49 protein-coding genes (1 of these 49 only partly in view) are annotated in these 57,671 nt (G+C 64.4%); 24 read left to right on the top strand and 25 right to left on the bottom strand.

The window, feature by feature from the left end; genetic code table 11:
• The first annotated feature begins 46 nt into the window (after positions 1–46).
• Positions 47–973, top strand: coding sequence for a UTP--glucose-1-phosphate uridylyltransferase GalU (galU, locus tag ACEN8U_RS23045; RefSeq protein ID WP_015002575.1), 927 nt, complete (start codon positions 47–49; stop codon positions 971–973).
• An 82-nt stretch (positions 974–1,055) separates the two neighbouring features.
• Here the strand turns inward: galU and ACEN8U_RS23040 are convergent, their stop codons facing one another.
• Complete coding sequence (locus ACEN8U_RS23040) at positions 1,056–3,227, bottom strand: malate synthase G (protein ID WP_041746143.1); 2,172 nt, start codon at positions 3,225–3,227, stop codon at positions 1,056–1,058.
• Positions 3,228–3,385: 158 nt separating this feature from the next.
• Positions 3,386–3,790: a heme-binding protein gene (locus ACEN8U_RS23035; protein ID WP_015002573.1), complete on the bottom strand. Its 405-nt coding sequence runs from the start codon at positions 3,788–3,790 to the stop codon at positions 3,386–3,388.
• Between the two features lie 235 nt (positions 3,791–4,025).
• On the opposite strand from ACEN8U_RS23035, the gene ACEN8U_RS23030 reads away from it, so the two are divergent.
• The gene (locus ACEN8U_RS23030) at positions 4,026–4,907 is read left to right on the top strand and encodes an MOSC domain-containing protein (RefSeq protein ID WP_015002572.1); all 882 of its coding nucleotides are present in this window, start codon (positions 4,026–4,028) and stop codon (positions 4,905–4,907) included.
• Between the two features lie 88 nt (positions 4,908–4,995).
• Here ACEN8U_RS23030 and cobA read toward each other — a convergent pair whose 3' ends face one another.
• Positions 4,996–5,775 (bottom strand): uroporphyrinogen-III C-methyltransferase, encoded by a 780-nt coding sequence (gene cobA, locus ACEN8U_RS23025; RefSeq protein WP_015002571.1) that lies wholly within the window; start codon positions 5,773–5,775, stop codon positions 4,996–4,998.
• Positions 5,776–6,785: 1,010 nt separating this feature from the next.
• On the opposite strand from cobA, the gene ACEN8U_RS23020 reads away from it, so the two are divergent.
• The 6 genes from ACEN8U_RS23020 (at position 6,786) to ACEN8U_RS22995 (ending at position 15,418) form a co-directional block, all read left to right on the top strand.
• A complete protein-coding gene (locus ACEN8U_RS23020; RefSeq protein ID WP_015002570.1) occupies positions 6,786–8,153 on the top strand; it encodes an MFS transporter in 1,368 nt (455 codons plus the stop codon).
• Positions 8,154–8,274: 121 nt separating this feature from the next.
• Positions 8,275–8,985 carry a type IV pili methyl-accepting chemotaxis transducer N-terminal domain-containing protein gene (locus ACEN8U_RS23015; protein ID WP_015002569.1) on the top strand — a complete coding sequence of 237 codons (711 nt, stop codon included), beginning with the start codon at positions 8,275–8,277 and terminating at the stop codon, positions 8,983–8,985.
• A gap of 501 nt (positions 8,986–9,486) precedes the next feature.
• Positions 9,487–10,941 carry an aldehyde dehydrogenase gene (gene aldA, locus ACEN8U_RS23010; protein ID WP_041746141.1) on the top strand — a complete coding sequence of 485 codons (1,455 nt, stop codon included), beginning with the start codon at positions 9,487–9,489 and terminating at the stop codon, positions 10,939–10,941.
• 131 nt (positions 10,942–11,072) lie between these two features.
• Positions 11,073–12,473, top strand: coding sequence for an MFS transporter (locus ACEN8U_RS23005; protein WP_374725938.1), 1,401 nt, complete (start codon positions 11,073–11,075; stop codon positions 12,471–12,473).
• Complete coding sequence (locus ACEN8U_RS23000) at positions 12,474–13,691, top strand: mandelate racemase/muconate lactonizing enzyme family protein (RefSeq protein WP_015002566.1); 1,218 nt, start codon at positions 12,474–12,476, stop codon at positions 13,689–13,691.
• 65 nt (positions 13,692–13,756) lie between these two features.
• Positions 13,757–15,418, top strand: a complete 1,662-nt coding sequence (locus tag ACEN8U_RS22995) for a GMC family oxidoreductase (protein WP_015002565.1) — start codon at positions 13,757–13,759, stop codon at positions 15,416–15,418.
• Between the two features lie 105 nt (positions 15,419–15,523).
• On the opposite strand, the gene ACEN8U_RS22990 is transcribed toward ACEN8U_RS22995, so the two are convergent.
• Positions 15,524–16,456 (bottom strand): LysR substrate-binding domain-containing protein, encoded by a 933-nt coding sequence (locus ACEN8U_RS22990; protein ID WP_015002564.1) that lies wholly within the window; start codon positions 16,454–16,456, stop codon positions 15,524–15,526.
• Between the two features lie 217 nt (positions 16,457–16,673).
• Positions 16,674–17,039, bottom strand: coding sequence for a hypothetical protein (locus ACEN8U_RS22985; protein ID WP_015002563.1), 366 nt, complete (start codon positions 17,037–17,039; stop codon positions 16,674–16,676).
• A 332-nt stretch (positions 17,040–17,371) separates the two neighbouring features.
• Here ACEN8U_RS22985 and ACEN8U_RS22980 point away from each other — a divergent pair, with 332 nt between their 5' ends.
• Positions 17,372–17,995 (top strand): glutathione S-transferase family protein, encoded by a 624-nt coding sequence (locus ACEN8U_RS22980; RefSeq protein WP_015002562.1) that lies wholly within the window; start codon positions 17,372–17,374, stop codon positions 17,993–17,995.
• A gap of 135 nt (positions 17,996–18,130) precedes the next feature.
• Here the strand turns inward: ACEN8U_RS22980 and fabV are convergent, their stop codons facing one another.
• Positions 18,131–19,327 carry an enoyl-ACP reductase FabV gene (gene fabV, locus ACEN8U_RS22975; protein ID WP_015002561.1) on the bottom strand — a complete coding sequence of 399 codons (1,197 nt, stop codon included), beginning with the start codon at positions 19,325–19,327 and terminating at the stop codon, positions 18,131–18,133.
• Between the two features lie 274 nt (positions 19,328–19,601).
• On the opposite strand from fabV, the gene ACEN8U_RS22970 reads away from it, so the two are divergent.
• Entirely contained in the window at positions 19,602–22,118 is a 2,517-nt protein-coding gene (locus ACEN8U_RS22970) for a penicillin-binding protein 1A (protein WP_041745264.1), read from the top strand.
• 47 nt (positions 22,119–22,165) lie between these two features.
• Here the strand turns inward: ACEN8U_RS22970 and ACEN8U_RS22965 are convergent, their stop codons facing one another.
• Complete coding sequence (locus ACEN8U_RS22965; protein WP_015002559.1) at positions 22,166–23,518, bottom strand: MFS transporter; 1,353 nt, start codon at positions 23,516–23,518, stop codon at positions 22,166–22,168.
• A 294-nt stretch (positions 23,519–23,812) separates the two neighbouring features.
• Between ACEN8U_RS22965 and ACEN8U_RS22960 the strand changes: the two genes are divergently transcribed.
• A complete protein-coding gene (locus ACEN8U_RS22960; protein ID WP_015002558.1) occupies positions 23,813–24,142 on the top strand; it encodes a hypothetical protein in 330 nt (109 codons plus the stop codon).
• Positions 24,143–24,156: 14 nt separating this feature from the next.
• On the opposite strand, the gene ACEN8U_RS22955 is transcribed toward ACEN8U_RS22960, so the two are convergent.
• From ACEN8U_RS22955 to ACEN8U_RS22920, 8 genes are all read right to left on the bottom strand, one after another.
• The gene (locus ACEN8U_RS22955; RefSeq protein WP_254596286.1) at positions 24,157–24,648 is read right to left on the bottom strand and encodes a cupin domain-containing protein; all 492 of its coding nucleotides are present in this window, start codon (positions 24,646–24,648) and stop codon (positions 24,157–24,159) included.
• Between the two features lie 8 nt (positions 24,649–24,656).
• Positions 24,657–25,352 carry an FMN-dependent NADH-azoreductase gene (locus ACEN8U_RS22950; RefSeq protein ID WP_041745262.1) on the bottom strand — a complete coding sequence of 232 codons (696 nt, stop codon included), beginning with the start codon at positions 25,350–25,352 and terminating at the stop codon, positions 24,657–24,659.
• A gap of 192 nt (positions 25,353–25,544) precedes the next feature.
• The gene (locus ACEN8U_RS22945; RefSeq protein ID WP_310110378.1) at positions 25,545–26,960 is read right to left on the bottom strand and encodes an ATP-binding protein; all 1,416 of its coding nucleotides are present in this window, start codon (positions 26,958–26,960) and stop codon (positions 25,545–25,547) included.
• Positions 26,957–27,631 (bottom strand): response regulator, encoded by a 675-nt coding sequence (locus ACEN8U_RS22940; protein WP_310110377.1) that lies wholly within the window; start codon positions 27,629–27,631, stop codon positions 26,957–26,959. The genes ACEN8U_RS22945 and ACEN8U_RS22940 overlap by 4 nt, the downstream gene beginning before the upstream one ends.
• A gap of 24 nt (positions 27,632–27,655) precedes the next feature.
• Positions 27,656–28,228 (bottom strand): cytochrome b/b6 domain-containing protein, encoded by a 573-nt coding sequence (locus ACEN8U_RS22935; protein WP_310110375.1) that lies wholly within the window; start codon positions 28,226–28,228, stop codon positions 27,656–27,658.
• 130 nt (positions 28,229–28,358) lie between these two features.
• Positions 28,359–28,844, bottom strand: a complete 486-nt coding sequence (locus tag ACEN8U_RS22930) for a diheme cytochrome c (protein WP_310110374.1) — start codon at positions 28,842–28,844, stop codon at positions 28,359–28,361.
• A 44-nt stretch (positions 28,845–28,888) separates the two neighbouring features.
• A complete protein-coding gene (locus ACEN8U_RS22925) occupies positions 28,889–29,302 on the bottom strand; it encodes a DUF1924 domain-containing protein (RefSeq protein ID WP_310110372.1) in 414 nt (137 codons plus the stop codon).
• 258 nt (positions 29,303–29,560) lie between these two features.
• Positions 29,561–30,121, bottom strand: coding sequence for an acyltransferase (locus tag ACEN8U_RS22920; protein ID WP_310110370.1), 561 nt, complete (start codon positions 30,119–30,121; stop codon positions 29,561–29,563).
• A 314-nt stretch (positions 30,122–30,435) separates the two neighbouring features.
• On the opposite strand from ACEN8U_RS22920, the gene ACEN8U_RS22915 reads away from it, so the two are divergent.
• The 6 genes from ACEN8U_RS22915 to ACEN8U_RS22890 all read left to right on the top strand — a co-directional run bounded on the left by ACEN8U_RS22915 (position 30,436) and on the right by ACEN8U_RS22890 (position 36,948).
• Positions 30,436–30,960, top strand: a complete 525-nt coding sequence (locus tag ACEN8U_RS22915) for an aspartate carbamoyltransferase (protein ID WP_310110369.1) — start codon at positions 30,436–30,438, stop codon at positions 30,958–30,960.
• Positions 30,957–31,661, top strand: coding sequence for a hypothetical protein (locus ACEN8U_RS22910; RefSeq protein ID WP_310110368.1), 705 nt, complete (start codon positions 30,957–30,959; stop codon positions 31,659–31,661). Before ACEN8U_RS22915 ends, ACEN8U_RS22910 begins: the two co-directional genes overlap by 4 nt.
• 952 nt (positions 31,662–32,613) lie before the next feature.
• Positions 32,614–33,405: a gamma-glutamyl-gamma-aminobutyrate hydrolase family protein gene (locus ACEN8U_RS22905; protein WP_310110366.1), complete on the top strand. Its 792-nt coding sequence runs from the start codon at positions 32,614–32,616 to the stop codon at positions 33,403–33,405.
• A 30-nt stretch (positions 33,406–33,435) separates the two neighbouring features.
• Complete coding sequence (locus tag ACEN8U_RS22900; RefSeq protein ID WP_013588276.1) at positions 33,436–34,770, top strand: glutamine synthetase family protein; 1,335 nt, start codon at positions 33,436–33,438, stop codon at positions 34,768–34,770.
• A 28-nt stretch (positions 34,771–34,798) separates the two neighbouring features.
• Positions 34,799–36,235 carry an aspartate aminotransferase family protein gene (locus ACEN8U_RS22895; RefSeq protein WP_310110364.1) on the top strand — a complete coding sequence of 479 codons (1,437 nt, stop codon included), beginning with the start codon at positions 34,799–34,801 and terminating at the stop codon, positions 36,233–36,235.
• A gap of 236 nt (positions 36,236–36,471) precedes the next feature.
• Positions 36,472–36,948, top strand: coding sequence for a TerB family tellurite resistance protein (locus ACEN8U_RS22890; protein ID WP_310110362.1), 477 nt, complete (start codon positions 36,472–36,474; stop codon positions 36,946–36,948).
• Here ACEN8U_RS22890 and ACEN8U_RS22885 read toward each other — a convergent pair.
• Positions 36,906–37,787 (bottom strand): LysR family transcriptional regulator, encoded by an 882-nt coding sequence (locus ACEN8U_RS22885; protein ID WP_310110408.1) that lies wholly within the window; start codon positions 37,785–37,787, stop codon positions 36,906–36,908. The genes ACEN8U_RS22890 and ACEN8U_RS22885 overlap by 43 nt on opposite strands.
• A 131-nt stretch (positions 37,788–37,918) precedes the next feature.
• Between ACEN8U_RS22885 and ACEN8U_RS22880 the strand changes: the two genes are divergently transcribed.
• The 5 genes from ACEN8U_RS22880 to ACEN8U_RS22860 all read left to right on the top strand — a co-directional run bounded on the left by ACEN8U_RS22880 (position 37,919) and on the right by ACEN8U_RS22860 (position 41,249).
• The gene (locus ACEN8U_RS22880) at positions 37,919–38,686 is read left to right on the top strand and encodes a TerC family protein (protein ID WP_310110361.1); all 768 of its coding nucleotides are present in this window, start codon (positions 37,919–37,921) and stop codon (positions 38,684–38,686) included.
• Positions 38,687–38,760: 74 nt separating this feature from the next.
• Entirely contained in the window at positions 38,761–39,054 is a 294-nt protein-coding gene (locus ACEN8U_RS22875; RefSeq protein WP_310110359.1) for a zf-TFIIB domain-containing protein, read from the top strand.
• 204 nt (positions 39,055–39,258) lie between these two features.
• Positions 39,259–40,170: an MBL fold metallo-hydrolase gene (locus ACEN8U_RS22870; protein ID WP_310110358.1), complete on the top strand. Its 912-nt coding sequence runs from the start codon at positions 39,259–39,261 to the stop codon at positions 40,168–40,170.
• A 31-nt stretch (positions 40,171–40,201) separates the two neighbouring features.
• Positions 40,202–40,333, top strand: coding sequence for a hypothetical protein (locus ACEN8U_RS22865; RefSeq protein ID WP_310110357.1), 132 nt, complete (start codon positions 40,202–40,204; stop codon positions 40,331–40,333).
• Positions 40,317–41,249, top strand: a complete 933-nt coding sequence (locus tag ACEN8U_RS22860) for a LysR family transcriptional regulator (RefSeq protein ID WP_310110356.1) — start codon at positions 40,317–40,319, stop codon at positions 41,247–41,249. The genes ACEN8U_RS22865 and ACEN8U_RS22860 overlap by 17 nt, the downstream gene beginning before the upstream one ends.
• Before the next feature lie 67 nt (positions 41,250–41,316).
• On the opposite strand, the gene ACEN8U_RS22855 is transcribed toward ACEN8U_RS22860, so the two are convergent.
• From ACEN8U_RS22855 to ACEN8U_RS22815, 9 genes are all read right to left on the bottom strand, one after another.
• On the bottom strand, positions 41,317–44,331 hold the full coding sequence (locus ACEN8U_RS22855; protein WP_310110355.1) for a winged helix-turn-helix domain-containing protein: 3,015 nt from the start codon (positions 44,329–44,331) through the stop codon (positions 41,317–41,319).
• Between the two features lie 133 nt (positions 44,332–44,464).
• Positions 44,465–44,953, bottom strand: coding sequence for a DUF3331 domain-containing protein (locus ACEN8U_RS22850; protein ID WP_310110354.1), 489 nt, complete (start codon positions 44,951–44,953; stop codon positions 44,465–44,467).
• A gap of 39 nt (positions 44,954–44,992) precedes the next feature.
• Complete coding sequence (locus ACEN8U_RS22845; protein ID WP_310110353.1) at positions 44,993–46,720, bottom strand: FAD-dependent oxidoreductase; 1,728 nt, start codon at positions 46,718–46,720, stop codon at positions 44,993–44,995.
• Between the two features lie 48 nt (positions 46,721–46,768).
• A complete protein-coding gene (locus tag ACEN8U_RS22840; RefSeq protein ID WP_310110351.1) occupies positions 46,769–48,217 on the bottom strand; it encodes an alginate export family protein in 1,449 nt (482 codons plus the stop codon).
• Between the two features lie 70 nt (positions 48,218–48,287).
• A complete protein-coding gene (locus ACEN8U_RS22835) occupies positions 48,288–49,247 on the bottom strand; it encodes a hypothetical protein (RefSeq protein WP_015002535.1) in 960 nt (319 codons plus the stop codon).
• Between the two features lie 106 nt (positions 49,248–49,353).
• Complete coding sequence (locus tag ACEN8U_RS22830; RefSeq protein WP_310110349.1) at positions 49,354–49,605, bottom strand: DUF1427 family protein; 252 nt, start codon at positions 49,603–49,605, stop codon at positions 49,354–49,356.
• A gap of 24 nt (positions 49,606–49,629) precedes the next feature.
• On the bottom strand, positions 49,630–50,271 hold the full coding sequence (locus ACEN8U_RS22825) for a hypothetical protein (RefSeq protein WP_015002533.1): 642 nt from the start codon (positions 50,269–50,271) through the stop codon (positions 49,630–49,632).
• Between the two features lie 256 nt (positions 50,272–50,527).
• Positions 50,528–51,997: a mechanosensitive ion channel family protein gene (locus ACEN8U_RS22820; RefSeq protein ID WP_310110348.1), complete on the bottom strand. Its 1,470-nt coding sequence runs from the start codon at positions 51,995–51,997 to the stop codon at positions 50,528–50,530.
• A 61-nt stretch (positions 51,998–52,058) separates the two neighbouring features.
• Positions 52,059–53,930, bottom strand: a complete 1,872-nt coding sequence (locus tag ACEN8U_RS22815; RefSeq protein WP_310110347.1) for an amidohydrolase — start codon at positions 53,928–53,930, stop codon at positions 52,059–52,061.
• Between the two features lie 624 nt (positions 53,931–54,554).
• Here ACEN8U_RS22815 and ACEN8U_RS22810 point away from each other — a divergent pair.
• Together ACEN8U_RS22810 and ACEN8U_RS22805 are read left to right on the top strand one after the other, a co-directional pair.
• Positions 54,555–56,927: a type VI secretion system tip protein VgrG gene (locus tag ACEN8U_RS22810; protein WP_310110346.1), complete on the top strand. Its 2,373-nt coding sequence runs from the start codon at positions 54,555–54,557 to the stop codon at positions 56,925–56,927.
• Between the two features lie 24 nt (positions 56,928–56,951).
• A protein-coding gene (locus tag ACEN8U_RS22805) for a DUF4123 domain-containing protein (RefSeq protein ID WP_310110344.1) crosses the window boundary here: on the top strand, positions 56,952–57,671 show its 5' portion. It continues 615 nt past the right edge of the window; the window shows 720 of its 1,335 coding nt (coding positions 1–720); the start codon lies at positions 56,952–56,954; its stop codon lies off the right edge, out of view.

The raw sequence follows: 57,671 nt of genomic DNA, 5'->3' as shown, positions 1-57,671 counted from the left end.
CGTTACGCCCGCGAACCAATTTCTAACCGATCTGGGAATGCCTACCATGCTGAAAGTCACCAAAGCCGTGTTTCCCGTAGCAGGCCTCGGGACACGATTCCTGCCGGCTACCAAGGCGAGCCCGAAGGAAATGCTGCCTATCGTCGACAAGCCGCTGATTCAGTACGCGGTGGAAGAAGCCATTGCTGCCGGCATCACCGAAATGATCTTCGTGACAGGCCGCAGCAAGCGCGCGATTGAAGATCACTTCGACAAGTCGTATGAGATCGAGGCCGAGCTTGAAGCGCGCAACAAGCAGAAGCTGCTCGACCTCGTGCGCAGCATCAAGCCCGCGAATGTCGACTGTTTCTATGTTCGCCAGGCCGAAGCGCTGGGCCTTGGTCACGCGGTGCTGTGCGCCGAAAAGCTGGTGGGTCAGAGCCCGTTCGCAGTGATTCTCGCGGACGACCTGCTGCACAGCACGAAGCCGGTCATGAGCCAGCTTGTCGATACCTTCAATCACTACCACAGCTCGGTTATCGGCGTGGAGACCATCGCGCGTGAAGACAGCCGTTCATATGGCGTCGTGGACGGCCGCGAGTGGGAAGACAACGTGATCAAGCTCTCGGGCATCGTCGAAAAACCCGCGCCGGACAAGGCGCCGTCGAACCTCGGCGTGGTCGGGCGCTATGTGCTGATGCCGACCATCTTCAAGCACATTCGTGCATTGAAACCGGGTGCCGGCGGCGAGTTGCAGTTGACCGATGCCGTCGAGTCTCTGCTCACCGAAGAACAGGTGCTAGCCTATCGTTACTTCGGCACGCGTTTCGATTGCGGCAGCAAGCTCGGTTATCTGAAGGCAACGGTGGAGTTCGCGCTGCGCCATCCGGAAGTGAAGGACGAATTCGAAGCGTATTTGCAGGCTTATATGCAGGCCAACGCGCAGGCCAACGGAGAAGGTCTCGCGCCGCAGTACACGGCTGAAGCCGCCTGACGAGCGCTGCCCGTCTTGCCGCCCGTCCTTTTCGCCGCGATTCGAACTGCTAGTCCGTTCGAATCGCGGCTGAATCTCACGCTCAGCCTTTCTTCACCGCGAGACGGAACTTGTGCAGCAACGGTTCCGTGTAGCCGCTCGGCTGCTGGCGTCCTTCGAACACCAGCGCCTGCGCGGCCTTGAACGCGATGGTGTCGAAACCCGGCGCCATCGGCTTGTAGAACGGATCGGCGGCATTCTGCTGATCGACCACTTTCGCCATGCGCCTGAAGGTCTCTTCGACCTGCTCGCGCGTCACCACGCCGTGATACAGCCAGTTGGCGATGTGCTGGCTCGAGATACGCAGCGTCGCGCGGTCTTCCATCAGGCCGACGTCGTGAATATCCGGCACCTTCGAGCAGCCCACGCCCTGGTCGATCCAGCGCACCACGTAGCCGAGAATGCCTTGCGCGTTGTTGTCGAGCTCGGCGCGAATTTCGTCGGCGCTCCACTTCGCGGTTTCGACGACGGGAATGGTCAGCAGACCGTCCAGCAGCTCGTCGCGCACCTTCGCGTACTCGGTGCGCTCCAGTTCCTGCTGAACCGCCTGCACGTCGACCTGGTGATAGTGCAGCGCATGCAGCGTCGCGGCGGTGGGCGAGGGCACCCACGCGGTATTCGCGCCGGCCTTCGGATGGCCGATTTTCTGTTCGAGCATGGCGTGCATCAGATCGGGCATGGCCCACATGCCCTTGCCGATCTGCGAGCGGCCGCGCAGCCCGGCGTGCAAGCCGACGAGCACATTGCTGCGCTCATAGGCCGCGATCCACGTGCTCGACTTCATGTCGCCCTTGCGCATCATCGGGCCAGCTTCCATCGCGCTATGCATCTCGTCGCCGGTGCGATCGAGAAAGCCCGTGTTGATGAACGCGACGCGCTCCGCGGCCTCGGCGATACACGCGAGCAGGTTCACGCTCGTGCGGCGCTCCTCGTCCATGATGCCCATCTTGATGGTGTTGCGCGGCAGCTTGAGCAGGTCTTCGACGCGCGCAAACAGCTCGCTCGCGAATGCCACTTCGGCCGGGCCGTGCATTTTCGGCTTCACGATATAGATGGAGCCGGTGCGCGAATTGAGCTTGTTCTTGCGATCGTGCAGCGCGCACAACGTGGTGATCACTGCATCGAGAATCCCTTCGGGAATCTCCGCGCCGTCTTTCGTCAGCACGGCCGGATTGGTCATCAGGTGGCCGACGTTGCGGATGAAAAGGAGCGAGCGCCCATGCAGCGTGACGGGCGTCTTGCCGTCCGCGCCGATGTATTCGCGATCCGCGTTCAGACGGCGCGTGAAGGTCTTGCCGTTTTTCGTGACCTCTTCGGTCAGATCGCCGTTCATCAGCCCGAGCCAGTTGCGATAGAGCTGGACCTTGTCGTCTGCATCCACGGCCGCAACGGAGTCCTCGCAGTCGATGATGGTGCTCACCGCCGCCTCCACCACCACGTCCTTCACCTGCGCGGCGTCGGTCTTGCCGATCGGGTCGTTCGCATCGATCTGGATCTCGACGTGCAGGCCGTTGTGCTTCAGCAGCACTGCCGAGGGCGCGCTCGCATCGCCCTGATAGCCGATGAACTGCGCGGGCGTCTTCAGTTCGCTCGCGCCGTTTTTCAACGCGACGACGAGCTTGCCCTCCTGCACGCTGTAGCGCGTCGCATCCGCATGCGAGCCGTTCGCGAGCGGCGCGGCCTCATCGAGGAACTTGCGGGCATAGGCGATAACGGCGGCGCCGCGCACCGGGTTGAAGGTCTTCTGCCGTTCGGCGCCCTCCGTGTCGGGAATCGCGTCGGTGCCGTACAGCGCGTCGTAGAGGCTGCCCCACCGCGCGTTTGCCGCATTGAGCGCATAGCGCTGATTCGACAGCGGCACCACCAGTTGCGGGCCGGCCTGTTCGGCGATTTCCGTGTCGACGTTCGCGGTGCTCGCCTTCACGCTGGCGGGCGCGGGCACGATATAGCCGATGCCCTCAAGAAACGCACGATAGGCGGGCAGGTCGCGCACCGGCCCCGGATTGGCGCGATGCCAGGTGTCCAGCTCCGTTTGCAGGCGGTCGCGCTCGGCGAGGAGCGCACGGTTTTTGGGCGCCAGCTCGTGCACGAGGGCGTCGAAACCCGACCAGAATGCGGCGCTGTCGATTCCGGTGCCGGGCAGGGCTTCCGTTTCAACGAACTGGTCGAGATTGGCGGCGACCTGCAGTCCGCCGCGCGGGTTCATCTGAGTCATCGACTGCTCCATCTGTCTGAATGGGGCCGACGTGGGTATCGGCCCGCGTTGGGGCTACTACTGGGACGCTACTTTACGGGTTGCTCGAGCGGGTCCACTGGCCGCACCGTCACGACGGCATGCGTGACGCGCGGGCAACGGCCGGCGCGCTGGCTAACTCAGAGGCCGAGCGCGGCAATGCCGGCCTTCGCGATCTGCGCGTCCTGATCGGACTTCACGCCCGACACGCCGACCGCGCCGACCACCTGACCCTCCGCGATCACCGGCACGCCGCCTTCGAGCGTACCCGAGAGCGGCGCGCTGAGGAACGCGGTGCGGCCATTGTTGATCATGTCCTCGTATACCTTGGTTTCGCGGCGGCCGAGCGCCGAAGTGCGGGCTTTTTCGGTCGCGATGTAGGCGCTCGAAGGCGCGCTGCCGTCGAGCCGCAGCATGCCGAGCGGGTGCCCGCCGTCATCGACCACGACGATCGCGACGGCCCACTTGTTCTTCTCGGCTTCCGCTCGGGCGGCTTCGAGAATGCGGGTCGTTTCCGCAACGGTCAACACGGGTTTGCTCTGCATAATCAGTGTCCTGTCTGGTTCGTGGTAGGAAAGCGGGGGAAAGCTTGTACAACAGCATTCGCGATGCCGATGCCGGTCTCTCGAATTTTACGTCCAAGCGCAGCCGGACGAAACGGCCGAACTAGCGAGGGTTTGCGAGGGTTTGCGCGGACCGTGCGAGCATGGTCCGTGGGAAGCGCCGCGCCTGCCGATTTACAATCCACCCCTATCACACAAGAACTCTGCGACCCACATCATGCCGACCATCAGCGAGCTTTTCGTCTATCCGATCAAATCCTGCGCGGGCCTCGCGCTGAACGAAGCGCGGCTCTTGGCCACCGGGCTCGAATACGATCGTTACTGGATGGCCGTCGACTCGAACGGCGAGATGCTCACGCAGCGCGCGCATCCGCGCATGGCATTGATCAAGGTGGAGATTGCGGCGCACGACCTGGTGATCCGCGCGCCCGGCATGAGCGAGCTGCGCACGCCGCTCGATGCAGCGCAGCTGGGCACACCGGTCAAGGTGGCGACCAGGGTATGGCGCGACGCGGCCTACGGGCTCGATACCGGCGAGGCGTGCGCCGCGTGGTTTTCGGCGTTTCTCGGCTTGCCGGTGCGGCTGTTGCGTTTCGATCCCGAACGCGAGCGCATTGTCGATCCGGCTTACACACAGAGCGTCGGGGGCGCCGCTACCTGTTTCGCGGACGGCTTTCCGCTGCTCGTGATCGGGCAGGCTTCGCTCGACGATCTGAACACGCGCCTGAACGCGAAGGGCGCGCCGTCCATTCCGATCGACCGGTTCCGTCCGAACATCGTGCTGAGCGGGCTCGATGCCTATGAAGAAGACTACGTGGAAACGCTCGGCATCGACGGCGGGGAGGCGTCCGGGCCACACGTCGAGCTGCGCCTCGTCAAGCTGTGCGCGCGCTGCCCGATGCCGACCATCGACCAGGCGAAGGGCGAGCGTAACCCCGAATGGCCGAACGAACCGACCGACACGATGAGCGTCTATCGCGCGAATCCGCAGCGAGACGGCGCGATCACGTTCGGCAACAACGCACTAGTGACGAGCGGGGCAGGCGCGTGGCTGCGCGTCGGGCAGAGCGTGGAAGCGGAACTCGGCTTCGGCGATTAGACTGCGCGCTGACGTGGCTGGCGTTGATCTACGGCTGCGCTTCTCCTGCTTTACCTGCTTTCCACGTTTCCCTCACGTTTTTGGCGCTTTAAGCGGCACGCGCGGACGCCGCGTCGTCGCACGAAGCCGCGTCTTGCGACCACAGCGCTTGCACGCTTTCGCCGATCGCATCGCCCACCAGAATCACGGCGGGACTGCCGAAGCCGGCGTCGTCGGCATCGGCCGCGAGACGCTCGAGACGCGTGAGCAGGCGCCGCTCGTGGATGCTGCCGGCCCATTGCACGACCGCGGCAGGGGTATGGCCAGGCAGGCTTTCGAGCAACGCGGCGGCGAGGCTGCCGATACGCCGCATCCCCATATAGATGGCGAGTGTGGTGCGCGTCGCCGCGAGCGCGGCCCAGTCGGGTTCGCCGTGATCCTCGGTATGTGCGGTGACGAAAGTCACACCATGGCAATGACGGCGATGCGTGAGCGAAATGCCGAGGCCCGCCGCAGCCGCAAAGCCTGACGAAATACCGTTGACGATCTCCACCGCAATGCCGGCTTCGCGCAGGCTCGCGAGTTCTTCGCCGGCGCGGCCGAAGAGCAGCGCCTCGCCGCCTTTCACGCGCACCACGTGCAGCCCTTTCTGCGCGTAACGGCGCATCAGGCGCTCGATAAATGCCTGCGGGGTCGAGCGGCAGCCGCCGCGTTTGCCGACACGGATCACGCGCGCTTGCGGAGCGAGGCTCACGATCTCGGGGTTGGCCAGGTCGTCGAGCAGCACGACGTCCGCGACTGCCAGCGCTTTCGCGGCACGCAGCGTGAGCAGGTCGAGTTCGCCCGGGCCGGCGCTCAGTAAAGTGACCTTGCCGGAGTTCGTGTTCATAGCGATGTCCTTTTATCTTCCATGTGGCCGGCGCCTTGACGCGCCGCCGGCGTGCAAACAAAAACGGCGTCCGCTCGTGATCACCACGAGGGGACGCCGTTGTCCGATGTTGCTCCAGTGCCAGGTGTTCGAAGCCGTGCGAGGCGCTGCTTTGCGTCTCGCACGGCGGTTCAGTCGCCGCTCGTGCCGCGTTGCATGGAGCGGCGACTCTATGCGCGCCATGCTTATGCAAGGACCAGACCAGGCGATTGCACTAAATGACGAACCGGCGCTATCAGGACCCACGGCACGCGCTGGCCGCGCGTGCCGGGAGGCTTCGCCGGGTATAGCTCCGCCAGTGCGTGCCGCATGACAGGAAGCAGGCCGGGCGACGCATGCGCCCGCTTTTAGCACGGGCGAAGTGCTGCGTCGCACCATCGCTGTGCCGGACTGCATCGAAATGCGTCGCGCAACGGGCCGGGCGCAAACGGGCGCGTTTGCGCGCGAAGCCCCGCGCCGCCGGGCTGAGAGGCGTGGGAAGCATGATTGGCATGGCCTTTGCATTGACCCCGCCATCGGATCAACGGCGATCCGCCGCGAGCGCACACAAAAGCGCTCGCCGTAACACCAGGTTAAGGACAACGGCGTCCCCGGATTCAGTCAGCGACTGATTCCGTGGGACGCCGTTTTCGTTTTCCGCGCCGCTTTGGGAGGCGACGGGGGCGACGGCCGGCACGCTGTCCAGGGAGCTTGCGGTTCGCGCCGCCGGTGCAACGGCACGAAGTGAAAAATCGTTTCGGCTTCCCAAATAGCTGGACGAATAAAAGCGATGCGGAAGTATTCGGCCGGCTCCGCATGCATCAGTGGTTTCAGGCTTCAGAAGCACGCAGTTCGGCATCAATAGCGGCGCCCGTGGCATACACGTTGCATTGACGGCGCGGGGGCAAACATTGTGATCGTTCCGGTGTGCCGTGCAGGATGCGGCATGCGGTGAGCCGGTCGATCGAAAATCAGTTTAATGAGGATGTCTGATGAAAAACGTGATGAGCTCGCTTAAGAGCGGCGACTGGCGCGCGTTGGTGGCGTGTTTCCTCTATTTCGACACCGGCTTCACCGTGTGGGTGCTGTACGGCCCGCTTGCGCCGTTCATCAGCAAAAGCATTTCCATGACGCCCGCGCAGCAGGGCCTGCTCGTCGCCGTACCGGTTCTCTCGGCGGCGATTCTGCGCGTGACGCTCGGCAACCTTTATCAGTCGGCCCACGGCAAGCGCATCGCGCTGCTCGGCGTGCTGCTCTCGGCGGTGCCGACCATCGTACTGCCGGTGCTGCCGTTCGTGCCGTCGTATACGCTGTTGCTGGTGCTCGGCGTGTTTCTCGGCGTCGGCGGGGCGAGTTTCGCGGTCGCTTTGCCGATGGCGGGCAGCAACTATCCGCCGAAAGTGCAAGGCCTCGTGCTGGGCCTTGCCGCCGCGGGCAACATCGGTGCAGTGCTGGACGGCTTCCTGTTCCCTCAACTCGCCACGCACTACGGCTGGCAGGTGGCGACGGGCGGCGCACTGCCGTTGCTCGCGATCGCTGCGATCACACTCTATTTCTGGGCCAACGACTCGGGCGTGAAAACCGGCAGCGTGCTGCGCGCGTTCGGTAGTTTCGTCGTGACGCTCGTCGGTCTGATCGTGCTCGTGCTGCTCGTCGAAGCAGGCATTTTCGGCGCGGGCAAGACGGGCGTGCTGCTGTTGCCCGTCATCGGCGCGCTGCTCGCGATTGCGGTGCTGCCCAAGCGCTATCGCGCGGTGCTGGCGGAGCGCGATACGTGGGTCATCATGCTCGTCTATAGCATTACGTTCGGCGGCTTCGTCGGCATGTCCTCGTATGTTTCGCTGCTGCTCACCAACCTCTATCAGCTTTCCAAAATCGACGCGGGCCTTTTCATGGCGCTGCTTGCGGCAACCGGCGCGCTGGTGCGTCCGCTCGGCGGCCTGATTGCCGACAAGGTATCCGGCGTGCGCGCACTCACCGTGCTGCTCGCAACGATCTCGCTCGCCGACTTCGTCTTCGCCGCGCTCATGCCGACGCTCGCCGGCGGCATTGCGTTGCTGGTGTGCCTCTATGTGGCGTTCGGGCTCGGCAATGGTGCGACGTTCCAGCTCGTGCCGCATCGCTGGGCTGGCCGAACCGGCTTGATGTCGGGCATCGTCGGTGCAGCGGGCGGGATCGGCGGCTTTTATCTGCCGGTCGTGATGGGCATCGCGAAGGAAAGCACCGGGTCGTATCAGATGGGCTTTGCGACTTTCGGTGCGCTCGCCGCCTGCGCGTTCGTCGCAATCGTCGCGCTGCGTCGGCCGTGGATGGCGTGGTCGATGCAATCGGCCGCTTTGCACGCTCATGCAACCGAATGACGCAACGCGCCCGCATGTCATGCTGAGTGCGAGGCAATAACACGGTGCATCGACGGCTGTGCCGGCGCGCAACGACAAGCGCGCCGGCGCAGCCGCGCCGATTGGGTCTTCAGAAGTAGCTATGCTCACAACACTAGAACGGTTTCAGACAACGAAGTCCGATGCAGCGGAAGCGGACGGTGTGTCCAACGAAGTATTGAGCTCGTTGATCAACATGGCCGGGCGTCAACGCATGCTTTCGCAGCGCATCGTTTTCAAGGCGATCCTCGCGCTGCGCCACAGCGACGGCGCACTCGCCATTGCTCAGGACACCTTGCGGACCTTCGCGGACAGTCATGCGGCGCTCACGCAAGGCCGCGACGGTTTGCCGGGGCTCTTTTCGCCGGCGCTGCGCGAGGCCTTCCATGGCAAGGAGAACGATAAGCGCGACGGCAGCGGCACCGTCGCGAAGAAAATCGCCGATTTCATCGCCCTGGCGTCGGCGGCGCTCGACGCGATTGCGCGCGACTCGGCCCGAGCCGAGGACGCCGTCCTCGCGCTGATCGCTTCAGCTGACCCGCTGCTGAGCGACCTGCATAGCGTGACAGCGGTCTACGAACAGGAAAGCCGGCGAATTGCGCGCCTGCAGAAGAAAGAACAGCAGCAACTGATCGACCGCATCAAGTCGATCGCAAAGGAAGCGCATATCGTGTCCTTCAACGGTCAGATCGTGGCGAGCCGCACGAATGTGACGGGCCGCGAGTTCGCCGTCGTGGCAGGCGTGATGACTTCCGTCACCAGGGAACTCGAAGCCGTGGTGAGCGCGTTCGTGAAGAAGACCGCGTCGGCCTGATCACTGCGTTGCCGCTTTCCGCCCGGCAGGTTTGTCCGGGCGCCCATCACGCCCATCGCGCCTTTGATCCTGTGCGGCGCGCACCTCGTGAAGGGTGGGGCGCCGGAAGCAGAATAAGCCCGCGCCGAGCCTGGCACCTTGTGGCGCAACGCCACGCGCGCGGCGACTTGCGTCCCCGTCGACAAAGGCGCCTGCACGCCAGGAACGAACCCTCGGCTTCACGCTGCCTGAGCCCGCGTCGTAATTCTCCAAGGTGTACACGTACTGCGCGCCGACGAAGAACGCGGGCGTGCACCGGTATGTGCCGTTCAGCTCGAAGTTCTGGGCTCGCGTATGAGGCACATCCCTGGATAAACGTGATTTTTTCGAATGTTTGTCCCGCGAATTATTCGCTTGTGGCCGCTCATGAGTGCGACAAAAATTCCGTCCATGCACTTTCTCATGCAGCCGGACACCTCCGGCCATGCGTATTCCGCAAGCAGAAAAACGAAGGAGACGAACATGCGATTCGACCGGAACTATGTGAACGGCCGCTTCCTCGAGCCAGCCGCGGACGCAGGCTCACCCGCGAGCCAGGAGCACATCGCCGTCTACAATCCGGCGACCGAAACACTCATTGCGCACGTCACGGCGGCGACTCGCGCAGACGTCCTTGCCGCGGTAAATGCCGCCGCGCTCGCGCAAAAGGCGTGGCGCAAGCTGCCGTCCGTCGAACGCGGGGCCTGGCTGCACAAGCTCGCGGACGCGCTCACCGAATGCGCGCCGGCCATCGGCACGGCGCTGGCACTGGAATCGGGCAAGAGTCTCCCCGAAGCCACGAACGAGGCGATATACGCCGCTCAGATCACCCGTTACCACGCCGAGTGGGCGCGTCGCATCGAAGGGGAGGTGATTCCGAGCGACACGCCCGACGAAAACCTCGTCCTGCATCGCGAGCCGATTGGTGTGGTCGCCTGCCTGATTCCGTTCAACTATCCGGTCTACACCTTCATGCGCAAGGTGGCGCCCGCGCTGATCGCGGGCAACACGGTCGTGGTCCGCCCGAGCAACAACACGCCGACTTCGGCATTCGAAATCGCGAAGGCAGTCGAGAAGGCCGGTCTGCCCGCGGGCGTCGTGAACATTCTCGCAATGGACCATGCCACCGCCGAGACGCTTTGCACGCATCCCCGGGTCGGCATGATCACCTTGACGGGCAGCGTGGCCGCGGGCCGCAAGGTGCTGGAGTATTGCAAGGCCAACATCGCGAAGCCGTCGTTGGAACTGGGCGGCAAGACGCCCGCCATCATCGAGGCGGATGCCGATCTGGAGAAAGCCGCGCGCGAACTGGTCGCCTCGAAAACCACCCACTGCGGGCAGCTTTGCACGGCGATCGAGCGCGTCTACGTGCAGGAAAGCGTGCATGACCGCTTCGTCGCGCTGCTCAAACGCCACATGAGCGCGGTCGAATTCGGCGACCGCAGCGAGCATCCGTCGCTGATGGGGCCGCTCGTCAATGAAGCGTCGCGTCAGTCGATTCACGCGATGGTCGAACGCGCCATCGCGGCCGGCGCCACCTTGGAGGCGGGCGGCAAGCTGCCGGCGTCGGCGCAAAGTAAGGGCTTCTTCTATCCGGCCACACTGCTGTCCAATTGCCGCCAGAACATGGAGATCGTGCAGGAAGAGACCTTCGGCCCCGTCATGCCGGTCATCCCATACCGCACGCTCGACGAAGCGCTGGAGATGGCCAACGACCACCAGTTCGGCTTGTCCTCGGTGCTGTACACGGAGAACTATCGCAGCGCGATGAAGATCGCGAACGGCATCGAGGCGGGCGAACTGTACATCAACCGCACGCCGGCCGACCCGTATCAGGGCTTCCACGCAGGCTGGAAACGTTCGGGTCTTGGCGGCGACGACGGCAAGCACGGCATGCTCGAATTCACGCAAACACGTCTTGTCGTCATGAGGTACTGAGTCCGGGCGGCGCGCGCCGCGCCGTGCAGGACTATGTGCAAGCCGCGGCGCGCGCTGGCCCTGCATTCGTCGACACGCAGCGAAACCGCTGCGACTCAAAACAAAACAGATTGGAGACCTACGGGCCGCGCATGCGGCACGGCGTCTCCCAGGAGGCTCACGTGTCATCTCAACCCGCTCGTCCCGCTTCGAACCCTGCCGCGCTCGCGTTGGGCGCCACAGCGCAAACTGCGCACCACGACGCCCATGCCACGAGGGCGCGCCGATACACGCAATTGATGCTGCTGGTTCTCGCCGCCGGCGCGATCTACCCGATCCTCTATCTGCGGCAGGTGTATCAGCCGACCATGCTCGAGGTCTTCCATATCACCGACAGCCAGCTCGGCTACCTGTACTCGTCGCTCGGCACGATTTTTCTGCTGAGCTATCTGCCGAGCGGCTGGCTCGCGGATCGCATCGCGCCACGCATGCTGATCTGTTTTTCACTGATCGCCACCGGGGCACTGGGGCTCTGGTATTCGACCGCACCTTCGTTTCAGATGCTGATGGTGATCTTCGGCGGCTGGGGTTTGTCGACGGGCTTGACGTTCTGGGCCGCCGTCATCAAGCGGGTGGCGACCATCGCCGGCGCCGGCGAGCAGGGCCGCTTCTTCGGTCTGCTCGACGGCGGGCGCGGGCTTATCGAGGCAATGCTGGCGACCGTCGCGATCACGCTCTTCGCGTGGGCCACGCAGACAAAGGGGGAATCCGTCGCGGCGGGTTTCCGGATAGTCGTCTATCTGTACGCGTTTTTGTGTATCGCGCTGGGTATCGTGCTCGCGCTGGTGAAGGATCCGCAAAGCGAAGTGCACGCCGACGCCGCGCACGGAACGCATCACGCGAATCGTCTCGCAACGGGCACGCGTCGCGGCAACGTCCTTGCGGACCTCGCAACGCTCGCGAAAATCCCGGCGCTGTGGCTCGTGGCGGCCATCGTGTTTTGCGGCTATCAGGTGTTCTGGGCGACTTACAGCTTCTCCGCCTATCTGCATGAAGGCGATATCGGCCTGACGGTCGTGATGGCCGGCACGATTACCACGCTGAAACTATGGATGCGGCCAATCGGCGGAATCGGCGGCGGCTTTCTCGGCGACCGTTACTCGAAGGTGTCGGTGCTGGTTATTGCGCTGTTCCTCGCGGCGCTGTCGCTCGTTGCACTGATGGCGGCGCCCCGCATTTCGAGCCATGTGCTGCTGGTTTTCCTCGTGCTCTTCATCGGCATTCTGACCTACGCGATTCGCGGGCTCTACTGGTCGCTGCTGGAGCGCTGCAACATTCCCGTCTCGACGATGGGCCTCGCCATCGGCCTCATCTCGGTACTCGGTTACTCGCCGGACGTGTTTCTGCCGCTCATCAACGGCTATCTGACCGAGAGGTTCCCGGGCGTATTCGGCTATCAGCTGTACTTCGGCTATGTCGCCGCGATGGCGGCGCTCGGCGGTTGTGCCGGGCTGGCATTGAGAAGCCTGCTTAACAGCAAAGAGGGTGCATAAATGAAAGTGGTCTCGCTCGAAACGCATGTGGTGGCCGTGCCGCCGCCGCATCTCGGCGGCATGTACTGGATCTTCGTCAAGCTCAAGACCGATTGCGGCATTGAAGGTGTTGGCGAAATCTATTCGGCGACGTTCCACCCGAAAGCGATGACGCCTATCGTCGACGACGTCTTTGCCCGCTATCTGCTTGACCGTGATCCGCATCATGTGGAGCGGCTGTGGCGCGAAGCCTATTCGAGCGGCTTCACGCAACGCCCCGACCTGACGATGATGGGTGTGGTGAGCGGCCTCGAAATGGCGTGCTGGGACATTATCGGCAAAGCGGCGGGCAAGCCGGTGTACGAGTTGCTCGGCGGCATGGTCAATCCGCGCCTGCGCTCGTACACGTACCTGTATCCGAAGAACGCACGCGGCGAATACGACTACGACGATCCCGACCTCGCCGCCGAATGCGCCGCCGCGAACGTGAAGCGCGGGTTTACCGCGCTGAAATTCGATCCGGCCGGGCCGTATACCGCGTACTCGGGCCATCAATTGTCGCTGGACGTGCTCGATCGCTGCGAGACGTTTTGCCGGCGCGTACGCGAAGCGGTAGGCAGCAAGGCGGACCTGCTGTTCGGCACCCATGGGCAGATGGTGCCTTCATCGGCTATCCGGCTTGCGAAGCGCCTCGAAAAATACGACCCGCTGTGGTTCGAAGAGCCCGTGCCGCCGGGGCAGGAAGATGCGATGGCGCAAGTCGCGCGACACACGAGCATTCCGGTTGCAGCCGGCGAGCGGCTTACTACGAAGTACGAATTTTTCAGGCTGCTGCAAGCGGGCGCGGCGTCAATTCTGCAATTGAACGTGGCGCGCGTGGGCGGGCTGCTGGAAGCAAAGAAAGTGGCGGCGCTCGCCGAGGTGTACTACGCGCAGATCGCGCCGCATCTGTACAACGGTCCGGTCGGCGCGGCGGCCAGCATTCAACTCGCGGCATGCACGCCGAACTTCCTGATTCAGGAAAGCATCGGCACGTGGGACGGTTTTCATGCAGCAGTGCTGAGGAAACCGATTCAGTGGGAGGACGGCTACATCATTCCGTCGGCCGAGCCCGGCCTCGGCGTCGAGTTAAACATGGAAGTCGTTGCGCAGCACACGCCGTACACAGGCGAGCGTCTGCATCTGCAAATGGCCGCGCAACCGGCCGACGTGAAAGACCTGGCGCCGGCCAAAGGCTGAACGCGCGTTCGGCATCCTTGCTGCATTCAACCTTTTGAGCTGAGCGCCGTCTGGCGACAAAGAGCATGAACTACGATTACATCATTGTCGGCGCGGGTTCGGCGGGCTGCATTCTCGCCAACCGCCTGTCGGCGTCGGGCCAATACTCGGTGCTGCTTCTCGAAGCGGGCGGCAAGGACAGCTCGTTCTGGTTCCGGGTCCCGGTGGGCTTCACCAGGACCTACTACAACGAAACCTATAACTGGATGTATTACAGCGAGCCCGAAAAGGAACTCGGCAACCGGTCCCTCTACTGCCCGCGCGGCAAGGTGCAGGGCGGCTCGGGCTCGATCAACGCGATGATCTACGTGCGCGGCCAGCCGGCTGATTTCGACGATTGGGCGGCCGCCGGCAACACCGGCTGGGCATATCGCGACGTGTTGCCGTATTTCCGCAAGCTCGAATCGCATCCGCTCGGCAATACTCCCTACCACGGCGCCGAGGGCCCCATCCGCATTTCGCCGATGAAAGACGCCGTGCACCCAATTTGTCATGTGTTCCTGAAGGGCTGCGATCAGGCGGGCTATGCACGCAGCGAGGACTTCAATGGCGCGCAATTCGAAGGTGCCGGCATTTACGACGTGAATACGCGCAATGGAGCGCGTTCGTCGAGTAGCTTCGAATATCTGCATCCGGCGCTGGCGCGCGAGAATCTCAAGGTCGAACACCACGTATTGGTCGACCGGGTGCTATTCGCGGGTAAGCGGCGCGCGATCGGCGTAAGCGTGACGCAGAACGGCGCTGCGCGGCGTTTCATGGCGAATCGCGAGGTGATTTTATGCGCGGGGGCAGTGGATTCGCCAAAGCTGCTGCAACTCTCCGGCGTCGGCGATACTGCACTGCTCGCGAAACACGGCATCGCGACGGTCAAGGAACTGCCGGCGGTCGGCCGCAATCTGCAGGATCATTTGTGCGTGAGTTTCTACTACCGCGCCAACGTGAAGACGCTGAACGACGAGATGCGGCCGCTTCTCGGCAAGCTCAAGCTCGGGCTGCAATATCTGTTCACGCGCAAGGGGCCGCTTGCAATGAGCGTCAATCAGTCGGGCGGTTTCTTCAGAGGCAGTGAGCACGAGACACAGCCCAACCTGCAGCTTTACTTCAATCCACTGTCGTATCGCATTCCGAAGAGCAACAGGGCGACGCTCGAACCGGAGCCGTACTCGGGTTTCCTGCTCGCCTTCAACCCTTGCCGGCCAACGAGCCGCGGTTCGATCGAGATAGCGTCGAATCGCGGGGAAGACGCGGCCAGGATTCGCCTGAATGCGCTCACCACGCAGAAGGATATCGACGAGGTCATTCAAGGTTGCGAGCTGGTGCGCAAGGTGATGGCCTCGCCGGCACTGAAAGCGATCACCGTCGAGGAAATCTCACCGGGGCCGCAGGTGGCGACGCGCGAAGGCTTGCTCGAGTATTTCCGCGAGCAGTCGGGCTCCATCTATCACCTGTGCGGCTCGTGCGCGATGGGCGGCGATCCGCGCAGCTCGGTCGTGGATGCGCGTTTGCGCGTGCATGGCATGGACGGTTTGCGCGTGGTCGACGCGTCGATCTTTCCGAACATCACCTCGGGCAATATCAATGCGCCGACCATGATGGTCGCGGAGAAGGGCGCCGACCTGATTCTCGAAGACGCGGCAGCCGAAGCCGCGCGTGCGCGCGATCTGGCGGAGCTGGCCAGCGCGGCTTGACGCCGGTCGCGCCCGGTTCCGGCGCGTCAGCGCGCCGCGCCGGCGAGCTCTGGCCGGCAAGCTTCCCCACGCGTGCAACTCCAGCGACCCCACTCGCCGCCGCGCCTACACGTCGCCCAGCGGCACCGCCTCGGAAGTCTCGAACGACCGCTCGCCCAGCCAGATCTCCTGTTGGAGCCAGTCGCGAAACAGCGCCACGTGCGGCAGCTCCTCCTGCCCGGCGCGCGTGACGAGCCAGTACGACTGGTGGCCGTCCGCATGCACGTTCAGCACCTGCACGAGCCGGCCCTCGGCGATTTCGCGGGCGACCATGTAACGATCCGCAATCGTCACCCCGAGCCCGTCGATGGCCGCGCGGATCGCATTGTCGAGCAGATCGAATTCATAACCGCCGCGCGTATCCACGTTGTCGATACCCGCAGCCTTCAGCCAGTGCTGCCACGTGAGGTAGCGCTGGTCCGCGTTGGCCAGCACGTGCAGCAGCGTGAATTCGTTCAGATCGATCGACGCGCGGCCGGCCTGGCGCGCGAGCAGCGCCGGCGCGCAGACGGCCACGTGGCGCTCGTTCATCAACAGACGATTGTCGAAACCTTCCCATTCGCCATTACCGAAGCGGATCGCGCAGTCGAGCGCGCCGGATTCCGCGAGCTGGTCGTCGAGGCGCGTGGACAGACTCAGTTCGAGGTGCGGATGCGCATCACGCAGCCGGCCAAGGCGCGGCATCAGCCAGCGGCTCGTGAAAGTGGGCGGAGCGTTGATGCGCAGCCGGTTGCGATGTGTTTTCTCCTGCAGGCTGCGCACGGTGAGTTCGATGCGGTCGAACGATTGCTGCAGCGCTTGCAGCAGCACGCGGCCGGCCGCCGACAGTTCGAGATGATGGTGATGGCGTTGCAGCAGTGTCTCGCCGATCTGCGCCTCCAGTTGACGCACTTGCCGGCTCACCGCGCTTTGCGTGACGTTCAGCAATTCCGCGGCGCGGGTAAAGCTGCCCGTGCGGCCAGCCACTTCGAAGGCTTTGAGCGCGTTCAGCGCCGGCATTTTGCGTTTCAAGATATCGGACCGGGAGAGGGAAGCGCGGTGCGCAAGGTGCCCGGTATTCTAGCGGTTGGAGCGCACGGGACGATGCGCTGTAGCGGCGTTTTTGCGGGGCTTCGGCGCGGGTTTCCTGTCGCGGTTTGACGAGCCCGTTGTGTGGGCGCGCTGTGTCGGCGCGCCTTGCCGCGTCTGCTATCCGAAAGGGGCGCCGCGCCGCAAATCAGTCCGCCGTGCGCCGGTCCGCCAACGCTTTCTCGCAGTCGGCCAGAACCTGCCGGACCAGCCTCGCGTCCGGATCGAGTTCGTCGGTATCGAGAATTTCCTCGACGGCGTCGCGCGCCCAGTCGGTGTCGACGAAACGCGCATGCCGGCGCGCGATTTCGAGCGCCGTTGCCGACAACTTCGCAATGGAGAGCCAGTCTGCTTCGCGCGCGCGCCGGTCGAGCCATTTGTGGGCGGCCTGCACGTGGAACGCCGCGTCGGGCCAGTCCTCGTTGAGATAGTAGGCGCCGAGGCTGCCGCATGTGAGCCAGCACAACAGCTCCAGACGGTCCCGCGGGCTCAGGTGGTGGCGTACATCACTCATGGCGACGCTCGCTGCGGTAAAGTGCTCTCCGGGGGAGGCGGCGCGCGGCCGTCCTCCGCATTTATTAACAATATCACGCAGAATTCACCAGCGGCAATTCCCGGGCGTACCCTGGCGCACGCTGCGTTTCCGGCCGCGGCAGGCGTGCTGTCAACGGCGCCTCGCGAGGGCGCCGGCCGGTCTCCCCCGTCGTTCGGCCGGCACGCTGCAACGTCACGGAAGCGCCGTGCGCGCGGTTTCCATGCACGGCCCGCTGCCGTGCGGCGCCGCGCAGCAAAAAAGCCCCGAACGCGCTAACGTAACGTTTTCACCACCATCTCATTCGACCACCCATGCTGCAGATCCTCGGCAAGCCGTCCTCCATCAACGTGCGCAAGGTGCTGTGGACCTGCGCGGAACTCGGGCTGCCGTTCGAGCGCGAAGACTGGGGCGCGGGATTCCGCCCGACCCATGTGCCGGAATTCGTCGCGCTCAACCCGAACGCGATGGTGCCCGTCATCCGGGACGGCGACTTCGTGCTGTGGGAGTCGAACTCGATCATCCGCTATCTCGCCGGCCGCTACGGCGGCGAGTGGCTCTACCCGGTTGACGCGCGCGAACGCGCGCGGTGCGATCAGTGGATCGACTGGCAGGCGAGCGAACTGAACCGCTCGTGGAGCTACGCGTTTCTCGCGCTGGTGCGGCAGTCGCCGGCTCATCGGGATGCAGCGCAGATCGAGGCGTCGCGCGCGAACTGGGCGAAGCACATGGCGATCGTCGAAGGGCAGTTGCAGCGCACCGGTGCGTTCATCGCCGGCGAGGCGTTCTCGCTCGCGGACATTCCGATCGCGCTGTCGATCAACCGCTGGCTGGAAACCCCGATCGCACACGACGATCTGCCGGCAGTCGACGCCTATATGTCACGCCTCGCGGCGCGCGACGGTTATCGCGAGTATTGCCGCAACGGCACGCCGTAAGCGCTGCTTCAAAAGCAGCGAAGCGGGGAAAGGGAAGAGCGCTGGAGGCGGGGGCTGAGCCGCCCCGCATCCGCTAAAAGAGAAAAAGAGGCGCAGAAGAAAAGCAAGTAAAAGCGGGCAAAAGCCCGCCCAGACTCAGACTTGAACGAGCCGCGGAATCTGCACGTCCGGATTGACGTCGGCCTCGTAATCGACGCCCTCGAGCTCGAAACCAAAAAGACGCAGGAAGTCGGTCTTGTAGCCGGCAAAGTCCGTGAGTTCGTAGAGGTTGTCGTTCGTGACCTTGTCCCACAGCGCTTCCACGCGCTGCTGCACCTCGGGGTCCAGTTCCTTGTAGTCGGCGCGCAGACGGCCTTCGTCGTCGAGATGCGGCGCCGGGCCGTACAGGCTCTCCTTGTAGAGCCCATAGACCTGCTCGATGCAGCCTTCGTGCGTGCCGTTTTCCTTCATCACCTTGAAGAGCAGCGACAGGTAGAGCGGCATCATGGGAATCGCGGAGCTGGCCTGCGTCACGACCGCTTTCAGCACCGACACGCGTGCGTCGCCGCCTTTGGCCGCGAGTTTCGCGCGGATACCGAGCACTTTCTGGTCGAGGTCCTTCTTGGCGGCGCCGATCGAGCCGTTCCAGTAGATGTCGTGCGTGATCTTCTCGCCGAGGTAGGTGAACGCGGTCGTCTTCGCGCCGTCCGCGAGCACGCCCGCTTCCAGCAGCGCGTCGATCCACATCTGCCAGTCTTCGCCGCCCATTACCGCGACCGTGTGGTCGATCTCGGTTTGGGTGGCCGGTTCGAGCACCGTTTCCTTGATGACTTCCTTGTCCGTGTCGATGCCGCGCAGCGTCACGGCCTTGCCGACCGGCTTCAGCGTGGACGTGAACACCTCGCCCGTCTTCGGATGCGTTCGCTTGGGCGCGGCAAGACTGTACACGACGAGGTCGACCTGGCCGAGGTCGCGCTTGATGATTTCGATGGTGCGCGCCTTCACTTCGTCGGAAAACGCGTCGCCGTTGATGCTGGTTGCGTACAGGCCCTCGGCGGTGGCGAACTTCTCGAAGGCCGCGCTGTTGTACCAGCCGGCCGTGCCGGCTTTGGTCTCGCTGCCGCCGCGCTCGAAGAACACGCCGAGGGTGGCCGCGCCCGAGCCGAACGCCGCGCTGATGCGCGCGGCGAGGCCATAGCCGGTGGACGCGCCGATCACGAGCACCTTTTTCGGACCGTTGGCGATGGGACCGCGTGCCTTGACGTAGTCGATCTGTTCCTTGACGTTGGCCTCGCAGCCCGTCGGATGGGTGGAAACGCAGATGAAGCCACGCACGCGCGGTTTGATGATCATGAAGCACCTCTTGTCGGAATTGGCGACATTATAGTGGCCCCCGGCGGCTGCGGGCAGCGGCGCGGCGCGGCGCGGCGGGGCCAGCCGCGTGCGGCGCCAGGCGGGCAGCGTGCGCTAGCCGCGCAGGATCGGCGCAAGGCGCGGCAAGCAGACGACAAGCAGGCGGCGAGTCCCGCGGGTCGCAGGTGCCCCGCCGGCAAAACGCCCCCGCAAAAATCGGCCCACGTCGCACATCTTGGTACGATTCAGCCTTTTCCCGCAGACGGTAGCCAGTGTGAAGCGTCTTATTCCCCTGATTCTCGAGACACTCGACCGAGGTCTGACCCGCGCGAACCCGCTCGTGGCCGGGGCGCTGTGGCACCTGCGCCACCCGACGCGGCGCGGCCTCCTCAAGGCGTGCGCGGCGCTGCCGCTGCTCTTCGTGCTGTATGTGCTGATCCTGATCCCGTTCACACCCGGCATCGGCGACATTCGCAAGGCGAAGATCGAGCAGCCGGCGCGCATTCTCTCGGCGGACGGCAAGCTGCTCGCCGAGTTCAAACCGTCCAATCGCGAGTGGGTCAAGCTGAAGGACATCTCGCCGAATGTTGTCAACGCGCTGATCGCGACCGAAGATCATCGCTTCTATCAGCATTTCGGGCTCGACTGGCGGCGCACGGCGTCGGCGGCGCTGCACACCTTTTCCGGCGACCGGCAGGGCGGCTCGACGATCACGCAACAGCTCGCACGTAATCTCTATCCCGACGAAATCGGCCGCGCGCCGACGCTCACGCGCAAGCTGAAGGAAGCGATCACCGCCTTCAAGATCGAGGCGCTCTACACGAAGGACGAAATTCTCGAAACCTACCTGAACACCGTGCCGTTTCTCTACAACGCGTACGGCATCGAGATGGCCGCGCGCACGTATTTCGACAAATCGGCGTCGGAGCTGAACGTGCTCGAAAGCGCGACGCTCGCGGGCATGCTGAAAGGCAACAGCTATTACAACCCGGTGCTGAACCCGGAGCGTGCGCTGCAGCGGCGCAATACGGTGCTCGGGCAGATGGTCAAGTTCGGCAAGCTCACGCCCGCCGCGTACGAGACGCTCAGAAAGAAGCCGTTGCGCATCGACTTCGAACGCCAGACGGAGCCGCCGGGGCCCGCGCCGCACTTCGCGCAGCAGTTGCGCAAGTGGCTTGCGGCATGGGCCGATCGCAACGACTACAACCTCTATTCGGACGGCCTCGTGGTGCGGACCACGATCGATTCGCGTCTGCAGACCATGGCGACCCAGGCCGTGAACCTGCAGGGCAACCAGTTGCAGGGTCTCGCGAACGCGGCGTGGGGCAGCCGCAATGGTTGCTCGAACGGCAAGGAGTTGCTCGCCACTTTTCTGCGCGAAACGCCCGACTACCGCGCGGCAAAAGATGCGGGTCTCGCCGACGACGAGGCGCTCAAGCGCGTGTCGGCGAACCGCAGCCTCGTGCAATCCGTGTGCGACTCGAAAACCCGCGTCCAGGCCGATTTTCTCGCGATGGACCCGCGCAACGGCCAGATCAAGGCGTGGGTCGGCAGCCGCGATTTCAGCCAGGACCCGTTCGATCACGTGCAGCAGGCGCGGCGCCAGCCGGGCTCGACCTTCAAGCCGTTCGTCTACGCGGCAGCCTTTGAGGCGGGGGCGAAACCCAGCGACACCTTGCTCGACCAGCCCGTCGACATTCAACTCACGGGCGGCGAAGTCTGGCGCCCGAGCGACGAAGACGACCCGACCGGGCGGCCCATCACGCTGCGCGACGGCCTCGCGTATTCGCGCAACCGCATTACCGCGCAGTTGATGCAAAGCGTCGGCCCGAACAAGGTCGCGCGGCTCGCGCGCGCAATGGGCGTGCGCGACAGTCCGCTCGAGGCGGTGCCGTCGCTCGCCTTGGGCACGAGTCCCGTCACGCTGAAGGAAATGGTGTCGGCGTACTGCACGATCGCCAACCTCGGCGGCTACGTGGAGCCGGTGATGGTCACCCGTATCGAAGACCGCAACGGCGAAGTGCTGGCCGACTTCGCGCCCGCGTCGCCGCAGCAGGAACTGCCCGCGGATGCCGCGCGCACGCTCGTGGACGTGATGCGCGACGTCGTCAATCGCGGCACCGGAGCGGCGATCCGCAGCCGCTTCGGCGTGCGCGGCGACGTCGCGGGCAAGACGGGCACGACGCAGGGCAACGCGGACGGCTGGTTCATCCTGATCCATCCGCAGCTCGTGGCCGGCGCCTGGGTGGGGTTCAACGACAGCCGCGTGACCTTGCGCAGCGACTACTGGGGGCAGGGGGCGCATAGCGCGCTGCCGATCGTCGGCGATTTTTTCCAGCGCGCGCAGCGCTCCAAGCTGGTCGATACCCGCGTCAGGTTCGCCACCGAGCAGCAGCCGGGCTGGTTCGCCGAGCGCTCCGAGCGGTTGCAGGCGTGGTTCCAGCAGCTGTTTCCGTCGATGTCGCCAGCGCTGAAGCCCGGCGTGCCCGTCGCTGCGCGCGATACGACGCGGCGTGCGCCGGTCGTGGCGGCGTCGGTGGCGTCGGCGGCAGAAGGTCCGGCTGCCGCGGCGTCGGGCGCATCAGTAACTGAAGCATCACGCGCGCTGCCGCCCTTGCTCACGGCGCCCGGTGCCGCTTCGAGTCCCGCAGCGCCCGACGAGCCGGTTCACGGCGAAGCGCGCGGCGCGGGCACGGCGGCGTCCGCGCCGACCCCGACGCCCGACGATGTCGTGCCGCCGGACGCAGTGGGCGCCGACGGGCAGGCAGGCGGAACGAGCGCTGCGCAGTAAGCGCCGCCGGCTTCCTGTCCGCCGGGCTGGCCCCGCTCCAACTCAGCCTAATATTCCGCCACTCCGGGCCGCGCGGGCGCTGCGCGCCCGACTCCGCCCGCCGATGTCTCCAGCGACGCATCGTGATGCAGCAGCAGCGCAGCCGCCGCGCCGACGAGCCCTGCGCCCGCCAGACACAGGAGGCCCGCACCGAAGCCGCCGGTACTGTCCTTGATCCAGCCCATCGCGTACGGTCCGAAGAATCCCGCCAGGTTGCCGAGCGAATTGATCGCGGCGATGCCGCCTGCCGCCGCGGCGCCCGACAGAAACGCGGCCGGCAGCGTCCAGATGACGGGCAGGCAGCCGAAAATGCCGAACCCCGCGATCGACAGCGCGATCATTTTTTCCACCGGATTGTCGAGCCCCGCCGAGGCCGCGATGCCGGCTGCCGCGACTGTCAGCGCAATCGCCACATGGCGCTTGCGTTCGAGCTTGCGGTCGGAATGACGCCCCCACGCCACCATGCTGATCACGCCGACGATATACGGCAACGACGTCACAAAGCCCGTCTGCAGGTTGGTCAAACCGAACGACTTGACGATTTGCGGCAGGAAAAAACTCAGGCCGTAATTCGTTGCGTTGGCACCGAAGTAGATCAGTGCGATAGCGAGCACGCGCGGATTGAAGAGCGCTTCCTTCACGCTGAACGCATGCGCGGCCTCGCGATGCTCGCGCTCCTGCTTCTGACGCGCGACGAGCCATTCCCGTTCGTCGGCGGCGAGCCAGCTTGCGTCGGCCGGCTTGTCGGTCAAATAGAACCAGACCGCGAACGCGAGCAGCAGGGCGGGCAGCGCTTCGATCAGATAGACCCATTGCCAGCCGGCAAGGCCGGCGAAGCCGTCCATGGAGAGCAGGGCGCCCGAAATCGGGCCGCCTATCACCGTGGAAAGCGGAATCGCCGCCATGAAATAGCCGACGACACGGCCGCGATACGCCGCGGGAAACCACAATGTGAGCAGGAAGATGACGCCGGGAAAGAAGCCCGCCTCGGCCACGCCGAGCAGAATGCGCAGGCTGTAGAACACATGGGCGGCCGACAGTCCCGTGTATTGCGCGATATGTGGGATATACGCCATTGCGCCGGCCAGAATGCCCCACGTGAACATGATTCGCGCGATCCACCGGCGCGCGCCGAATTTCTCCAGCAGCAGGTTCGACGGCACTTCGAAAAAGAAGTACGCGATAAAGAAAATCCCCGCGCCAAAGCCGAATGCACTCGCCGACAGCCCGAGCGCCTTGTTCATCTGCAGCGCGGCAAAGCCGACGTTCACGCGGTCCAGATAGGCGATGAAATAGCAGACGATCAGGAACGGCACGAGCCGAACCGTCACACGTTTCATGGTACGTGCTTCGAGCTCCATGGATGTCTCCTCCAGTTCATGGTCCGGATGGTTCTCAAGATGTCGTTACAGACTAGTCGCTCGGCTCCGATTCGGGAAGTGCTTTAAGCAGTTCATGCACGCCAATACGCATAAGCGTCGCTCGCGCCATGCACGAAGATTGTTCGGGCGACGGCAACAGTGTTTTCGAGCCGTGAGGCTGATCTCGCGCGGAAGATTCCGGATAATTCGATTCGGAGAAAAAACGAACCCGTCGGTCCGCAATGACTCGGCAAGCGGTCACGGAACAATCAGATCAGCAGGCGCAGGTACATCATGTTGAACAAGCTTCGCGATTGGGCGCGCGTCGCCCTGACGGCACTCGCGGCGCTCGCGGTGCTCACGACGGGCGGCGCGCTGGCCGGTTGCGCGTCGTCGACGCACGTCGTCGCCACCGATAAACCCGGCACATACACGGTCGCCGCGAGCGCGGCGGGCGGGCGCATGGCATGGGCGCGCGCGCACGCGGAGGCGCTCAACGAGGCGCGCGATTACTGCGAGCGCCTCGGCATGCAAAGCAGCATCAATGAAGAATCGGTAAGCGGGGTGGCCATGCTGACCACCCACGCTTCGTCGGTGAACTTCGAATGTCATCCGAAGTTCTAGGGCGAGGAGGGCGGCTACTTGTGGTCGAAGGTCACGAGCTTGTTGTCATTCGTGTCCGCGACGAAAATGGCGAGCAGTCGGGCCGGTTCGGAATCGCTCGCGTTTTCGCTCACGGTGTGATGCGCGCCCGGCTTTTCGATCCAGTGTTCGCCAGCATGAAAGACCCGTGCGTCACCACCGTTCACGCCGCTGCGGATCGCGCCTGACAGCACATACGCGACCACGAAGGCTTTCCCATGCCGGTGCGGCAACGACTTGCCGCCCGGTGCGTAGTCGACCACGAGCGCGGTCATTTTTTTGCCGGGCACGTTTGCGATCGCTTCGGCGAAGGCAGGTGTGATGGTTTCGTGATCTGCGGCTGTGGTTGCGTTCGCATTTGCTGCTGCGGCTGCATTGGCATCTGAGTTTGCGCTTGCGTTGGCGTCTGCGGCGAGCGCGGATTGCGATGTTGCGAGCATGCTGGAAGTGGCGAGGACTCCAGCGGCGATAAGGGTGCGCAGCTTCATTTGCGGGTTCATTGGGCGATCTCCGAGTCGATGTCCTGATAGCTTGCCGCGTCCTGCGTGTTCGCATTCGAAGCCGGCTTTGCCCAGCTTGCCGCGACCGCCGTCAATTCGTGGCGAGCGCGCTCGAGCGCTTCGGCTCGCGCTTCCTGATTCGCGAACTGCAACGGCTGCGCGTCGACAAAAGTCGGCGTCGCGACGCCGAGGAAAGCGAACGCGGCCTTGAGCGCGGGCGTGAGCGCGTCCATGGATGCGTACGGCGAGCCTGGCCGCAAGTCCGCGCCGCGGCTCGTGATGAACAGCACTTTCTTGCCCGCGAGCTGGCCGACGATCGCACCGTCCGGGCCATGCGCGTAAGTCACGCCCGCGCGCGAAATGGCGTCGACGAACGCCTTGAAGACGGACGGCATCGACCAGTTGTACATCGGCATCGCGAACACGAGCGCGTCGGCGGCAAGCACGCGTTGGCACAGCGCATCGGACGCTGCAAGCCGCGCCTTCATGGCCGGTGTGCGCTCATGCGGCGGCGCGTACGTCGCAATGGCGAAAGCTTCGTCGACGTGCGCCGGCGGATTGGCGGACAGGTCGAGATAATCGACTTCGAGGTTGACGTGTTCGGCGCGCAGGCATTCGAGAAAATAGCGGCTTAGCGCGCGTGAGTTGGAACGCTCGCGTCTGGCGCTCGCGTCGACGTGCATGAGCTTCATCACCGGTTTCCTTGGAGGTTGAATGGGTGAAGCTCAGATTAGTCGTTGGGGTGGCCTTGGGAAATGACCGATTTTTGGAGATTTGAGGTGACCGGTTGAGGGCTTGTGGCGGACATTACTAAAAAGCCGTGACATACAATCGGTTGATAATTTATATTATGTCAAATGAGAGAGCTAACGAAACCGAGGCACTTACTCACGCCCGCCGCGATCGCCGGTGACTCCGGTCTGACTCCCTTGGCCTGCCGATCGATCTGCGTCAACGGCCAATTCCGCGAAAGACACTTCCACCCGCAGTCCGCCCAATAACGGCGACCGGCTCACATCGAGCTGGGCACCGTGCGCACCGGCGACGCGCTGGACTATCGACCACCCGAGACCGCTGCCGCTTTGCCATTGCCCCCGGGCACGAAAGAACCGTTCTCCAAGCCTCGCACGCTCTTCCTCCGACAGACCCGGCCCGCTGTCCTCCACGCGCAACAGGACGCGCCGGTTGCGCGGCGACAAGGAGACGGCGATCCTCGCGCCCGCCGGGCTATAACGGATGGCGTTATCGAGAAGATTGCGAATCAGCGACACGAGCAGCACCTCGTTGCCCGACACTCTGCACGGTTCGGGCGCGTCGAGTTCGAGCTGTTGTGATCTGGCGATAGACCGAGGCGCGATATCGGCAGCCACGCGCTGTGCGAGCGTTCTGAGATCCACCGCGCCACTCTCTGTGAGCGCCCCCGCTTCCAGGCGCGACAGCAGCAAAAGCTGGTCGACCAGGTGCACTGCGCGGTTGCATCCGTCGAGAGCGCCAGAGAGTGCGTGCGTGCGAAGCACGGCATCGTCTTCCGCCATGGCCACCTGCGTTTGTGCCTTGATTGCGGCGATAGGTGTGCGCAGTTCGTGTGCGGCATCCGCCGTGAAGCGCCGCTCCGCGTCGAGCACCGCCCGAATGCGGTCGAACAGACGGTTGAGCGCATCGAGCATCGGTTGCATTTCCTGCGGTGCGCGCGCAATGCACACGGGGTCGAGTGCGCGCGGATCGCGCCGCGACAGCGTGCGCCCCAGGTCGCGCAACGGCGCAGCGCCTCGCCGGACCGCCCACCATGTCACCAGCACGAGCACCGGCAGCGCCACCGCCATAGGCCAGAAGGCGCTGCGCATGACAGCCAGCAGGATCGACCGGCGTGAGTCGACCCGCTCTCCCACATACACCTCGACATCCTGTTGCAGCCCACGTGCGGCGAACACCCTCCAGGCGTTACCTTCGATATGTACTGTCGAAAAGCCCGACGCCCTCTTGCCCTCGGGAGGCATCATGGGCTGTGCGGGCGCATTCGCCGAGTGCAATCCAAGACGGCCTTCGTGAAAGACCTGAAACACGACCTTGGGCGCGTAAGGATGTAGAACCGGCGTGTCGGGCGCTTCGTCGTCATCGGCCATCTGCGCCTGCTGCATGACGAGCAGCGCCGCTGCTTGCGCAAGATGGCTGTCGAGCAATCGGTCGATCTCTTCGCTTGCGTCACGCCATGTAACAGCGATCGTGACAAGCCACACACCGAGCACGACCCCCGTGACGAGCGCAAGCAGGCGCCCCTGGAGCGAGCGCGGCAGCTTCATGACGCGGCCGCCGGTTTGCCCGGCAGCACGTAGCCGATGCCGCGAACCGTCCGGATCATGTCGCTGCCGAGCTTGCTCCTCAGGCGATGCACATGAACCTCCACCGCATTGCTTTCGACCTCCTGGCCCCAGCTGTAGAGGTGTTGCTCGATCTGCTCGCGCGACAGCACGCGGCCGGCGTTCAACATCAACACATGCAGCAGATCGAACTCCCGACTGGAAAGCGTCACGGGCACGCCAGCGAGGTACACCATGCGGGACGCCGGATCGAGGACGACATCGTGCGCCTCGAGCCGTTCGCGCGGCCGGCCGTGCGAACGGCGCACCAATGCTCGCAACCGGGCCCCGAGTTCCTGGAGATCGACAGGTTTGACGACGTAGTCGTCGGCCCCCATGTCGAGCCCGCGAACGCGGTCAGGCACGGCGTCGCGCGCCGTCAGCACCAGGATCGGAAAATCGACGCCGACGCGGCGTACGCTTCGCAGCACATCGATACCATCCATGCGAGGCAAGCCGAGATCGAGCACTGTAGCTGCGTACGGCTGCGCACGCAGCTCCCGCTGCGCGGCCTCGCCATCCTGGACCCAGTCGACCTGAAATCCTTGCTGCCGCAACCCGGCACGAATGCCGTCGCCGAGCAGCGGGTCGTCTTCGACAAGTAGTATGCGCACGCGTGATTGTCCGCTCGACGTCGTTCAGTCGTCGTCGCCCTGCTTTTGCTGATGCACTTGGGCGGCTGCGGGCTGATCCGCTGGAGGCACATGCGGCGCTGCCCGCCATTGCGCCCCCCACCAGACAAATACCGCCGCTATGAGCACGGCAGCGACTCCCCAATGCGCCCTTCGAATGCTCTCCCCTGCGTGGCCTGACTTGTATCCCGATACCATTGCTCCGATCAGGTTGTCGCGATGCAAGATGCTGCTCATGACCACGGCCAGGACATGAACGGCGACGAGCGCCAGCATCGCATTCGCGATGCCTTCATGCAGTTCGCCCGGCCACTCGCCACCCACGCTGTTGTATGCCGCCCAGCCCGTCACCCCAACAGCCCAGGTCATCAGCAGTATGGCAAGGATCGCCAGCGCCCCTGCGGGATTGTGTCCAACGTGTCGTTCCGGCCGTGCCTTGGCGAGGCTCGTCAAGTACCGTATGACCGACGCAGGCGAGCGCAGGAAGGCGGAGAACCTTGCGTATCGCGTTCCCATCAATCCCCAGATGATGCGAAATGCCACCAGGCCGACCATGGTATAGCCGAGCGTCACGTGCACGAGGCGCTATCGCTCGCTTTCGGCCGTCAGCCATGCACCTGCAAACGCGGCAACCATGAGCCAGTGAAACACGCGAACCGGCGCGTCCCACACCAGAATCCGGATCGTGCCGGAAGCCCGCGTGTCATTCTCAGCGCGGGATGCGAATGGTTCGTTCATCGAAGTTTCCCTGATCTGCCCGCGTATGGCAGGCGGCGCAATTCGAAGCGCTCCTGACTGCCGGATGCCGCCACGTCGACGCGGGTATTTCGTCGTGCTCGGCCATAAACCACGTTGAGCGGGTGATGCGGTCCTCGGGAGCAAGGCGGCCCGCCGGCGCTGGTCGAGCGGCATGAGTCACGAGCCAGCTTTCGAGTTGTTTGACCGAAGCGAGATCGAGCGACGCATTTGTGCCGAAGTGATGATCAAGGCCGTTCAGGATGCGTCGCCATGATTCAGCCGGCAGCATCCCCGGCGGATACGCAATATGGCAGGCGGCGCACTCCTGCCGGTATTGCAGCGGTGGAGTGCCCATGCTTGCCTGCTGGCTTTCTTCTCCGAAAACAGGAGCGGAAAGCAGAGCTCCGCAGAGCGCAGCGGCCACGCCTGCTCCGGCAGTAGCAAAGCGAATATTCATCTGCCTGTCCTTCGGAAAGTGGTCCATGGAAAAGGAGGCGCCTGCTATGGCTTGAGCGTCATCAGCCAGCTCAGAATGTCAGCCTTCTCCGACGCCGTGCATTCCCGCCCCACTACGTCGCCGCAGTTGCGGCGGAACCACTTCTCTGTCTTTGCCGCGTCGGTGAAGCGTTCGGGATTGAACGCGGGCGCAAGCGGCGCGATCGTCTTGCCGGTGCTCGCATGCTGTCCGCTACCGGTAGGCAGCGCGCCATGGCACGTCGCACAGGCCCACCCACGGCCGTGCCGCGTCGTAAAAAACTGTTGACCGCGCGGCGGTGCAGGCGCAGTTTTCGACTGCGCCGCGTAGCCGTTCAGAATTTCTCCGGGAGTGTCGGCATAGACGTGTGAAACGCCGGCGCCGGCGGCAATACCGATGGCGAACACAAATCGTGGTACGAAGCGCTGGGACATGAGCATCGTGGGTTCTCCCCGTGGATGCTCTACATGTTCGGACGGCTTCCTTACCGGATTGTTAACACAGCCATGCCATCCATTTTCGGTAGTAGCAGATTGCCCTTGTTGACCTGAGTCAACGCAGGCGGATCGGTATCAGTCAATGAGCGCCAGGAGGATGGTGGATCTGCCAGCGGGTCATGGGCCGCTTCTGAAAGAATGCGCGATCTCTCGAATGACCCGTGATTGTTATGTCTTCCTGAAGAGAGCACAGCAATCAATCTAGCGCCGGATCCAGCCATCCGGTACTTCGAAGGTCCTGATCACTCGTGCCGGTGTGCCAGCGGCAAGGCTCCTCGCTGGGATTGCGCCGGTGACAATGGAGCCGGCCGCAATGACACTGTGGTCGCCAATAGATGCTCCTGCCAGAACCATGGAGTTTGCACCGATCCAGACGTTGTTCCCAATCGATACCGGTGCCTCGGTTAGCGGCTCATCCGGGCACACCTGATGAAAGTGAGTGTCGTAGATATAAACCATGTCCCCGATCTTGACGGAGTGGCCGATTTTGATCGATTTCGCGGCACATAAAACGATACCGTCGTTAAATAATGCGTCGTCGCCCACTTCCAGCACTGCGTCCTTGAGGACGGTGAAATGCTGCCGAAGACGAAAGGAGCGAAAGCAACAGCTATTTCCAAGCCTGACCTGCCCTTCACCCGCGAAATCGGGAAAATATCCGTCGATGACGGGGCGTCCGGCACATTGGATGGTCCGCGGTCTGACAAGCGAATAGAGATGCCCCTTAAGACGGGATCTATTCATCATTTTACTGAGGTCCATTTCTTCTATTCCTCGGAGCAATGCCTCGACAATAAGGATCGGCTATGACAAATCGAGCCTTCGATGGTTCGCCTCAGGCACCCACTCCCGGAAACAGAAAGTTCGCAGTACTGAAACTGTCGGTTCGTGCTACCCATAGATTGGGCAGCTGAGTGGCAGAAAAACGTCCCCAATCGGCGGCCTCGCCCGCTCGTCGCAGCCAACCCAACGTCTGCTCTGCTGATCCCAGTGGACTCGCAAATGGTAGTCTGTCATTGTCCTTTCTGTTGCAGATCAATGGGGCAGTCTTCTGTGGACGCCTAGACTATTTCATCATGTGGAAACGCCTGACGGCATCCATGCTTATCGTGTTCGGCACAGCGGTTGTTTCACCGCTCCCGCTTGCCGATGTCACGGCTCGCCAGAAAGAGATTGCGCAACGCGGTGCGGACGTGATGCCGTTTTCGCTCGCGGCCACCACCCACATCTTTACGAAGACCGCCGACGGTGGCACCCAGCGGGTCGTCACGAAACATCCCGACGCCAAGCAGACCGCCCTCATCCGCCGGCATCTCGCCGTGATCGCGCGTCGCTTCTCGACAGGCGATTTCGGCGCGCCGGAGCAGATCCACGGCAACGACATGCCCGGCCTCGCCGACTTGCGTACGGCCCAGCCGGGCGAGCTCACGATCGGCTATCGCGACGTGCGCGACGGCGGGGAAATCGTGTATCGCAGCAGACAGCCTCGTCTCGTTGCGGCGCTACACGACTGGTTCGATGGGCAGTTGTCCGATCATGGGCACGATGCAATGGCAGGGCACGATGCGGACGCGATGCATCACCATCCGGCAGGCGAATGAACGCCGTGAGCACGAGCGAGGGTTCGGCAGTTGCCTTTTGCCTGAATCTGCAGGCCGCTGATTTGAGCGCAAGCTGGCGACCTGGCTACGGACACGCCGCGCACCGCGTCGCGAGACGGATTGGCGGACGCTCTTGCGAGAAAACCTGTATGGATGTACAGTGGTGCACGCGGATTCACGCCTCGTCACAACAACGGCTGGCTGGCCGGTTGATAATGCAGTGCGCGACCGCCGTGATTGCGGTGGCAGCCCTGGCTGCGATGAGCCGCGCATCGGCACGACGAGAGGCTCCCTTGCGTGGGAAGACCGGCGACTGGAGGGAAAGCAACATGTTTCGATTGGTAGGCGCGGGTGCAGTGCTGCTGATGATTGCGTCGACAGTATCGGCAGGCGAACGCTATGTCGAAATCTGGAATCCGCCGGAGGCGCGTATCGGGCAGCCACTCACGCAGCCACTCACCCAACCATCCTGCAGGAAAAGCAACTGCAGAACGGGGCACCCGTCGCGTCACTCGACTGCATTGACGCCGCGCCGTGTGGCTGACCCTCTCGCCAATCCTTCTGCGCACAGCCGGGTCCGGGCAGACAATTCGAAGAAGCACGCGGATCCTCGACCCGCCGAACTGCCGCGCATCATCACGCCGGAAGGCAACATCTTCCGGGTAGGCACACGTGACGCGACGGTTAGCGTGCTGCGCTAGCAGCTTTCCGACACGGGCCGCGGCCATGACAAGGGCCAGTCGACGCCACCTGGGCAAGAGACGCACGCTTTGTATGTTGCGGCTCAACGACGCAAGCCACGCGTCATGCTGCAATCTACCCTGTAACGTCGTGAACCCTGCTCACGCTCCACGACATTCCGAACTCGATATCGAGCCCCCGCGCGGCACATAAAAACATCCTTTTGGGCAGCGCGCCAACCCGTCTCCCGCGACAAAACCAATTGACGGCATGGCTGGCTCGTATATGCTGGTTAACAGGCGATCGTAAGCCCCGCTTCGCAAAACACATTTGTCGTATCTTGCGAAGCAGCAAATCCGCTTTGCAACGGACAAACCGATCAGCCAGGCGTGCTATTTCTCAGCAGCACGTTCAACCTGTTCAACGTCGCTAGTCGAGTGTCATCGTGAGAGTCCGTGGCCCTTTGGTGAGATGGAACCGCAGTCAGGCGAGTTGTCCTCGCGCTGACGGCGCCATTGCCAACGGCAGCAGCGGCAGCCTTGCGTTCCGCCGCTTCCTGTCCATCTTCACAATTCTTTCGCGTCGTTCCGTTCGACGTCACAACTCCGTCTCCGCGCGCGCGTTCATCGCCGTGCGCACAGACGAGGTCGCTTCGCTGTTGCCCTAGCGCCTCCCTCCTGTTTGCCCTTCGATCCGTCGGTCTGGCTGAACGCGTCTGTGCCACGCGCGCGTTTGCGCACGCGCAGCGTTATTTGACGTCGCTCTGTCCGGCTCGCGTGCGCCTTGCTGCGCCCCGCGACGGGCGGCATCGAACGGTGCATCAGTTCATTACGCGCGGCGCGTTCCGTTGACGGCGACTGCCCGCCCTGCTCCGGTGACCTGACACGGCGCATCCGGCCGCGACCTGGTACCGCAGCGCATTTCGAAGCACTCTGTGCCGCATTCGCGGCTCTACAAACACATCTATTCGTTATGCGAAATAAACCGCTAATCGGCATCAGTGCCGACAGAACGACGATAGGCAGCCACCCGTCGCACATAACCGGCGAGAAATACATCACGGCCATCGTGGACGGCTCAAACGCGCTGGCCATGCTGCTGCCCGCACTCGGCGAGCGTCAATCCACGCAAGACGTGCTGGCCGCGGTCGACGGCCTGCTCTTTACCGGCAGCTATTCCAATGTCGAGCCGCGCCGCTACGGCGGCGAGCCCGCCGCCCCCGGCACGCTGCACGACGCCGCGCGCGACGCGACCACGCTGCCGCTGCTTCGCGCCGCAATTGCAGCCGGCGTGCCCGTGCTCGCCATATGCCGGGGCTTCCAGGAAATGAATGTGGTGTTCGGCGGAACGTTGCATCAGAGCGTTCACACGACGCCGGGGCTCAACGACCATCGCGAGAACAGTCACGACAGCCTCGACGTGCAATACGCGCCCTCTCATTCGGTCTCGCTCGCACAGGGCGGTCTATTGCAACGTCTTGCACATGGCGCACACGAAGCGCGCGTGAATTCATTGCACGGCCAGGGCATTGGGCGATTGGGCGCGGGCCTCACGATCGAAGCCACGGCGCCCGACGGACTCATCGAAGCGGTCAGCGTGACACATGCGCGCGCTTTTGCGCTGGGCGTGCAGTGGCATCCCGAGTGGAAGCATGCGGACGACGCGCTCTGCGCTGCAATTTTTCGTGCATTTGGCGACGCCTGCCGCGATCGGATGCGCGCGAGAGACGACGGTCGCGCGGTACCAGCTGTTACGCAGAACTAACTGCAGCGCAACAGAACAGAGAGAACCATCATGCATGACATCGACGATTTTCTAAAGAAGAACCACGTCACCGAGATCGAAGCGATCATTCCGGACATGGCCGGCATCGCACGCGGCAAGATCATCCCGCGCAGCAAGTTCGAGTCCGGCGAATCGATGCGCCTGCCGCAGGCGGTCATGATTCAGACCGTCACCGGCGATTATCCGGACGACGGCACGCTGACCGGCGTCACGGATCCGGACATGGTGTGCGTTCCCGACGCCACGACGATCCGCATGATCCCCTGGGCTGTCGATCCGACCGCCCAGGTGATTCACGATTGCGTGCACTTCGACGGCACGCCCGTCGCGATCTCGCCGCGCCGCGTGCTGCGCCGCGTGCTGGAGCTGTATCGCGCGAAGGGCTGGAAGCCCGTCATCGCGCCCGAACTCGAGTTTTATCTGGTGGATATGAATAAGGACCCCGACCTGCCCTTGCAACCGCCGATCGGCCGCACGGGGCGTCCGGAGACCGGGCGCCAGTCGTACTCGATAGAAGCCGTGAACGAATTCGATCCGCTCTTCGAAGATATCTACGAGTACTGCGAAGTGCAGGAACTCGAAGTGGATACGCTGATTCACGAAGTGGGCGCCGCGCAGATGGAGATCAATTTCATGCACGGCGATCCTCTGAAACTCGCGGACAGCGTATTCCTCTTCAAGCGCACGGTGCGTGAAGCCGCGCTGCGTCACAAGATGTACGCGACCTTCATGGCCAAGCCGATGGAAGGCGAGCCGGGATCGGCCATGCATATGCACCAGAGCCTCGTGGACGAGGAGACCGGCCGCAATCTTTTCACCGCCGCGGACGGCAAACCGACCTCGCTATTTACGAGCTATATCGCCGGTTTGCAGAAATACACGCCTGCGTTAATGCCTATTTTCGCGCCGTATATCAACTCGTACCGGCGGCTGTCGCGCTTCATGGCCGCGCCGATCAACGTGGCCTGGGGCTATGACAACCGCACGGTCGGCTTTCGCATTCCGCATTCGGGGCCCGCGGCGCGCCGCATAGAAAACCGCATTCCGGGCGTGGATTGCAACCCGTACCTCGCGATTGCGGCGACGCTCGCGGCGGGTTATCTCGGCATCACTCAAAGGCTCGACGCCACCGAGCCGCTGCTGAGCGATGGGTACGAGTTGCCGTATCAACTGCCGCGCAATCTCGAAGACGGACTGACGTTGATGAGCGCGTGCGAGCCCATTGCCGAAGTCCTCGGCGAGAAATTCGTGAAGGCGTACCTCGCGCTGAAAGAGACCGAATACGAAGCGTTTTTCCGCGTGATCAGCTCGTGGGAACGCCGGCATTTGCTGCTGCACGTCTAATGCAAAGAGAAAATACCCTGGAGGCTGTATGAGTTACAGAACAGAAGAGATCGCCTACGTGCAAGCGACGCCGTCCGCCGCGAACCGGCGCGCCGAAACGCAACGCAGCACCGCGGAACTTCGCGCGCTCGACGCCGCGCATCACATTCATCCGTTTTCGGATATGGGCGCGCTTAATCGCAACGGCAGCCGCGTGATCGTGAAAGCGCACGGCGTGTACTTGTGGGATTCCGAGGGCAACAAGATTGTCGACGGCATGGCCGGGCTGTGGTGTGTGAACGTCGGCTATGGGCGCAAGGAACTCGCCGATGCAGCGTATCGGCAAATGCAGGAATTGCCCTACTACAACACGTTCTTCAAGACGACGCACCCGCCCGTCATCGAATTGTCCGCGCTGCTCGCCGAGCTTGCGCCGCAGCCGTTCAATCACTTTTTCTACTGCAATAGCGGCTCGGAGGGCAACGACACGGTGCTGCGCATCGTTCATCAATACTGGGCCACGCAGCGCAAGCCTGCCAAAAAGGTCGTGATTTCGCGCAGAAACGGCTATCACGGTTCGACGATTGCGGGCGGCACGCTCGGCGGCATGGGCTATATGCATGAGCAGATGCCGTCGAAAGTCGAAAACATCGTGCATATCGACCAGCCGTATTTCTTCGGCGAGGCCGAAAGCGGCCAGACGCAGGAAGAATTCGCTCTGGCCCGGGCCCAGCAACTGGAGGCAAAAATCCTCGAAATAGGCGCCGAAAACGTGGCCGCGTTCATTGGCGAGCCGTTCCAGGGAGCGGGCGGTGTGATCTTTCCTGGCTCGTCCTATTGGCCGGAAATTCAGCGCATCTGCCGTCAATACGACGTGCTGCTGGTCGCCGACGAAGTCATCGGCGGATTTGGCCGCACGGGAGAATGGTTCGCGCATCAGCATTTTGGCTTCGAGCCGGATCTCATCACGCTTGCCAAGGGGCTCACAAGCGGCTACGTGCCGATGGGCGCGGTCGGCCTGCACGATCGCATTGCGACCGCCATTATCGAGAACGGCGAGTTCAATCACGGCCTCACCTACTCCGGGCATCCGGTCGCGGCCGCCGTGGCCGTGGCAAACCTGACGCTGCTGCGCGACGAGAAGATCGTCGAGCGCGTCAAAACGGACACGGGGCCGTACTTCCAGAAGAAGCTGCGCGACACCCTGGCGAACCATCCGATTGTCGGCGAGATTGCGGGCGCTGGGCTCGTGGCCGGCGTGCAACTGGCAGAAGAGCCGTCATCGCGTAGACGCTTTGCAAACGGCGGCGATGTCGGCGCGCTCTGCCGCGACTTCTGCTTCAACGGCAACCTGATCATGCGCGCAAGCGGGGACCGCATGCTGCTGTCGCCGCCGCTCGTCATCAGCCGGGAGGAAATCGACGAGATCGTCGCGAAGGCAAAAAGCGCCATCGATGCGACAGCGCGACAACTCGGTATGTCATAAGCTTTATGCTCGGATCGGCGTGCGCGTGGCGCGTTCCCGTGCGGGTTTGCGTGCGGGTTGTCGTAATAACCCCACGCATGCCGGCTCCGCAAAGAAAGCCGCACCGCAAGCCGGTACTCAACGAGTCTTCGTATTTACCGAACCTTCACTTCGTGATTATCAGATTTATTCGACACGAACATTGCCGCAGACTGGGCTCATCTTCAACACGGACATCGTCCGCGAAAGGACCCATCATGCGAACCTATCCGCGAAACAGTAAAGAAGCAGCCGCACGAATCGTCGCGCTCGCGCTCACGTCAGACGGCCACGTCTGCAGCTCCGAGGAGCGCGCGCTCGACAAGCTGAACATAGCCGGCGAGCTCGGCCTCGCGCCTGCGCAATTTGCGCAGATCGTGCAGGCGCTCTGTGAGGACCGCTCGATTGCGCAGCTTTCGTCCGCGCCTCCCATGGGGCACCTCGACGCCGCGTTACTGAGCACATTGATCGACGAAATCGACGATCCCGCGTTGCGTCGCAAGGTCATTCGTTTATGCGTTGCAGTCACATTGGCCGACGACTATCTCGCGGACGGTGAAATTGCCCTGCTCGCCGCGGTGTTCGACGCATGGGGCCACCAGCTGAAACCCGCCGCAAGCCGGCGCGGCGTTCCGCCGCCTGCGTTTCGCGGTTACACGCGCGCGGCGTCCACGACCTCAGAAGCCAGCCCGTGATGCTGGCCACGGCGGGAGCGGATCGCGTGAATCTCTTCGATCACGCCTTCCGCGCGGCCGAGCCGGCGCAAGCCGCGCAGCAGCGACAGATCGTCGGCGCCCAGTTCCGCGAGCGGAAACACGCCGAGGCCGCGCGCGGCAAAGACCGCCATCAGCGCACTGTCCTCGAACTCGCCCACCACGCGCGGCCGGATGCCTTGCGAATCGAACCAGCGGTCAAGCCGCGCGCGCAATGCGGCATGGCGCGTGGGCAGCAGCACCGGCAGCTCGGCGAGGCACTGCGGAAAGCCCGCTCGCGCGGATTTGCGCACGATCTCGGCCGGTCCGTACCAATCGACCGGCGAGCCCACGAGCCGCTGACTCAACACACGCAAATCGGAGTTGTGCGGCGCCGGCTGACAGGCGAGCACCAGATCGAGCCGGTGCAGCGCGAGTTCGGACAACAGCTCGGCAGGTTCGCCCTCGTGACAGAGCAGTCTGAGCGAAGGCGTGCCGAGCACCGGCGCAAGAAGCGCATGAGCCGCGAGCTTGGAAATACCGTCCGAGAGACCGACTGCAAGCCGCGCGACGCCCTCGCCGCCCGCCTCGTGCATGTCGTCGAGCAGCGCCTCGCCGAGCTGGAAAATTTGCTCCGCGCGGCTGAACGCCGTCTCGCCGGCTTCGGTCATGGTGACGCCGCGGCCGGCCGGTTTCAGCAACTGTCGCCCGATGGATTTTTCGAGCTCGCGCACCTGTGCGCTGATGGTCTGCACCGCCATATCGAGCCGCTCGGCCGCGCGCGCAAAGCCGCCCTCCTTCACGACGATCCAGAAATAGTACAAGTGACGGTAGTTGAGCATGATGGTGTCGACGGACGTGAACTTCGAAAAAACCGATCTATTCATCAGCTTAACACTGGTTTATCCGAGTCATGCGGACGGCGATCATAGGCGCTATCCGATCATCAACTCATCCTTTCGCTCACCCACTCATGGACACTCTGCTTGCCCTCGTTGCCGACCCCGCCGCATGGGTAGCGCTCCTCACGCTCGTCGTGATGGAAGTCGTACTCGGCATCGACAACCTGATCTTCATTTCGATCCTGAGCAACAAGCTGCCCGAGGCGCAGCGCGCCCGCACGCAGCGTCTTGGCATCATGCTCGCGCTGGTGCTGCGGCTCGGCCTGCTCGGCATGGTCGCGTGGATCGCGCAGTTGACCGCGCCCGCGATTGCGCTGTTCGGCCACGCGTTCTCGTGGCGCGACCTCATTCTGCTCGGCGGCGGTCTTTTCCTCGTCTGGAAGGCGACGCGCGAAATGCACCATCACGTCACGCACGCCCACGCGGAGGATGAAAGCAGGAGCGCGGGCGGCACCGTGCAGTTGACCGTCGCGGGCGCAATCGGCCAGATCCTGGTGCTCGATATCGTGTTCTCCGTCGACAGCATCATCACCGCGGTCGGCATGACCGACCACATGCCGATCATGTTCCTCGCGGTGATCTGTGCAGTCCTCGCGATGCTGTTTGCCGCGCGTCCGCTGTCGCAGTTCATCGAACGCAATCCGACCATCGTGACGCTCGCGTTGAGCTTCCTGCTCGTGATCGGCATGACGCTGATTGCGGAAGGCTTGGGTACGCACGTGCCGAAAGCGTACATCTACGTGGCGATGGCGTTCTCCGCATTCGTCGAGGCGGTGAACATGCTGGTGCGGCGCGCCAGGTCCCGACGCGCGGCCGGCGCGGGCGGCACGGCTCAGTAACGGTTATGGGACAAGCACCCGTGAGCCACGCGCCCCCCGATGTTCTTCTACTCATCCTGTCGAGGAGCGACACCATGAAATGCCCTGTTTGCACAACACCTGACCTGCTGATGACCGAGCGCCGCTCGATCGAAATCGACTACTGTCCCGAGTGCCGCGGCGTGTGGCTCGATCGCGGGGAACTCGACAAGCTGATCGCGCAGGACGCCGCACAGACCGCCGTGCCCGCCCACGCGCGCCCGGTTCGCGACGACCGCCGCGAGCGCGAGCACCTTTACGACGGCGAGCGCCGTTATGACGACCATCGTTCGGGTTATCGCACCCACAAGAAAAAGCGCTCGATTTTCGACGTGTTCGATTTTGATTGAGCGATGCGGGCGCCGCCGCGGCGTATCGCTCGTCGAACTGCCTGCGTGGCGCGCTGCAACGGCACGCGCCACGCAGGCGGGTAACCTGCCGCTCCCGGCTCCTGCCGGTGTCTCGCCGCTCCGCCCCACGCCGATCCCGCGGGGCGCGCCCAGGTATAGCGCTTGCGCGCCATGGCGTGCCTCCTGCGTTACGGACGACACGCGATGATCGTGCACCACCTCAACTGCATTTCCACCTGCCCGCTGGGCGGCCGCCTGATGGACGGACGCACCCGCTCGCTCGCCGAGCGCGGCCTCCTTACCTGTCACTGTCTGCTGATCGAAACCGCAGCGGGCCTCGTGCTGGTCGACACCGGCTTCGGTTTGCGCGACGTCGCCAACCCGCGCTCGCGTATCAGCCGCTTCTTTCTCGGGCTCGTCAGCCCGGATTTCCGCGAGGAAATGACCGCGATCCGCCAGATCGAGCGACTCGGTTTCGATCCGCGTGACGTCAGACATATCGTGCTGAGCCACCTCGACTTCGATCACGCCGGCGGCCTCGACGACTTTCCTCAGGCCACCGTGCACCTGTTGCGCGTCGAGCGCGACTATGCGCTTGAGCAGAAAACGTGGATGGACCGGCAGCGCTTCCGCCCGCAACAATGGTCGACGTCCGCGAACTGGCGCGTCTATCAGGCGAGCGACGGCGAAACGTGGAACGGCTTTGCGCGGGCGCAGCAATTCGACGGACTGCCGCCCGAGCTGCTGGTCGTGCCGCTGCGCGGCCACACCTTCGGTCATGCGGGCATCGCCGTTCAGACCACGGGCGAAAAGTGGCTCTTCAACGCCGCCGACGCCTACTTCCATCATGCCGAGATGCACGCCAATCCGCATTGCACGCCGGGGCTGCGCTTTTATCAGTGGATGCTCGAAAAGGATCGCACGGCACGCTTCGAAAATCAGCGCCGCCTGCGCGAACTCGCGCTGACGAGCCGGGCCGTGACGGTGTTCTGCAGCCACGACGTGACCGAATTCGAACGGCTTGCAAAGCGTCCCGCGAACATGCCGGCGCGGCGTGCCGTGGATATGAGCGCGGCGCCGCACGCTTCCCGGTCGAGCGACGATCGCATCGCGTAGCGCCGCGAGGCACACGCACATCGGCGACCACATGAAGCGCGACGAAGAAGGCGACGCGCAAGCCGTCGCGAACGCCACGAAATCCAGTATGCTGAGCGCTCGAGCCGCCCGGCTCGATTGGATTTCGCCCTTCGCCATTCTTCGCCATGAATCTTTCGTTTGAAGTTCTGCAGGTGCTCGACGCCGTCGATCGAACCGGCACGTTTGCCAACGCCGCCGAAACGCTGCACAAAGTGCCGTCGTCGCTCACTTATCTGGTCCAGAAGCTCGAACTCGACCTCGGCGTGAAGCTGTTCGACCGCAGCGGCCGCCGCGCGACGCTCACGCATGCGGGGCGCGTGGTCGTCGAGGAGGGCCGCCGCCTGCTGGCTGCCGCCGAAGACCTGGAATGCAAGGCAAAGCGCATCGAACAGGGCTGGGAGTCCGACCTGTACGTGGCCGTCGACGAGATCATTCCGTTCGCACTGCTGTGGGATCACGTCGACGAGTTCTACAAACTCAAGCTCGACACGCGGCTCAATCTGTCGAAAGAAGTGCTGGGCGGTTCGTGGGACGCGCTGCTCACGCGCCGCGCGGACCTGATCGTCGGCGCGGCGGGCGACCCGCCGCCCATTCCGAACCTCGTCGCAAAGCCGATCGGTTCGCTGCGGCACGTGTTCGTGGTCGCGCCGGATCATCCGCTCGCGGCCTTGCCCGGACCGTTGACGCTCGACGTGGTCGCGCGCCATCGCGCGGTCGCGATCGGCGATACGTCGCGCGAACTCGCGCCGCGCACTATTGCGCTCGCAGACAACCAGGAAGTGCTGACCGTGCCGACGCTCGAAGCCAAGCTCGCCGCGCAATTGCGCGGGCTCGCGGCGGGCACGATCCCCGAATGCCTTGCCGTCGAGGCACTGAGAAACGGTGAGCTGGTCCAGAAGGAAGTGCTCGGCATGCGCGAGGTCACGCATTTCTATCTGGCGTGGCGCGACGACGAAACAGGCAAGGCGCTGCGCTGGTGGGTCGAGCGGCTCGATCAGCCCGATCTGATCGACAAGGTGGTGCAACAGCAGATGCTGCAGTCAAAAACCAGCGTGTGATTCATGCTGCGCCAAGCCGCCAAGCCGCCAAGCCGCCAAGCCGCCAAGCCGCCATGGCGCGATAGCGCTAGCGGCCTTCGCTGAGTTCCGGCGGCCGCGCGCCTGCGACGAGCGGCGCCGCGCCGGCGCTCTCACCTCGCACACAGCGCGAGGCCGCTGCTGACGAAGCCCTCGCGGCTTCGAGCATGTGCCGCGCGGCGCGGAAATCGTCGAGATCGAGTCCTTGGGTCAGCCTTGCGCAGGCCGTCTGGATCACGCGCACGGCGTCGTCGGCGCGCCCTTGCGCACACCACAGGCGGCCGAGACTCGTGGCCGCGCGCAACTGCAGCGAGGCGCAGCCTTGCGCGAGCGCTTCCTCCATCGCTGCGTTCAGAGACGCTTCTGCGTCTGCCGAGGCGTCGCCGTCAACAGGCGTTGACGCACCGTCGAGCAGCAGTAGTTCGCCGTGCACGCGCCGCAGTTCCACCACATACCAATGGTCGCCGCTTTCGTCGCATTGCGCCAACGCGCGCGTCACCGCGGCGAGGGCCTCGTCGCGTCGTCCCGCGCGGCCCAAGGCGAGCGCGTACTGGGCGACCAGCATCGCGCGCTGGGCGGCGTATTCGAGCGCGTCCAGTTCGTCGAGTGCTGTGTGAAAGGCGTGAAGACGCTCGGGCCGCACGTCGTCGAGCGAGCACAGGTACGCGTCGAAACAGCGGGCGCACGCCTGCGATACGCCGAGGCCCGTGCGCGCCGACACATCGCGCAGCAATGCAATGGCTCGCGCCGCGCGCTCGCGTTTGCCCGACAGCAACGCGAGCGGAATCTCCGCTTCAACGAGCACGTAGCAGGTCACGATCGCCTGGTCCTGCGCACCCGCGCTCGCCACGCAGGCTTCTGCAAGATCGAGCGCCTCGTCGCGCGCCCCCTGGAACCACAGGAGCCGCGCCAGCGTCGCGCGGCCCACCAGCCCCTGGTCGATGGATTGGCCGAGCGGCAAACCGTGCTGCAGCGTATCGGCTTGCAGCAGGAAGCGTTCGAGCGACGCGCGCGCCTGCTGCTGATTGCCCGCGTAATGCCAGGCTATGCCGAGCAGTCGCGAAGCGAGCATGCCGTTGCTCGTATCGCCGGTTTGCGCGGCGAGCGACGCGAAACGATGGGCGAACGCGAGGGCATTGCGCGCCGCGCCCGACGACTGGCTCGCATTCCACATGCCCCACAACGCGCGCGCCTCGAACGCCCGGTCCGCCAGCGCGATGGCGAGCGCCAGCACCTCGGCCCACACCGCGAGCGTTTCGCGGTTCGGCCCGTTCACATAGACGAGCGCCGCGCCGAGCGCCGCGAGCAGTTGCATGCGCACCCGCAGATGACGGGCTGAGCCCGACGCGCCATGGGTCTGAGCGACGCTGTCGAGCGCGCGGCGTGCCCACGCGCAGCATTCGTCGACGAGCGAGAGCTCGTACAGCAGCGCGACCACCTTGACCGCGAGTTTTTCCGCGAGCGCGTCGTCGCCCTTTGACGAAAGCGCCCAGCCGAGCGCCGCGCGCAGATCGTCGAGCGAGGCGCGCATGCGCGCATGCCAGCCGTCGGCGCCGCCCTCCGCGGCGCGTGCTTGCGCCGACATCTGCCGCTCCAGCAAGCCGGCGAAATAACGCGCGTGGTTCAGCGTGGCCATGCGCCGCTCGCCGTTGTCGTCGAGCTTTTGCAGCGCGTACGCACGCGTGGTTTCGAGCAGCCGATAGCTCGCCTTGCCGCGGTCCGCACGCGCCACCACGAGCGACTTCTCGACGAGCCCCGACAGCGCCGCGATCACCTCCGCTTCCTGCAACCCCTGGTCCGCGACCACGGCGATGGCCGCCTCCATTGAAAAGCTGTTGACGAAGATGCCGAGCCTGCGCAGCGTCGCGCGCTCGGCGTCGTCGAGGAGACCGTGACTCCAGTCGAGTGTCGCCTTCAAGGTCTGATGTCGCGGCAGCGCCGTGCGGTTGCCGCCCGTCAGCATGTTGAAGCGGTCGTCCAGATGATCCGCGAGGGTTTCGATGCCGAGAATCGCCGCGCGTGCGGCCGCGAGTTCGATCGCGAGCGGTATGCCGTCGAGCCGGCGGCATACCGTGCCGGTCAGCTGGATGCTGCGGGCGTCGGACGAAAAACGCGCGTCCATCGCGCGGGCGCGCGACAGGAACAACTGCACGGCGCTGCACCCGAGCACATGCTCGCCTTGATCGTCGTGCGTGGGAACGTCGAGCGAGGCGACCCAATACAGATGTTCTTCGGCGACGCGCAGCGGCTCGCGGCTCGTAGCCAGCACGCGCACGCCCGGGCCCGCATTCAGCAGCGCTTCGGCCAGTTCGGCGGCCGGCGCGAGCACGTGCTCGCAATTGTCGAGCACGCACAGCACGCGCCGCTCGCCCCACTCGCGGCTCACGCGTGTGAGCGTGAGCGGACCGCTTGCCTTGCTCACGCCGACGCTCGCGGCAAACATGGCGAGCACGCTGTTCGCATCCGACGTCGACGCAAGCGGGACCAGATAGACGCCGTCCGGATAGTCGCCGACGAGCCGGCGCGCGACCTCCACCGCGAGGCGCGTCTTGCCGATGCCGCCCGCGCCGAGCAGCGTGACGTGACGCGCCGCGGTAAGCGAGCGCGCGACATCGAGAAGCGCGTCGTCGCGGCCGATCAGCGGCGAGAAACTGGCGGGCAGATTGTGCGGGCTCTGCGCTGCGGTGCTGTACGCGTCATGGCCTGCATGAGCCTCGGGACTCGGTTCGGTCAACCCGGCGCTCGACGCATCGCGCGTCGCGGCCGGCAGCGGCGACTGCCTCGCGACGAGCCGGTACCCGCGGCCCGAGACGGTCTGGATGAGTCCGCGGCTTTCGCCAAGCACCTTGCGCAGCGCGGACATGTGCACCTGCAGATTGTTTTCTTCGACGATGGTGTCGGGCCACACTTGCCTCAACATGTCGTTCTTCGAAACGAGTTCGCCTTTCGCGGCGATCAGAACGGCGAGCATGTCGAAGGCGCGGCTGCCGATGCGCACGGGTTGTCCGTCGAGAAGCAGTTCCCGACCAACCAGGTCCACCTGAAGCGGGCCGATGCGAATCATGAGGCGGTATCCAGAACACGAGGAATGACGATGCAGCCGGGCGGGCGCGGCCCGGCAGGCGTCCCCGAAGTCTAGACCAGGCGCAAAAAGGCATGCGCGGAAAAAACTGAACCTATCGTTCAAATTTTTTGGATTAAACCAGCGGATGCTGGACGTCGACCACCGACGCAAGAATCATCGCGGCGGCATTGACGGGCACCGCGCTGCGCACTCTCGGCTTGTAGATCAGGTCGTTGCGGCGAATCGTGGCGCCGCTCAGCGCGCAGCGCCCTTTTAATCGCGCGCGGCAACTGATCCACACCTGGTCCGCATAACGGCACAGCGTGGCGTCCTGCCAGAGCACCGCAATCGACGTCTCCGACAGACGCTCGATCACCTCGACCTGCCGATGCCGCGACGGCCCGTTGGCCGCCTCGCGCGTGAGCGGCACCGCGAGATACGCGGCGCCTTCGGCCTCGCCGCGATAGCCGGCAAGCAGCCGCTCGATCATGTGATTCCAGACCGGCGCGTGAGCCCGCGCCTCTTCGCGTTCGTCATGCGCTACACGGCATTCTTCATGATGCACGCCCGCTTCGTGCCTGGCTGCATTCGTGCATTGCTTGGCGGGTGATTCGGTGTGCATCGCGATTTTCCTCGTGTGTAGGTGAGGCGTTGTTGAGGCTTAAGAGTGGCCCGCGGCCTTCGCCGTCTGGCTCAGATACGCGTGGATCTGCGCGACGACCGCCGCGCCGTCGCCGACCGCCGCGGCCACGCGTTTGGCCGAGTCCGAGCGCACGTCGCCGACGGCGAACATGCCCGGCACGCTCGTCTCCAGCGGATAGCGCACGCCGGCCGCGGCCCCGCCCGGTTCGCTTCTCGCAGCGCCCGTCACCACGAAGCCGCGATTGTCGAGCTCGACGCCGCTTGCCGAGAGCCAGTCGGTTTTCGGATCCGCGCCGATAAAGAGGAACAGATGCCGCGTGGCCACGAGCTCCTCCTCGCCGCTCGCCTCATGGCGCACGCGCACCTGCGCGAGGCCGGCTTCGCCGCCTTCGAGCGCGCTCAGCGTGCAGCCCGTGCACAGCGACACGTTGGGCAGCGAACCGATCCGGTCGATCAGATACTTCGACATGCTTGCATTGAGATCGCGGCCGCGGATCAGCATGCGGATGCTGCGCGCAAAGTTCGCGAGAAACACGACGGCCTGCCCGGCCGAGTTGCCGCCGCCGATCAGCACGACGTCCTGCCCCTTGACGAGCTTTGCCTCGATCGTCGAGGCCCAGTAGTAGATGCCGCGTCCCTCGAAGCGATCGAAGCCCGGCACCGTCGGCGAGCGATACGCGGCGCCGCTCGCGACCACAACCGTGCGCGCCTGAATGCGCTGGCCGTCGACGAGCTTGAGCATGAAAATGCCGTCCTGCCGGCTGACCTCGGTGACCTTGCCGGGAATCGCGAGGTGCGCGCCGAACTTGAGCGCCTGCTGAAAGGCACGCGCAGCGAGCGCCTGGCCCGAGATGCCGGTGGGAAAACCCAGATAGTTTTCAATGCGAGAGCTCGCGCCCGCCTGACCGCCCGGTGCGCGCTGATCGAACACCGCGACCGAGAGTCCCTCGGTTGCCGCATAGACCGACGCCGCGAGTCCGGCCGGTCCCGCGCCGACAATGGCGACGTCGTAGCAATGCGACTGCTCGAACGTCGGCACGAGCCCGAGGCACGACGCAAGCTGCGCTTCGTCCGGCGCGCGCAGCACGTGGCCGTTGGGGCAGAACACCAGCGGAAAATCGCCGGGGCCGGTGGTCATGCCGCCGAGCAGCGCGACGGCTTCCGGATCGGAGCGCGCGTCGACCACGGTCGCCGGATAGGCGTTGCGGCGCAGGAAGCCTTGCAGGCCGACGAGGCGCGCATCGTCGCCATTGCCGACGATGATCGGCCCGAGCCCCTGCTCGATCAGCCCGAGCCGCCGCAGGATCAGCGCGCGCATGATGTGCTCGCCGAGCTGCGCGTCGGCGACAATCAGCGCGCGCAGACGCTCCGGCTCGATCACGAGCGTCTCCACGTCGGTCAGCGCGAGGCCGTCGATCAGCGCCGGCTTGCCGGACAGTTGTGCCATCTCCGCCATGAAGTGGCCGTCGTCATGTTCGGTGACGAGCGTCGAGCGGCCGAAGCTGTCGCGCGAAAAGATCCGCACGCGGCCATGCAGCAGCACGAAGAGTCCGAGCGCGACTTCCCCGGTCTTGAAGATGAGGTCGCCGGCGCGGAAGTTCATCGGCCGCGCGAAGCGCCGCACGCTCTGGATCTCCGCCGCCGACAGACGCGGAAACATCTGATGCTGCCGGTATTCGAGCGACGAATACGGAAACTCGAGCTCGGACGGCTGCGATGCGTCGAGCGATAAACCGGGAGTACTCATGAGCTTGACCTTTCTGTTCGTGACGGCTTGCCCGGCCGCTGTCGCCCGCTACCAGCCGAACTTGAGCTCGGCGCCCACATAGTCGGCATTGCGCGCGCCGAGCTCGCGCAGCGACGGTCCGACCTGGAAATGCACGGCCTCGAGCGCCGCCGCGAGATTCGCGGTGACGGCCCAGTCGGCGCGCAGTTGCGTATAGAAACCCGTCCAGCGTTCGCCGCGTCCCGCCGTGCCCGGCACGACCGCCGAGCCCTGCTGATAGACCGCGTCGGCGGTGGTCTCGCGCCACTGCAGGCCGACGCCCGCGAGCAGCGAGAGCTTGCTGGTCGGCTTGACGACGAGTGTGGGCTTCACGTGGATCAGGTTCGTGTAGCCGGTGTAGCCGGCGAGCGCGAAGTAGTAGCCGTTCGGAAACAGCGGGTTGAACGTGCCGACGCGGCCGTCGCCCGGATGACTGTCGCCCGAGGCCGCATCCACCTGGATGCCGACGCGCGGCGCCCATGGCGCGGAGGCGAACGTGTAGCCCGCCAGCGAACCGACCGCCCATGCGCCGATCGTCTTCGTGCCCACGTGCCCCGACTGATACATGCCCTCGACGTCCCAATCCATGTGACCGAGCGTGCCCGCATAGCGCGCGTCGAACACATCGCGATGCTCGTCGCCGGCCGCATCCAGAAAGCGCGCGTTGCTGCGGTTGTAGCGCGAGTAATAGGCGGAGACGTCGCCGGGACCCACGCCCTTGCGCTCGACCCGCACGCCGCTGAACGTGAGATGCCGGTTCGATACGTCGTCGAAATCGCTGTTGTAGCGGTACTGGACCGGCTGCGTCGCATACGCGATCCAGCGCCACGGACCGGTCTCGTAGTCGGCCCACAGCGCGTCGAAGGCCTGGCGCACGTTCGGGCCGTCGCGCACGGAAATGAAACGCTGCAGGTCGAACGCCATCTCCTGACGGCCCACCCGGAACTTGACGACGCCCGGCCCGAGCGGCTCGACGACGGCCACGAACGCCTGACGCAAATCGAGCGGGTTCCTGTCGACGGGCGACACCATGTCCTTGCCGTACGGATGCGCATCCTCGACTTGCGTGAAGATCTGCACGTGCGGACCAAGGCGCACGTCCGCGTGCACTTCGAGCCTTTGCAGCAAATAGGTGTCGTCATGCGGCGCGCCGAGACCGAAGAGCGGCGCGTCGTTGGTTTCGAGCCGCTCGCGCAGCACCACGCCGAGCGACACATAGGCGTCGGGATTGCCGAACAGCGGAATGTACTTGAGCGAATCGAACGGACGCTTCGGCACGCAGGGATTCGCAAGCGCCGACCAGTTTTCCTGCCAGCGGTTGAACATCACCGTAGGACGCGCGCACGACGTGCTCGCCACGCTCGCGCTGATGGCCGCGGTGTCGTCGGCGCTGCCGAGGGCGGTGTCGGCGGCCATGGCTGGAAGGCTGGCGGTGAAGCCTGCCGCGACGCTCGCCGCAAGACTCACCTTCAGACGCATGCCAAGACGCATCCGCGCAGCCCGCCACGTTGCGCTCGCCCGCGGAGCGGCCGCGCGACGCGTGTTCGAATTACCGGCCATCGTGCACTTCGGCGATATATCCGCCCGGGAATTCGAGCACGGCGGTCTTGCCTGCGGCGGTGGCATACGGCGCATACAGCACCTTCGCGCCGGCGCCTTGCGCGCGCTGCAGCGTTTGTGCGAGGTCGTCGACGGCATAGCCGGTGGTTTCGCGGCCGAACGGGAACGGCAGCTTGCCGTCGGTCACGAACACGACCATGCGGCCAAAGCCCGACGTGAGGCGAATCTCGCGGATCGTTTCACCCGGCCGGCCGATCACGCCGGCATCGGCATGCGCATTGTCCGACAACACCTTGCCGTGCGAAAAGTGCAGCCAGCGGCGCACGAAATTGTCGGCCTCGTAGCGCGACACATATACGCGGTTGTCGGGCACGCTTTGCAGCGGCGCGTAGTTCGGCGCCTTGGTGTGCCAGTAGAGCTGCATCGTCAGGCCGCCGGGCCACTGGATGATCGCGTCTTTGCCGATAGGATCGTCGAAGCTGTCGACGAGCACGTCGGCGCCTGCCGCGCGCGCGGCCTTCACCGCCTCGCCGAGATTCGTCACGAGGTAGCCGGTGCGCTCATTGCCGAACGGGTATGGCACGGGCGTTTCGAAGCCGAACACCGACAGCATGCCGACCGGCGTCTGCACGTATTGCGAAGCGGTTCGGCTCGGCGTCGGCGTCACCGTGAACACCGCGCGCGGCGACGCCTTGCCGCCGAAGGTCGCGATGAAGCTGTTGACGAACGCGTCGAGATCCGCCGACGCCACGTAGACATGCGTCGTGTCATATTGCGGCCCGACCGACACATCCGCGTGACGCGCGGCGAGCGCGGCCTTTGCGCCCGGCACTTCCGGCGGACCAGCATCGGCGAAAGCGGACGTGAACGGCGCAAGGCCGATCAGCAGCGCGGCGGAAACGGCCGCCAGCGAACCATGGGAACGAAGGCGCTGAAACGAATCGAACATATGCGTGACCTGATGAGTTTTGAAAAATCCGTGTGCAACGGAGTGAATGAATGATCTTAGCGCCGCGCTGCGTGCACGAATGCACACGCCCGCGGCGCGCTTATGATCAGCCGCCCTCTTTCGCCGCGCCGGGCGCGAGCGGCTTCTTGGCGCTGCTATCCGATGAAGGCGGCGCGCTCTGAACCGTCGCGCCCGTCGTGAAGAGCTGAGCCTTCACGACGGGTATGGCGTGTTCGCCCAGCACCATGCCGAGCAGGCCGGCAAGCGCGATCAGCGGCGGCGCCGGCGACTGCACCTTGAGCAGCCAATAAAGCAGGCCGACGCCGAAGCCGACGCCGAGTGAAATGACGTAACCCATGCCAATCTCCTATCGAGGCCGGGCTCAGTTCGGCCATTCCGAACCGAGCACCAGCCCGCAAAAATTCAGACGCCGGTAGTTCGGGTCCCACCGGTCCAGCACGTCGGCATTCACGGTGCCGAACGTCGTGTGCGGACGATGCTCCATGCCGCGCGCGTATTCTTCGAGAATCCGCTTCTTGAAGCCCGCTTCGCGCGGACAGGCCGCGACGATGTCATCGCGCTCCTGTGCGGCGAATTCGTCGTAGCGCGCACCGCGCACGTCCATCTGCACGCCCGCGGCCAGCAAGGCGGCGAGCGGCGCGAGATGCTCCGGAATGCCAGGCGTCGTATGCAACGCAATGGCCAGCCACACTTCGTCGATCGCACTGGCCGCCGCGTTGTGCTCGCGCATGAACTCGCGCGCCGCGTTCGCGCTGTCCACCTCGTAGCGGCATGGCGAATGCCGGTGCGCGGCATTCAGGCCGACGTTATGGAACATCGCCCCCACGTACAGCAGTTCCATGTCGAACACCCGTTGCTCGCGATAACCGGTCAACGCGCCGAACAGAAACGCCCGCCGCGCGTGATGGAACATCAGCGCGGACTGCGTCGCGCGGATCCGCTCGGTCGCCCCGCGGGCCATCGCACTGTCCGGCATCGCGATGCCCGCGATGGTCTCTTTCATGTCACCTCCTCCATGTAACGCATCGCCGGCGATGCGCGGGCCTCTTCGCCCGCAGTCCAGGGCCTCGCCCTCGCGTCCCCGCACGCGCGCGTCCTCACGCTTGCGTGACGAATACTCACGCGCGGATGAGTCATGCGGATGAGTCAGCGGCAGGCCGTCACCCGACTCACAGGTAGCGTAACGGTTACCGACGATAAAAGCCCTGGCGCAGACTTAAAAAGCCTGAAACGAAGCCGGCCCGTGCGGCGCCCCGCTCTCACAGCGCAAGTTCGTGCAAGCGCCGCACGCCGTCGCGAATCCAGTGCAGCAAGCCGCCGTTGCCGGCCTCCCCGCTCGTGGACGGCGCGAGCAGCATCTTTTCGCTTTCGTGATGAACGGAGAGCAGCCGGCACATTTCGCGCGCCACTTCCGGACGCCGCGCGAGGATGGGTGTCAGCGCTTCCTTGTCGAGGCGGAACACCGTGGCGCGCGTCAGCGCGCGCACGATCACGCCGGTGCGCACGCCGGCGAGTATTCCGGACTGCCCGACCGAATCGCCCGGCGCGAGCCGGCGCAATTCGAGCTCGTTGCCTTCGTTCGGCACGACGGCTTTCGCCACGCCGCGCGCCAGAATGTGCAGTTCGTGGCCGCCTTCGTCGGCGGCGTTGTAGATGGTCTCGCCCGTATCGAACTCGTGCGGCGTCAGCCGCGCGGCGAGCTCGGCGATTTCGGCGTCGTCGAGCGTGTGGAAAATCAGCACGTTGCGCAGCAGCCTTGCTTTTTCATCGAAGTTTTCGCCCGTCGGCTCGGCGACCGACAACGGCCGCAGCACCACACCGCGCGACAGCAGATGCCGGTGCGCGAGGTCGTACAGATCGTTGCGCACGCCAATCTTCTTCGTCCACGCATCGACGTAACAGACAATCTCGTACTCGATCGCGTCGTTCGTCGCGCGCTTCACGCTGACCAGCGGCTTAGGCTCGGCGAGCACGTCCGGCGAACTCACGGCCGCGTGCGCGAGGGCCTGCAACACGGTCGCGGGCCGGATGGAGGGCTTCACAGGCAGCACCACACTCACGCCGTGCGTATGCATCGGCTGATTGGCGTTCACGATATTCGTGCGTGCCGCGGCGCTGTTGGGAATCACGACGATGTTGCCCTGCGCGTTGAGCAGGCTCGTCGCGCGCCAGTTGCTCTCCACCACCCTGCCTTCCACTTCGCCGATCGTGATCCAGTCGCCGATACGGAACGGCTGCGTCGCATTCAGCACGACGCCTGAAAATACGTCGTTCAATGTGCTTTGAATGGCGAGGCCGAGCACCACCGCCACGGCACCGGAGGTCGCCAGAAGCCCGCGCACCGGCAGTTGCAGCACGAATGCAATCGCGCCGACCGCGGCGGCGAGAAACACCAGCGCGCCGAGCACGTCCTGAAAGAGGCGTTCCTTGTGCCACGTCTCGGGCAGCACCAGTCGATCGAGCACGACCGTGAGCAGCCGCGCGCCTTGCAGCCACCACACGACTTCGAGAATCTGCGCGAGCAGATGGCGCACCGGCTCGCCGGGCCAGGGCGCCTCGCGCAGCGGATTCATGCCGTGGCTGAACAGCACGTAGCTCGACAGGCCGAACATCAGTGCGCGCAACGCGAGCCGCGCCTCTGCGCTGCGCCGGCCCATGAAGCGCCAGGCGAGGAAGTCGAGAACCAGAATGCCGAGCCCATAGAGCACGCCATCGGTCAGAGTCGGCATAAGGGTTCCCGCTTGCAATGAAGCATTCAGAGCCGCTGTATGAGCGCGGTGTGCACGGTGTTCAGAAGGCGAAGCAGCTGCAGCCTAGCGCGCCCCAGAAGCCGTTCGAATCGCTGACGGGCACGTTCTTGCGCCATGCAAAGCCGTGCGCGTGCGCATGCACGCCGCACAGATTCACGCAGCCGTCCGCACAGGCGACGGCCATCGGCTTGTAGCGGCTGTAGCCGCCGAACTCCGCGACCGGCGACCACGACGGGCTCACCGGCAGATCGGGCGGTGCGAGCGGCGCGAACTCGTCGGCTGCGTAGACGACCTTGCCGCCCACTACCGTCAGCACCGACTCGAGGTACTTGATGCTGGTTTCGTCGACGGTAAAGTAGTCGTCGGTGAGCACCGCGAAGTCCGCGAACTGGCCCGGCACGAGCGCGCCCTTGCAGTCGTCCTCGTTCGAAAACCACGCGCTGCCCACCGTGTAGCGGCGCAACGCCTCCATACGGTCCAGCCGGTTCGCGCTCGAATACATCGCCGTGCCGCCCACCGTCTTGCCCGAGACCATCCAGTACAGCGAGACGAAGGGGTTGAAGCTCGCGACGCGCGTGGCGTCGGTGCCGGCGCCGACCGGCAGGCCCGCGTCGAGCATCTGGCGGATCGGCGGCGTGTGTTTGACGGCTTCTTCGCCGTATTGCTGGATGAAGTACTCGCCCTGATAAGCCATGCGATGCTGGATCGCAATGCCGCCGCCCAGCGCGCGAATGCGCTCGATGTTCTTCTGCGTGATGGTTTCGCAATGGTCGAAGAACCAGCGCAGGCCGTTAAACGGAATGTCGGCGTTCACGCGCTCGAACACGTTCAGGAAGCGCTCGATCGACTCGTTATAGGTGGCGTGCAGGCGGAACGGCCAGCGGTTCGCAACGAGAAGCCGTACGACGGCCTCGAGTTCGGCTTCGAGCGTGTCGGGCAGATCGGGGCGCGGCTCAAGGAAGTCCTCGAAATCCGCCGCGGAAAACACCAGCATTTCGCCCGCGCCGTTCACGCGCAGGAAGTCGTCGCCCTCGCCCGGCTTCGTCATCTTCACCCACTTCGCGAAGTCCTCGATCTCTTTCTTCGCGTTCTGCGTGAACAGGTTGTAGGCGATCCGCACGGTCAGCTCATTGCGTTTGGCCATGTCCATGATGACCGCGTAGTCGTCCGGATAGGCCTGATAGCCGCCGCCCGCGTCGATCGCGCTCGTCACGCCGAGCCGGTTCAGCTCGCGCATGAAGTGGCGCGTCGAGTTGCGCTGATCGTCGGGCGCGAGCTTCGGGCCTTTCGCGAGTGTTGCGTACAACAGGCCGGCGTTGGGCCGCGCGATCAGCATGCCGGTCGGATTGCCGCGCTTGTCGCGTTGAATCTCGCCGCCCGGCGGATTGGGCGTGTCCTTCGTGTAGCCGACCGCGCGCAGCGCCGCCGCATTCAGCAGCGCGCTGTCATAGAGGTGCAGGATGAAGACGGGCGTGTCCGGCGCGATCGCGTTGATTTCTTCGAGTGTCGGGCCGCGCCGCTCGGCGAACTGGAATTCGTTCCAGCCGCCCACCACGCGAACCCACTGCGGCGCCGGTGTGCGCGCCACCTGCCTGCGCAGCATGTCGAGCGCGTCGGCGAGCGAAGGCACGCCGTCCCAGCGCAGCTCCATGTTGAAGTTCAGGCCGCCGCGAATGATGTGCAGATGCGAGTCGTTGAGACCCGGAATGACGGTACGGCCTTTCAGGTCGATGTGGCGCGTGGCGTCGTTCACGTGGCGCATCACAGCCTCGCGCGAGCCGGCGGCGACGATGCGGCCGTTCGCGACGGCAAGCGAATCCGCGAACGAGCGCTTGTCGTCCTGCGTCGCGATCTTGCCGTTGAAGAAAACGACCTCGGCCGGGGTGAATCCGGAGGACAGCTCCTGGGACATGACGGGCTCCGTATGGAAAAGGACAGGCAGACTGAGGCGACGTGCGGCGCGCGCCCGCCGGGCGGCTCGCGCTGGGTGTCGAATGTGGGAGGCAGTCTATCGGCGTGCTTTGGCCGAGTCCTTGTCGAAGCCCTTAATAGTTCTTAAAAGTGCTGTGGGAGAAAAGCCGCGGCGCGCCTACGCGCCACGCGCCTGCCGGCCTCTGGTTCGAGATGCGTTCGCTGTGCGACGAGGACAGCAGCGGCGGCGTGAATGCAGGACTGCTCTGAACGGGGCGACGACCCGGAACGCGAAGCTTTCTGAAAAGTCTTTTGATTCAGTGGGTTAAACAAATTTTCAACCAGCAAATGTCTGACTCTTCTGTTACGGACGGTGGACTGTCGACGTCAATCCAACCCGAGAACCGGATCGACCTTGCCACCATGCTGACCGGGCTCGGACTGGTGTAAAGCGGGCGTTCATGAGGGAGACGGGGGATCTGTTATCGCCCCGGCCGGCTCTCATCAACAGCTTCGCGGCGCCAACTGTGAATCGTTGCCGAATTCAGATCAGTCTGATACCACTTCGCGCCAACGGTCCATTAGGATTCCGTAGGATATCTGCAGACGTTTGACAGGGGGTTCCTTGACTCAAAGTACGGCCATTTCGGACGCGACTGCGCGCGCGGGGGTCAACATCCACCAGTTCTACAGCCTCGACCTCATGGGAGCGCCCGCCGCAGCGCTCGCGGACATCTACGAGTTCCACGGCGAGCGCGGTATCGGCGAGCCGACCCGATATACGATCCAGTTTACCCATCCCCGCCCTGACCTGTCGCGCAACGAGTTTCTGAACCGGATGGGCGCATTCGTGGTCCAGCCGCCGCCGCGTAGCCGCTGGAGCCAGCGCGAAGCCGCGCGGCGCATCCAGGGCGTAGTCACGGGCTTCGCGCAGAAAGGTACCAATCGCGACCAGTCGCTCTACGAAGTCGTGCTGGAATCCCGCCTGGCGTTGTTGCGCAACGCGCCGAAATGCCGGTTCTTCGTGGATATGAAGATTCCCGAAATTATCGAGCAGATCCTGCGGGAGCACGAGTTCAACAAGATCTTCGCTGACTTCGAATTCAGGCTCCGCCGGACGTATCGCAAGCGCAGCTTCGTCATGCAGTGGGGCGAAGACGACCTCGCGTTCATTACAAGGCTCTGCCGCCGTTCGGGCATCTGGTTCGTGTGCGAGGAAGGCGAGCGCTGTGAACTGGTGCGCTTCGGCGACGACTATGCGCACTATCGGCGCGACCCTACCCGCCTCACATCGGTCTACCGCTCGTACAGCGGTCTCGAAACCGGTGGCGAGGAGTCTGTCAGCGAGCTCGAGATGCGCGCGAAGACCTTGCCGACAACGTACGCGGTGCGCACGTTTAGCACCGAAGCCGCTGTATCCGAGCCGATCGAGGCGACCAGTCCGATCCGCGAGGACCGCACCACGTATGGCGAGGCGTATACGTGGGGAACGCCAAACCTGGGCGAGGAAGAGGCAAAAGAAGAGGCCGAATTGCGCCGTGAGGCGGCGCTCGCCCAGCAGATCGAGTATCACGGCGTATGCGACATGCTGGACCTTACGGCCGGCAGCGTACTGAAACTGTCGAACCGGGAGTTGCCGGACGCGAAGCATGGGCTGCTGGTGGTTCGGATGACGTGCCGCGCGTCGCGCAAGCAGGCGTATCAGGTGAAGTTCGACGCGATTCCATCCGACCGTCAGTACCGGCTGTCCTTGAAGGAAGACACATGGCCGAAGATTCACGGGGTGATCACGGGAACGGTCGCGTCCTCGGGCGGCTGGCGGGACCCGTATCTGGACAGACAGGGGGAGTACATCGTCCATCTGCATTCGGATCGCGAGACGCGTACGCCTGGACTCCAAAGCTGCCCGATGCGATTGGCCAAGCCGTTCGCGGGACCGGGCCAGACCGGTTTCCACTTCGGGTTGGTCGAGGGCACGGTGGTCGGCGTAAGCTTCCTTTGGGGCTGCGTGGATCTGCCGTTCATCAGCCACGTACTCCACACCAGCCAACACACGGATCCCATCGTGGCAGGTGTCCCGTGGGGTACGCGCAATACGATCCGAACGCGGTCTAACAACACGTTGGAGATGGACGACCGGCAGGGGCGCGAACACATCAAGATTGCTACCGAGCACGGCAAGACTCAACTGAACCTGGGCTACACGGTCGACCGGAACAACACCGACCGGGGCGAAGGGTTCGAGCTCCGTTCGGACTTGAAGGGTCATGTGCGTGCAGGTGGCGGGATGTTGGTCTCGACGGACGCCCAACCAGTCGCACGCGGGCGCCTGACGGACATGGAACCCGCGACGGACCAATTTCGGCTCACGCAGACGCAGGCAAAGGAACTCGCTGACGTGGCCCAGGCGGCACAGGCGGAGATCGCGGATATGAGGGCGGAGAACGCATGGCTGAAAGACGAATTGACCGGCCTGAAACAGGCCGTGATAGCCCTGTCCGCGCCCAACGGAATCGGCATGGCGACACCGGATCGCGTGCTGGTCTCCGCTGGCAAGGACGTGAGCGTGACGACGTCCTCAAAGTTTAATGTCAGCGCGATCAGGCACGTCGCGATCGCGGCGGGCGAAGTGCTGTCCTTGTTCGCGCACCGGCTCGGCATCAAACTGTTTGCGGCGCGTGGCAAGGTCCAGATACAGGCGCAGAGCGACGAAATCAGCATCGCGTCGGAACAGGACACGACCATCACCAGTTCGAAGGGGCGTGTGGTCATCGAGGCGAAGAAAGAACTGTTGCTCAAGTGCGGCGGCTCCTACTTACGCATGACCGCCAACGGAATCGAGGACGGGACACCGGGCGACCGTCAATGGCGCGCGGCTGCTTACGATCGTAGCGGTCCGGCGAGCCTGCCAGCCGAGCTGCCGGTGCTCCCGGTCCCTGCAGAGATGGAATGCGCGTTGCGCGCGAGCCGTGCCGGTGTGCCTTTCGCGCGGATGTAACCCTTCGTCAATAATCGAATCTCCATGGCATTTAAACAGGACGATCCCTTACTAGATCGCTTTCACGCCCAGTATGCCGAGTACAGAGCGACTCACCCGCGCGTGCAACTCTATGCGCTGCTCGACGTTGCGTCCATGTCCGCCAACCGGCAGCGCCTTCTGTCGGACACGATCGGGGCGATGCCGCGCATAACCCTCTACGGCAGCACCGGTCTGGACGATCTGGCGGCAACCGGGCCATTTCTGATCGTGTGTCCTGCCCCTGAGGGGGACGAGCCATTACGCGCATACCGCTCGCTTCTGAGGCTTGGCCGGGACGACGGTCGGTTCGTGTCGTGGCTATGGGCCACGCATGAGGTCGAACCGCTCATTGAGCACCTGCAGACGCTGTTGCACGCGAGGCTCGGAACAGCAGGCGAGGACGCGTGGTTCTTCTTTCATCAACCGGCCTACTTGCCCGTATTGCACCGCACGTTGCCGGAGGGCACGCGGCGCTACCTGTTCGGCCCCTGCCTCGCGTGGTGGTGTCTGGACTATCGCAGCGAACTGGTTGAACTGGCGGGTGAGAACCTGCCGATCCCTGACGCATGGGAGGCGCTGCCGGTTCCCGACGAGGTAGTGGATGCGCTTCACCGCGCGGGCGCGCCCGTTCAGGTGCGGGCGTGGCTGCAACGTGTGCGCCCCGACGTGTTCGACGACCGCGACTACCCGAACGATCAACTGCAGCAGGTCGCGCCGCTGGTC

The sequence above is a fragment of the Paraburkholderia phenoliruptrix genome (assembly GCF_047325075.1).
GTDB lineage: Bacteria > Pseudomonadota > Gammaproteobacteria > Burkholderiales > Burkholderiaceae > Paraburkholderia > Paraburkholderia phenoliruptrix.
Note: the sequence above shows the minus strand (reverse complement) of the source record. Positions and strands in the feature narration are given on the sequence as shown.

Bases quoted from the DNA above. Each gene is read 5' to 3' on its own strand.
- galU (WP_015002575.1), top strand. From the start codon at position 47: ATGCTGAAAGTCACCAAAGCCGTGTTTCCCGTAGCAGGCCTCGGGACA.
- ACEN8U_RS23040 (WP_041746143.1), bottom strand. From the start codon at position 3,227: ATGACTCAGATGAACCCGCGCGGCGGACTGCAGGTCGCCGCCAATCTC.
- ACEN8U_RS23035 (WP_015002573.1), bottom strand. From the start codon at position 3,790: ATGCAGAGCAAACCCGTGTTGACCGTTGCGGAAACGACCCGCATTCTC.
- ACEN8U_RS23030 (WP_015002572.1), top strand. From the start codon at position 4,026: ATGCCGACCATCAGCGAGCTTTTCGTCTATCCGATCAAATCCTGCGCG.
- cobA (WP_015002571.1), bottom strand. From the start codon at position 5,775: ATGAACACGAACTCCGGCAAGGTCACTTTACTGAGCGCCGGCCCGGGC.
- ACEN8U_RS23020 (WP_015002570.1), top strand. From the start codon at position 6,786: ATGAAAAACGTGATGAGCTCGCTTAAGAGCGGCGACTGGCGCGCGTTG.
- ACEN8U_RS23015 (WP_015002569.1), top strand. From the start codon at position 8,275: ATGCTCACAACACTAGAACGGTTTCAGACAACGAAGTCCGATGCAGCG.
- aldA (WP_041746141.1), top strand. From the start codon at position 9,487: ATGCGATTCGACCGGAACTATGTGAACGGCCGCTTCCTCGAGCCAGCC.
- ACEN8U_RS23005 (WP_374725938.1), top strand. From the start codon at position 11,073: ATGCGGCACGGCGTCTCCCAGGAGGCTCACGTGTCATCTCAACCCGCT.
- ACEN8U_RS23000 (WP_015002566.1), top strand. From the start codon at position 12,474: ATGAAAGTGGTCTCGCTCGAAACGCATGTGGTGGCCGTGCCGCCGCCG.
- ACEN8U_RS22995 (WP_015002565.1), top strand. From the start codon at position 13,757: ATGAACTACGATTACATCATTGTCGGCGCGGGTTCGGCGGGCTGCATT.
- ACEN8U_RS22990 (WP_015002564.1), bottom strand. From the start codon at position 16,456: ATGCCGGCGCTGAACGCGCTCAAAGCCTTCGAAGTGGCTGGCCGCACG.
- ACEN8U_RS22985 (WP_015002563.1), bottom strand. From the start codon at position 17,039: ATGAGTGATGTACGCCACCACCTGAGCCCGCGGGACCGTCTGGAGCTG.
- ACEN8U_RS22980 (WP_015002562.1), top strand. From the start codon at position 17,372: ATGCTGCAGATCCTCGGCAAGCCGTCCTCCATCAACGTGCGCAAGGTG.
- fabV (WP_015002561.1), bottom strand. From the start codon at position 19,327: ATGATCATCAAACCGCGCGTGCGTGGCTTCATCTGCGTTTCCACCCAT.
- ACEN8U_RS22965 (WP_015002559.1), bottom strand. From the start codon at position 23,518: ATGGAGCTCGAAGCACGTACCATGAAACGTGTGACGGTTCGGCTCGTG.
- ACEN8U_RS22960 (WP_015002558.1), top strand. From the start codon at position 23,813: ATGTTGAACAAGCTTCGCGATTGGGCGCGCGTCGCCCTGACGGCACTC.
- ACEN8U_RS22955 (WP_254596286.1), bottom strand. From the start codon at position 24,648: ATGAAGCTGCGCACCCTTATCGCCGCTGGAGTCCTCGCCACTTCCAGC.
- ACEN8U_RS22950 (WP_041745262.1), bottom strand. From the start codon at position 25,352: ATGAAGCTCATGCACGTCGACGCGAGCGCCAGACGCGAGCGTTCCAAC.
- ACEN8U_RS22945 (WP_310110378.1), bottom strand. From the start codon at position 26,960: ATGAAGCTGCCGCGCTCGCTCCAGGGGCGCCTGCTTGCGCTCGTCACG.
- ACEN8U_RS22930 (WP_310110374.1), bottom strand. From the start codon at position 28,844: ATGAATATTCGCTTTGCTACTGCCGGAGCAGGCGTGGCCGCTGCGCTC.
- ACEN8U_RS22925 (WP_310110372.1), bottom strand. From the start codon at position 29,302: ATGCTCATGTCCCAGCGCTTCGTACCACGATTTGTGTTCGCCATCGGT.
- ACEN8U_RS22920 (WP_310110370.1), bottom strand. From the start codon at position 30,121: ATGGACCTCAGTAAAATGATGAATAGATCCCGTCTTAAGGGGCATCTC.
- ACEN8U_RS22915 (WP_310110369.1), top strand. From the start codon at position 30,436: ATGTGGAAACGCCTGACGGCATCCATGCTTATCGTGTTCGGCACAGCG.
- ACEN8U_RS22910 (WP_310110368.1), top strand. From the start codon at position 30,957: ATGAACGCCGTGAGCACGAGCGAGGGTTCGGCAGTTGCCTTTTGCCTG.
- ACEN8U_RS22905 (WP_310110366.1), top strand. From the start codon at position 32,614: ATGCGAAATAAACCGCTAATCGGCATCAGTGCCGACAGAACGACGATA.
- ACEN8U_RS22900 (WP_013588276.1), top strand. From the start codon at position 33,436: ATGCATGACATCGACGATTTTCTAAAGAAGAACCACGTCACCGAGATC.
- ACEN8U_RS22895 (WP_310110364.1), top strand. From the start codon at position 34,799: ATGAGTTACAGAACAGAAGAGATCGCCTACGTGCAAGCGACGCCGTCC.
- ACEN8U_RS22890 (WP_310110362.1), top strand. From the start codon at position 36,472: ATGCGAACCTATCCGCGAAACAGTAAAGAAGCAGCCGCACGAATCGTC.
- ACEN8U_RS22885 (WP_310110408.1), bottom strand. From the start codon at position 37,787: ATGCTCAACTACCGTCACTTGTACTATTTCTGGATCGTCGTGAAGGAG.
- ACEN8U_RS22880 (WP_310110361.1), top strand. From the start codon at position 37,919: ATGGACACTCTGCTTGCCCTCGTTGCCGACCCCGCCGCATGGGTAGCG.
- ACEN8U_RS22875 (WP_310110359.1), top strand. From the start codon at position 38,761: ATGAAATGCCCTGTTTGCACAACACCTGACCTGCTGATGACCGAGCGC.
- ACEN8U_RS22870 (WP_310110358.1), top strand. From the start codon at position 39,259: ATGATCGTGCACCACCTCAACTGCATTTCCACCTGCCCGCTGGGCGGC.
- ACEN8U_RS22865 (WP_310110357.1), top strand. From the start codon at position 40,202: ATGAAGCGCGACGAAGAAGGCGACGCGCAAGCCGTCGCGAACGCCACG.
- ACEN8U_RS22860 (WP_310110356.1), top strand. From the start codon at position 40,317: ATGAATCTTTCGTTTGAAGTTCTGCAGGTGCTCGACGCCGTCGATCGA.
- ACEN8U_RS22855 (WP_310110355.1), bottom strand. From the start codon at position 44,331: ATGATTCGCATCGGCCCGCTTCAGGTGGACCTGGTTGGTCGGGAACTG.
- ACEN8U_RS22850 (WP_310110354.1), bottom strand. From the start codon at position 44,953: ATGCACACCGAATCACCCGCCAAGCAATGCACGAATGCAGCCAGGCAC.
- ACEN8U_RS22845 (WP_310110353.1), bottom strand. From the start codon at position 46,720: ATGAGTACTCCCGGTTTATCGCTCGACGCATCGCAGCCGTCCGAGCTC.
- ACEN8U_RS22840 (WP_310110351.1), bottom strand. From the start codon at position 48,217: ATGCGTCTGAAGGTGAGTCTTGCGGCGAGCGTCGCGGCAGGCTTCACC.
- ACEN8U_RS22835 (WP_015002535.1), bottom strand. From the start codon at position 49,247: ATGTTCGATTCGTTTCAGCGCCTTCGTTCCCATGGTTCGCTGGCGGCC.
- ACEN8U_RS22830 (WP_310110349.1), bottom strand. From the start codon at position 49,605: ATGGGTTACGTCATTTCACTCGGCGTCGGCTTCGGCGTCGGCCTGCTT.
- ACEN8U_RS22825 (WP_015002533.1), bottom strand. From the start codon at position 50,271: ATGAAAGAGACCATCGCGGGCATCGCGATGCCGGACAGTGCGATGGCC.
- ACEN8U_RS22820 (WP_310110348.1), bottom strand. From the start codon at position 51,997: ATGCCGACTCTGACCGATGGCGTGCTCTATGGGCTCGGCATTCTGGTT.
- ACEN8U_RS22815 (WP_310110347.1), bottom strand. From the start codon at position 53,930: ATGTCCCAGGAGCTGTCCTCCGGATTCACCCCGGCCGAGGTCGTTTTC.